The sequence below is a fragment of the Burkholderia sp. MSMB1835 genome, assembly GCF_001526365.1.
Lineage (GTDB): Bacteria > Pseudomonadota > Gammaproteobacteria > Burkholderiales > Burkholderiaceae > Burkholderia.
This window is the reverse complement of record NZ_LOYP01000018.1, coordinates 1-57,671: the sequence shown is the minus strand read 5'-3', so window position 1 is coordinate 57,671 and position 57,671 is coordinate 1. Positions and strand designations below refer to the sequence as shown.

At 65.9% G+C, this 57,671-nt stretch carries 50 protein-coding genes and 1 pseudogene (1 of these 51 running past the window's edge); 16 read left to right on the top strand and 35 right to left on the bottom strand.

What is annotated here, in order from left to right; all coding sequences use genetic code 11:
* The 11 genes and pseudogenes from WS96_RS08135 to WS96_RS33595 form a co-directional block, all read right to left on the bottom strand.
* Positions 1-31, bottom strand: the 5' portion of a protein-coding gene (locus WS96_RS08135; RefSeq protein ID WP_059831744.1) for an immunity 22 family protein. 347 nt of this gene lie to the left of the window's left edge; 31 of the gene's 378 nt are visible here — the first part of the coding sequence; its start codon is at positions 29-31; its stop codon lies beyond the left edge, outside the window.
* Between the two features lie 661 nt (positions 32-692).
* Positions 693-1,118 carry an SMI1/KNR4 family protein gene (locus tag WS96_RS32020; protein ID WP_257127964.1) on the bottom strand — a complete coding sequence of 142 codons (426 nt, stop codon included), beginning with the start codon at positions 1,116-1,118 and terminating at the stop codon, positions 693-695.
* A gap of 71 nt (positions 1,119-1,189) precedes the next feature.
* A complete protein-coding gene (locus WS96_RS08130; RefSeq protein ID WP_059831743.1) occupies positions 1,190-5,674 on the bottom strand; it encodes a DUF6531 domain-containing protein in 4,485 nt (1,494 codons plus the stop codon).
* A gap of 7 nt (positions 5,675-5,681) precedes the next feature.
* The gene (locus tag WS96_RS08125; protein ID WP_059831741.1) at positions 5,682-6,104 is read right to left on the bottom strand and encodes a DcrB-related protein; all 423 of its coding nucleotides are present in this window, start codon (positions 6,102-6,104) and stop codon (positions 5,682-5,684) included.
* Positions 6,105-6,125: 21 nt separating this feature from the next.
* Positions 6,126-8,246, bottom strand: coding sequence for a type VI secretion system Vgr family protein (locus tag WS96_RS08120; protein WP_059831740.1), 2,121 nt, complete (start codon positions 8,244-8,246; stop codon positions 6,126-6,128).
* 357 nt (positions 8,247-8,603) lie between these two features.
* Positions 8,604-9,113, bottom strand: coding sequence for an OmpA family protein (locus tag WS96_RS08115; RefSeq protein ID WP_034204308.1), 510 nt, complete (start codon positions 9,111-9,113; stop codon positions 8,604-8,606).
* Positions 9,114-9,199: 86 nt separating this feature from the next.
* Positions 9,200-10,468 (bottom strand): diguanylate cyclase domain-containing protein, encoded by a 1,269-nt coding sequence (locus WS96_RS08110; protein ID WP_059831738.1) that lies wholly within the window; start codon positions 10,466-10,468, stop codon positions 9,200-9,202.
* On the bottom strand, positions 10,465-11,172 hold the full coding sequence (locus WS96_RS08105; protein WP_059831736.1) for a YfiR family protein: 708 nt from the start codon (positions 11,170-11,172) through the stop codon (positions 10,465-10,467). Before WS96_RS08105 ends, WS96_RS08110 begins: the two co-directional genes overlap by 4 nt.
* Positions 11,173-11,870: 698 nt before the next feature.
* A pseudogene (locus tag WS96_RS34865) lies at positions 11,871-11,996 on the bottom strand (hemagglutinin repeat-containing protein); the annotation flags it as partial.
* A gap of 251 nt (positions 11,997-12,247) precedes the next feature.
* Complete coding sequence (locus WS96_RS32010) at positions 12,248-12,463, bottom strand: hypothetical protein (protein ID WP_257127963.1); 216 nt, start codon at positions 12,461-12,463, stop codon at positions 12,248-12,250.
* 32 nt (positions 12,464-12,495) lie between these two features.
* Positions 12,496-13,401 (bottom strand): hypothetical protein, encoded by a 906-nt coding sequence (locus WS96_RS33595; RefSeq protein ID WP_156443605.1) that lies wholly within the window; start codon positions 13,399-13,401, stop codon positions 12,496-12,498.
* Between the two features lie 1,019 nt (positions 13,402-14,420).
* Between WS96_RS33595 and WS96_RS08095 the strand changes: the two genes are divergently transcribed.
* The 5 genes from WS96_RS08095 to WS96_RS08075 all read left to right on the top strand — a co-directional run bounded on the left by WS96_RS08095 (position 14,421) and on the right by WS96_RS08075 (position 21,091).
* A complete protein-coding gene (locus WS96_RS08095) occupies positions 14,421-15,308 on the top strand; it encodes a LysR family transcriptional regulator (RefSeq protein ID WP_059831732.1) in 888 nt (295 codons plus the stop codon).
* 218 nt (positions 15,309-15,526) lie between these two features.
* The gene (locus WS96_RS08090; protein ID WP_059831731.1) at positions 15,527-16,963 is read left to right on the top strand and encodes an N-acyl-D-amino-acid deacylase family protein; all 1,437 of its coding nucleotides are present in this window, start codon (positions 15,527-15,529) and stop codon (positions 16,961-16,963) included.
* A 72-nt stretch (positions 16,964-17,035) separates the two neighbouring features.
* The gene (locus WS96_RS08085) at positions 17,036-18,376 is read left to right on the top strand and encodes an MFS transporter (RefSeq protein ID WP_082720213.1); all 1,341 of its coding nucleotides are present in this window, start codon (positions 17,036-17,038) and stop codon (positions 18,374-18,376) included.
* Between the two features lie 14 nt (positions 18,377-18,390).
* Positions 18,391-19,731 (top strand): amidase family protein, encoded by a 1,341-nt coding sequence (locus WS96_RS08080; RefSeq protein ID WP_059832119.1) that lies wholly within the window; start codon positions 18,391-18,393, stop codon positions 19,729-19,731.
* Positions 19,732-19,849: 118 nt separating this feature from the next.
* Entirely contained in the window at positions 19,850-21,091 is a 1,242-nt protein-coding gene (locus WS96_RS08075) for an NAD(P)/FAD-dependent oxidoreductase (RefSeq protein WP_059831729.1), read from the top strand.
* 47 nt (positions 21,092-21,138) lie between these two features.
* Here WS96_RS08075 and WS96_RS08070 read toward each other — a convergent pair whose 3' ends face one another.
* The 10 genes from WS96_RS08070 to WS96_RS08025 all read right to left on the bottom strand — a co-directional run bounded on the left by WS96_RS08070 (position 21,139) and on the right by WS96_RS08025 (position 31,767).
* Complete coding sequence (locus WS96_RS08070) at positions 21,139-22,284, bottom strand: alpha-hydroxy acid oxidase (protein ID WP_059831727.1); 1,146 nt, start codon at positions 22,282-22,284, stop codon at positions 21,139-21,141.
* A 182-nt stretch (positions 22,285-22,466) separates the two neighbouring features.
* Positions 22,467-23,240: a FadR/GntR family transcriptional regulator gene (locus WS96_RS08065; RefSeq protein ID WP_059831725.1), complete on the bottom strand. Its 774-nt coding sequence runs from the start codon at positions 23,238-23,240 to the stop codon at positions 22,467-22,469.
* 67 nt (positions 23,241-23,307) lie between these two features.
* Positions 23,308-24,198 carry an amidohydrolase family protein gene (locus WS96_RS08060; protein WP_059832117.1) on the bottom strand — a complete coding sequence of 297 codons (891 nt, stop codon included), beginning with the start codon at positions 24,196-24,198 and terminating at the stop codon, positions 23,308-23,310.
* Between the two features lie 66 nt (positions 24,199-24,264).
* Entirely contained in the window at positions 24,265-25,206 is a 942-nt protein-coding gene (locus WS96_RS08055; protein WP_059831723.1) for an ABC transporter substrate-binding protein, read from the bottom strand.
* Positions 25,207-25,288: 82 nt separating this feature from the next.
* Positions 25,289-26,326 (bottom strand): ABC transporter permease, encoded by a 1,038-nt coding sequence (locus WS96_RS08050; protein ID WP_059831721.1) that lies wholly within the window; start codon positions 26,324-26,326, stop codon positions 25,289-25,291.
* 37 nt (positions 26,327-26,363) lie between these two features.
* Positions 26,364-27,902, bottom strand: a complete 1,539-nt coding sequence (locus WS96_RS08045; protein WP_059831717.1) for a sugar ABC transporter ATP-binding protein — start codon at positions 27,900-27,902, stop codon at positions 26,364-26,366.
* A 12-nt stretch (positions 27,903-27,914) separates the two neighbouring features.
* A complete protein-coding gene (locus WS96_RS08040) occupies positions 27,915-28,691 on the bottom strand; it encodes an SDR family oxidoreductase (protein ID WP_059831716.1) in 777 nt (258 codons plus the stop codon).
* Between the two features lie 70 nt (positions 28,692-28,761).
* Positions 28,762-30,039: an L-fuconate dehydratase gene (locus WS96_RS08035; protein ID WP_059823311.1), complete on the bottom strand. Its 1,278-nt coding sequence runs from the start codon at positions 30,037-30,039 to the stop codon at positions 28,762-28,764.
* A 23-nt stretch (positions 30,040-30,062) separates the two neighbouring features.
* A complete protein-coding gene (locus tag WS96_RS08030; RefSeq protein ID WP_059831714.1) occupies positions 30,063-30,905 on the bottom strand; it encodes an ureidoglycolate lyase in 843 nt (280 codons plus the stop codon).
* 97 nt (positions 30,906-31,002) lie between these two features.
* Positions 31,003-31,767: an SDR family oxidoreductase gene (locus WS96_RS08025; protein ID WP_059832115.1), complete on the bottom strand. Its 765-nt coding sequence runs from the start codon at positions 31,765-31,767 to the stop codon at positions 31,003-31,005.
* 663 nt (positions 31,768-32,430) lie between these two features.
* Between WS96_RS08025 and WS96_RS08020 the strand changes: the two genes are divergently transcribed.
* The 3 genes from WS96_RS08020 (at position 32,431) to WS96_RS08010 (ending at position 34,384) form a co-directional block, all read left to right on the top strand.
* A complete protein-coding gene (locus WS96_RS08020) occupies positions 32,431-32,721 on the top strand; it encodes a DUF3331 domain-containing protein (RefSeq protein WP_006484717.1) in 291 nt (96 codons plus the stop codon).
* Positions 32,722-32,886: 165 nt separating this feature from the next.
* Positions 32,887-33,873 (top strand): oxidoreductase, encoded by a 987-nt coding sequence (locus tag WS96_RS08015; RefSeq protein ID WP_059832114.1) that lies wholly within the window; start codon positions 32,887-32,889, stop codon positions 33,871-33,873.
* 214 nt (positions 33,874-34,087) lie between these two features.
* Positions 34,088-34,384 carry a DUF4148 domain-containing protein gene (locus WS96_RS08010; RefSeq protein ID WP_034204295.1) on the top strand — a complete coding sequence of 99 codons (297 nt, stop codon included), beginning with the start codon at positions 34,088-34,090 and terminating at the stop codon, positions 34,382-34,384.
* Between the two features lie 193 nt (positions 34,385-34,577).
* Here the strand turns inward: WS96_RS08010 and WS96_RS08005 are convergent, their stop codons facing one another.
* The 6 genes from WS96_RS08005 to WS96_RS07980 form a co-directional block, all read right to left on the bottom strand.
* Positions 34,578-35,777 (bottom strand): TauD/TfdA family dioxygenase, encoded by a 1,200-nt coding sequence (locus WS96_RS08005; protein WP_059831712.1) that lies wholly within the window; start codon positions 35,775-35,777, stop codon positions 34,578-34,580.
* Positions 35,778-35,800: 23 nt separating this feature from the next.
* Positions 35,801-36,757, bottom strand: a complete 957-nt coding sequence (locus WS96_RS08000; protein WP_059831709.1) for an alpha/beta hydrolase — start codon at positions 36,755-36,757, stop codon at positions 35,801-35,803.
* A 48-nt stretch (positions 36,758-36,805) separates the two neighbouring features.
* Positions 36,806-37,294 (bottom strand): thioesterase family protein, encoded by a 489-nt coding sequence (locus tag WS96_RS07995; protein ID WP_059831707.1) that lies wholly within the window; start codon positions 37,292-37,294, stop codon positions 36,806-36,808.
* 3 nt (positions 37,295-37,297) lie between these two features.
* Positions 37,298-38,263 (bottom strand): L-carnitine dehydrogenase, encoded by a 966-nt coding sequence (locus WS96_RS07990; protein WP_034204291.1) that lies wholly within the window; start codon positions 38,261-38,263, stop codon positions 37,298-37,300.
* Positions 38,264-38,349: 86 nt separating this feature from the next.
* Positions 38,350-39,279, bottom strand: coding sequence for a 3-keto-5-aminohexanoate cleavage protein (locus tag WS96_RS07985; protein WP_034204290.1), 930 nt, complete (start codon positions 39,277-39,279; stop codon positions 38,350-38,352).
* A gap of 61 nt (positions 39,280-39,340) precedes the next feature.
* Positions 39,341-40,294 carry a choline ABC transporter substrate-binding protein gene (locus tag WS96_RS07980; protein ID WP_059831705.1) on the bottom strand — a complete coding sequence of 318 codons (954 nt, stop codon included), beginning with the start codon at positions 40,292-40,294 and terminating at the stop codon, positions 39,341-39,343.
* Between the two features lie 447 nt (positions 40,295-40,741).
* Between WS96_RS07980 and WS96_RS34010 the strand changes: the two genes are divergently transcribed.
* Entirely contained in the window at positions 40,742-40,906 is a 165-nt protein-coding gene (locus tag WS96_RS34010) for a hypothetical protein (RefSeq protein ID WP_179949922.1), read from the top strand.
* A gap of 90 nt (positions 40,907-40,996) precedes the next feature.
* On the opposite strand, the gene WS96_RS07975 is transcribed toward WS96_RS34010, so the two are convergent.
* From WS96_RS07975 to WS96_RS07945, 7 genes are read right to left on the bottom strand one after another with little or no spacing between them, the layout of a single operon-like run.
* Positions 40,997-42,502, bottom strand: a complete 1,506-nt coding sequence (locus WS96_RS07975) for an aldehyde dehydrogenase family protein (RefSeq protein WP_059831704.1) — start codon at positions 42,500-42,502, stop codon at positions 40,997-40,999.
* A gap of 33 nt (positions 42,503-42,535) precedes the next feature.
* The gene (locus WS96_RS07970) at positions 42,536-43,042 is read right to left on the bottom strand and encodes a c-type cytochrome (protein WP_034204287.1); all 507 of its coding nucleotides are present in this window, start codon (positions 43,040-43,042) and stop codon (positions 42,536-42,538) included.
* The gene (locus WS96_RS07965; protein ID WP_059831702.1) at positions 43,039-43,539 is read right to left on the bottom strand and encodes a c-type cytochrome; all 501 of its coding nucleotides are present in this window, start codon (positions 43,537-43,539) and stop codon (positions 43,039-43,041) included. The genes WS96_RS07970 and WS96_RS07965 overlap by 4 nt, the downstream gene beginning before the upstream one ends.
* Entirely contained in the window at positions 43,536-44,090 is a 555-nt protein-coding gene (locus WS96_RS07960; protein WP_059831700.1) for a methylamine dehydrogenase light chain, read from the bottom strand. The genes WS96_RS07965 and WS96_RS07960 overlap by 4 nt, the downstream gene beginning before the upstream one ends.
* A 39-nt stretch (positions 44,091-44,129) precedes the next feature.
* A complete protein-coding gene (gene mauD / locus WS96_RS07955) occupies positions 44,130-44,765 on the bottom strand; it encodes a methylamine dehydrogenase accessory protein MauD (RefSeq protein ID WP_059831699.1) in 636 nt (211 codons plus the stop codon).
* Positions 44,762-45,316, bottom strand: a complete 555-nt coding sequence (locus WS96_RS07950) for a MauE/DoxX family redox-associated membrane protein (RefSeq protein ID WP_059831697.1) — start codon at positions 45,314-45,316, stop codon at positions 44,762-44,764. The genes mauD and WS96_RS07950 overlap by 4 nt, the downstream gene beginning before the upstream one ends.
* Positions 45,317-45,323: 7 nt before the next feature.
* Entirely contained in the window at positions 45,324-46,481 is a 1,158-nt protein-coding gene (locus WS96_RS07945) for an amine dehydrogenase large subunit (protein WP_059831696.1), read from the bottom strand.
* Between the two features lie 240 nt (positions 46,482-46,721).
* On the opposite strand from WS96_RS07945, the gene WS96_RS07940 reads away from it, so the two are divergent.
* The 5 genes from WS96_RS07940 to WS96_RS07920 all read left to right on the top strand — a co-directional run bounded on the left by WS96_RS07940 (position 46,722) and on the right by WS96_RS07920 (position 52,772).
* Positions 46,722-47,684, top strand: coding sequence for a helix-turn-helix domain-containing protein (locus WS96_RS07940; protein ID WP_034204281.1), 963 nt, complete (start codon positions 46,722-46,724; stop codon positions 47,682-47,684).
* A 127-nt stretch (positions 47,685-47,811) separates the two neighbouring features.
* Complete coding sequence (locus WS96_RS07935; RefSeq protein WP_059831694.1) at positions 47,812-48,756, top strand: GlxA family transcriptional regulator; 945 nt, start codon at positions 47,812-47,814, stop codon at positions 48,754-48,756.
* A gap of 478 nt (positions 48,757-49,234) precedes the next feature.
* A complete protein-coding gene (locus WS96_RS07930) occupies positions 49,235-50,947 on the top strand; it encodes a M36 family metallopeptidase (protein ID WP_059831693.1) in 1,713 nt (570 codons plus the stop codon).
* Between the two features lie 80 nt (positions 50,948-51,027).
* Positions 51,028-52,281, top strand: a complete 1,254-nt coding sequence (locus WS96_RS07925) for a M20/M25/M40 family metallo-hydrolase (protein ID WP_059831691.1) — start codon at positions 51,028-51,030, stop codon at positions 52,279-52,281.
* Positions 52,282-52,409: 128 nt separating this feature from the next.
* Positions 52,410-52,772, top strand: coding sequence for a YbjQ family protein (locus tag WS96_RS07920; RefSeq protein ID WP_059831690.1), 363 nt, complete (start codon positions 52,410-52,412; stop codon positions 52,770-52,772).
* 13 nt (positions 52,773-52,785) lie between these two features.
* Here WS96_RS07920 and WS96_RS07915 read toward each other — a convergent pair whose 3' ends face one another.
* Positions 52,786-54,036, bottom strand: coding sequence for an MFS transporter (locus WS96_RS07915; protein ID WP_059831688.1), 1,251 nt, complete (start codon positions 54,034-54,036; stop codon positions 52,786-52,788).
* A gap of 689 nt (positions 54,037-54,725) precedes the next feature.
* On the opposite strand from WS96_RS07915, the gene WS96_RS33590 reads away from it, so the two are divergent.
* Positions 54,726-55,322 carry a hypothetical protein gene (locus WS96_RS33590; RefSeq protein ID WP_156443604.1) on the top strand — a complete coding sequence of 199 codons (597 nt, stop codon included), beginning with the start codon at positions 54,726-54,728 and terminating at the stop codon, positions 55,320-55,322.
* 18 nt (positions 55,323-55,340) lie between these two features.
* Positions 55,341-57,671: ESPR-type extended signal peptide-containing protein (locus WS96_RS32000; RefSeq protein WP_306454028.1), on the top strand; the 2,331-nt coding region annotated here is incomplete at its 3' end.

The following is a 57,671-nucleotide window of genomic DNA, read 5'->3' as shown; positions in this document are numbered from 1 at the left end:
CCCAGACTGATACTTTGTTAGCCCCTTCCATTCTTCCTTACTCCGTCGTCCTCCGAAGACCCGCGGGCAGATCGTCGACGCCATTAGTGAGCCGATAATTTCCCCAGTTCTGCCAACGCCGTAAGTACGTTGCATAGTCCATGGATGAATCGACAATATTCGATTTCCGCAGATATCTTCTGCTGTGAGCCCCGAACGCTTAAAGGTAAGGGTGCGACATACCGGCAACCACTCTTGCTGTTCGACCGTCTTCTCGATCGGGCAGTCACATGCGCCGTACCGATAGCACGCATGGCCGATCCGTTCCGGCAGGCCGCCTCGGTGATAATGTAAGCATCCACGGGATACTTGATGCCCGTGCGCGACAATGTTCCTTGTTGCGTCGTAACGAAAGTGCTCGGCCGGCTGTAGCGGACTTTCGGCCGAAACGATCCGGCGCGCACATCGCGCCGATACGTAAGCGTGTCAGCGTCGCTATCGACCCGCTCCAGTTGTCCGGCGGCGTTGTAGTGATACACCTGATATCTCCATTTGCCGACTTGAACAGTTGATCAACATCCGCTTTGGCCATTACAAATGATGTGCCGTCGCATTGACCCATACCATATTTTCGAAATTTCCGACAAATGCTCGCTGCGCTGGTCACCCACTAGACGTTGCACGCTACCGTCGTTTCGACCTTTCTGAAAAAATCACGCATAAGCATCACCATAATCCTTACCTTTCCAAAAGATATCCACACCAGAACTTTTATATAGCTCATCAAGCAATTCAGAAAAGCTTAACGCTATTATCGGACAACTCCCAACTACGCCATGAATTTCGAAATTGCTATCGTAGCACCTCCCCCCCCTTTCCTTTGATGTATCGATAGATATGTAGTCGCCATTATCCGTTTTACATATCGCATACCATGAAAAAGAAATGTCATCCTCACAAGGGTCGCCCACAATGATCATATTAGTTTGCAACACTTCGCCAGCCGACAATATTTTGAACGATACATTTTCTTTTCCGGATCTAAACAAAATTACGCCACCGCAAAGATCGTAGAATTCCACCATATCATTCGGATATGCCATGTCAGCATGCGGTAGCGGCGGCAGCTTCCCGCTCACCGGCAACACCTGACATCTACCATCGGATCTTATAATCTCCACAATCTCTTTAATCGACCTCATATCCGCCCCTAGAATTTCACTGGATCAAACTCACCTGTGTATAAATACTGATTCAATGCCCTATAGTAGGCATCCCTACTCGCCTGTGGAACCTTTGCTGCATCAAACATTTTCTCGGATAGCGCCTGCATTTCTCGATTACTCACGGTCTCCCAATCAACTTTTCCGCCAACTGGGCGCCCCGTTTTTATAGTTAGCCAATCTCGGTAAGCAGCCTTTGTCGCAGCATGCGATTCAACGGACAAAGCAATTGTTGGTGAATTAGTCGGATATTTCCCACCATAATCCGGAACATTCTTGGCCATCCATACATCAAGTACTCCGTGGTGGTTTTCTAAAGGTGAATTGCTCGGTCGATATGGAACAACGTCATACTCTTTAACGTCCTCGCAACCGCTCAATCCCAGGGGGTCAACCCACGCATCTGGCGCGTGCACATAGCCCTGTGTTCTAAACCCACCTTCAAGGCCAATCGGATCGAAACTAAGATACTGCCCTGTATCTGGATCGTAGTATCGATTCAGGTTGTAGCACAGTCCCGTCTCCTCGTCGTCCCATTGACCGGGAAAACGCAACGTCGTGTCGATTGAAATTGCTGCGCCCTGTGCGTCATTCGCTGCTCGTCTGGCCGGAAACAGTTTCCCCCACAGCGAATACGCCCCCTTCCAAACAGGCGTGCCATGTTCGTCGAACACCGCCTTTGGCAAACCGACCTGGTCTGTCAGAATCGGATAGATGCCGCTGTCGGTCTCCTGCGCAAGCGGCGAGAAACTGCTTGGCTCAATATGCCATGTCACGACTTGGCCCGTCGTACCGTCTCGCTGCTCGATCCAGCGCTCGGCAAGCGTCGGACCGTCCCACAGGAACTTCACGGTTTCGCGGCCGCCGAGTTGCCGCTTCTCGACTCGGCGGTTGAAAGCATCGTAGCGGTACAGCCACACGCCACGCTCGGGCGTCGCAACCTTCACGAGCCGATTGAGCCCATCCCACGTGTATTGCCACGTCTTTGGCCGGAACCCGGGCTGTTCGACCGTCTTCTCGATCGTGCGGCCACGTGCGTCGTACCGATAGCGTGCGTAGCCGACCCGTTCCGGCAGACCTCCGCGCCCGTAGTGGTGAGCATCTACGGGCGCCTGGCGCCCGTGCGCGGCAATGTTCATTGCCGCGTCGTAGCGGAAGTGCTCAGTCGGCTGCAGCAGACTTTCTGCGGTGACGATCTGACCACGTGCATCGCGCCGATACGTAAGCGTATCTATGTCGGTGTCGACTCGCTCGAGTTGGCCGGCTGCGTCATAGTGATAGACCTGCCGCGTCAATTGCGCGAGCGCACGGGCCGGATCGGCTTGCAAGGCATCGAAGGCTACGGCAGGCCCCGCAATCTGCCGGCGTATACGGCCGAGCGCATCGTACTGTTGCTGCGCGACAAAATCCCCTGCCTCTCGAGCGATCTCGCGCCCCAAACCATCACGCCGGATCGTCAGTTCCCCAACTTGCGTCAAAGCCCCCGATGCATCGTATGCATAGGCTGTCTCGCGCCTAGGTGTCATCCGCAGGCGGCGTTGTCCATCGGCGTCGTAGACGTGCCGCAACAGCTCGCCGTGCTGATCTTCCCCGATCAAGCGGCCGTTCCTGTCGTATGCAAAGCGCGTCACATGCGAGTGCTCACCCTGGACCTCCGCCGATGCCAATCGTCCGCTCGCATCGTAGCGGTAGGCAAGCTTCACGTCACCGGCATCGATCTCGATGAGCCGGTCGGATGCATCGTATGTATAGCGCCACTGGCCACCGTCGGGCAGTGTCTTCGTCAGCAGGCGACCAACGGCATCGCGCTCGTATTCGGTCGCGCGGCCTCCCCAATCAATTTCGGCCGCGAGACGCCCGGCCGCGTCGTAGCGGTACGTGTAAGTCTCTCCCAGCGCATTAATAACCTTCGTCAGCCGGGTCGCATGGTCGTACTCAAAACGCGTTGCATGTCCCGCCGCGTCGATCGACGCCGTCAGCAGATCGAATGGACCGTAGGTTCGCTGGATCGTACGTCCTAGCGGATCGATCCACTCGACGGGCAGGCTCTCGCTGTTATAGCGTGCCCTCGATACCGAGCCATCAGGGCGCGTAACCGCACTCAGCAGACCGCGTGGATTTGCCGGGCCGTCAGCATAGTCGTAACGCGTCACATGCCCGTCGGGCGACGTTTCCTCCAACAGCCGGCCCAGCACGTCTATCTTGCGCCTAAAGCGCGCGCCCGTCGGCAATTCGATGTCGGTCAGCCGCAGCCGGTCATCGTAGTCCAGGCGCGTCTCGCGATCACCTTGAACCACTCGCAGCAGTTCGCCACGAGGCCCATAGCGATAGGTCGTTTTGTTGCCGTCCGGCTCGGTCCGTGCAATCAACCGATACAGATGGTCGTACTCGAGCTTGATCGTGCCGCCGTTCGGCAAGCGCGCCGCGGTTAGGCGCTGCTCATCGTCATAATCGAAATCAACCGTCCTCCCCGAGCTTTCGACGACCGAAGTCAGTTGGCCTCGCTCGTCGTATCGATAGTCCGTCCGTCGACCAAGCGGATCGATCCGAGCCATCAAACGACCAAGTTCCCATTCGGAGCAAGTGCAATGGCCGAGCGGATCAGTTTCGGCCGTTACAAGACCTTCGTCGTTATAGGCGTAGGTCCATTCGCCGTCGACGTCAATCACGCGTGTGCAGCCGGCTTCGTAGATGAATCGGCCCGTGTGATAGCCCTGCCGTGTACCTGTCTCGACTACACGACCAGCGGTGTCGTACCGATATCGAACATCGGTCTGATCTGTATCCCGCCATTGGGTCATCCAGCCGTGTTCGTCGTACGCGTAATAGAACTGCCCAAACTGGAAGCTCGCCACATGGGTAAGCATGCCGTTCTGGTAGTCGTAGCCCACAAGCGTTCTGGAACCACCGTCCGCATCATGGAGAACGATCCGTTGCAGCTGACGGTCGCGGCCAGGATAGGCAATCTCGAGCCGATAGCCATCGCTATGGACCATGCCGCTCAAACGGCCAGCAGTATCGTAGGAAAGAACGATCGCGTTGCCGTCGAGGTCCTCGATCCGTTCGAGGCGAGACGAGCGCCCGTCGACGAGCGGCGCGAAAATACGCAGTTGCCGAGTGTCACGATCGAAGATGCGCGGTTCGAGTCGACTTCCAACCAGCCGATAACGCGGCTCACGCAGGTTAATGCCGTTGAGCGCCATATCCGGCGCGTCAAAGCCGATCACCAGACCTGCGCCATCGTGGAATCGCACGAAGCGGCCACCATCGAACGCCAATCGCTGCGACCAGTTGTCCGACCAGCGGTGACCGAGCAATCCATGATCGTCCGATCGAGTCCGATAGCGTCGTTTGAACTCAAGAGGCAGGATTCCAGGAATGGCCAGATCCGTGCGGATCTCCAGCATTTCTCCGGATACCGGATCAACCGGGTCCTTGCACTTTGGTCGATTCTCGTCCTTGGTACCCCTCTGCTCTGCCGATCGGGTGGGCTCGGGCCGGAATTTTTCGCGCACCGCCCGCAGCCCCTTGCCGCCAACTTTTCCAACTCCGCCGCCTACAATCCCGCCGATCAAACCCGCCAGGAATTCCTGCGTCGCGGACAGCTCCGGGTTCTTCGGGCCATAATTTCCGGTCGTCTTGTCGATCCAGATACTGTTGCGCCCCGAATTGACTTTGCCGCTGCAGTGGGTCTCGTGACCGATCCGCACCAGCGGCAGCCCGTTGACGAACACGGTTTTGCTGCCGTCGACGAGCGCCTGCGGTGCGCTCGAATGGTGATCACACTTCACCAGATCCGTGACACGCGCGACCTTTTTTCCCTCGAAGTACACATTGTCCGATCCAGTCTTGATCTCCCCACAGTTGCTGCCCATGCTCTGACTGGCCGACGCAAGCGCACCACCAAGCGTCAGGCCGCCCGCCAGGCACGCCCCGACGATCAACCCGCCGATGAGCCCGCCAGTCGCCACGGTAGCCGCCACCGCAACACCGATCGCCACCCCGACGGCAATGCCGGTGAGGATTCCCATAAACCCCGACGAATGCGCGATGCGATCGCCTACGCAGGCAGGATGCGGATCGCCGTGGCCGATCGTCAGGCCCAGTGCATCGCCGACCCGCGTGAATTGCCCGGAGAGCCATCCAGTGAAACCAACCTTGTCGAGTGCCCAGGCGCCACCGACTGCAATCGCGAGCGGAAGCATGACAGTGCCCGCCGCAACCGCGCCCGCACCCAGTGCCGCCCCGCCGGTCGCGCCACCAGCCAGCGCTGTACCGGCCGCACTCAGCCCGGCGGCCGTCCCCTCAACGGCGGTCAGGCCCGCATCGGCGCCAAGCATCCCGTAGTTGAGGTGCTCGTAAAACGGCTGCTCGGCCGCTTTCGCGGCTTCACCGTCCTCCAGCCTGGCGATCTGATCGAGACGTTCCTGTGCGCTGCCGCTCGGCTCGTCGTAATTCGGCGTGTCCGACATTGCAGCCTCAGATCGGATCGCGCAACTGAAGGCTCTGAATCACCGCCCGGATTTGTTCGCGCTGTGTGTCACTCAGCGTACCGGGCGCAGTAAAGGTGAGCATCAGGACAACCTGCCCGTATTCCACCATCGTCAGCCGCTGGTGAATGGGCGCCTGGTTGTTCGTCCAAGTAAACTCGTGCACATGCGCGGCGCGCCCGGATACGGTGGCGTCTTCATTTGCCACCTCGGCATAGTCTGGAACCTGCTTCGCCACCTTCCGGATTTCGCTTGACACATATTCGGCGAACTTCATGCCCCACGGCAGTCGCTCGCGCGTAATCACGAAACTCACGCCTTCCGTGCCAGTCGCTGCCGACACAAAGACGTTCATCGTTTTGTCCTGCCACTCCACGGGCAGCGCCAACGTGCCTTCCTGAATCTGGTACATGCTTTGTTATCCTTATTGGTGTTAGCCGTTCTTCGGATTGATGTCGGTTCGAGCAGCCTGGATATTGATGTTGCTGTCATCCAGGTGGATCACCGACTCGCCCTTATAGATATCGATCGAGTCAGCAGTCATGTGGATACGCGTGCCGCCGTCGCCGCCGATCTTGATCCAGAGTTCCTTGGCTTCCAGTGTGTGCACACCCTGCGGAGTCTGATGCAGCGTATTGCCCTGCACGACAACGTCCGACAGATTGCCAACCGCGACAGCCGTCGTATGGTTGCCCTTGCCGACCTCGACGGTCCGGTCGCCTTTGAGAACTTGAGTCCATTGCGCGTCCTCGACAACGGTATGCATGTCTTTCTGCGCATGCATGTAGAACATCTGTGCACCATTGACGTCGCTCATCAGCAACTCGTTCGACCCCTGCCCCTTGTGCGTCTGGCTCTTGATCCCCATCGTCTGGCCGGCCGCGCCGTGATACGGGTTGCCCTGCTCGCCGTTGAACACGCGGCCGACGATCACCGGGTTATCCGGATCGCCCTGATTGAACGCCACCAGCACTTCCTGCTTGATCCGCGGAATCGCGGCCGCGCCCCAGCCGTCGCCCGCCCACGGTTGCGACACGCGCACCCACATCGAATCGGAGCCGTCCTTCTTGCCGCGCCGGTCCCACGGGAAATGCACCTTCACCGCGCTGCCGTTCGTATAGATTTCCTCGCCCTTCGGCCCGACGACGATCGCCGACTGCGTGCCGTGAATCACCGGCTTCGGCGTCGCGCGCGGCGCGCGGTATGGAATCTTCTTCGGCAGCAGCGAGAAGCTGTTGCAGTACGGCAGCTTCGCACTGTGCTGCGTATAGTCGTTCACGGCCTCGTGACGCACGTGCAGGATCACGTACTCCTGATTGTTTTCGAGGACGGGGTGGTTCGCGACGGTCACGGCGCCCGCCGTCGTCATGCGCCACGCATAGCCGCCGCCGGTATAGCGATGGGCTTGCGCCTCCTCGGCCTCCATCGCGTAACGCGCGTAGCGGTTGCCGTCGTCGCCGTGGTCGTACAGCGACTGGTGCTCGAACCGCTCGGTCGCATCGAGCCGCGCATGCCTGAGGTTTTGCGGCCCGGCCTCCACCAGCATCAGCGGCGACGACGGATTCTGGTGATTGAAGTCGCGGAACGTGACCTTGCCGACGCCGAAGCGCCGGCCTTCGTGCAACTGGTCGATGCCGCTGTCCTCGCTGGCCTCGGTCGCGGCGAACGGCACGGTGGCGAGCCCCTCGATCGGGCGGAACAGCAGGTTCGTGTCGCCGATCACGAGAAAGTGCTTGTCCTTCTCGTAGCGGTGCGTCCACACGAGCCCCTCCTGCTCCATCAGCCGCGCGCAGAAGTTGTAGTAGCTCTCCTGGTACATCACGACGTACTCGAGCGGCTTCTGGCTCGTCCGGATGTCGAACACGAAATCGGAAAAACCGTGTTCCTGGAAGATCTCGGTGAGGATGTCCTGCGCGGTCTTGTTCTGGAAGATCCGGCAGTCGGTCGAGCGCGTCAGGAACCAGAACCACGGCACGGCCGTCAGGTGGTATTGCGTGACGTTCCCGGGGTTGCCGGCGCGGTCGAACGACGCGACGTAGCCGTCGAAATAGCGGTCGTTGTCGCCGGTGCCTGACGCCACGACGCGTTCGAGCGTCGACAGGCGCGCCTGCTGGTCGAAGCGGATCTTGACCTGCTGGCCGATCAGGTCCTCGGGCCGCAGGTCGTGGCGATGCGACAGCAGGTCGAGGTGGATTTCCGGCAACCGGTTCACGTGCTCGTCGACGACGGCCGCGCTGACCAGCAGCACATCCGGGCCGAGCGGCGTGTCGAGCGTCACGTAACGGTTGAGCTGGGTCAGGCGCGCGGGGTTGGCGGCGCCGTTGATCGCTTCGGCAATCGCGCCGGGTGTCTTGTCCATCAGCGAGAAGCCGGTCTGCGCGAGTTGCATCGCGCGCTGGACGGTGTCGACGTGCCCGGCCAGGCCGGCGAGCGGCCCGAGGCTGCCGGCCACGCTCGACGCCACCGGGCCGGCGAGGCCCCCGAGCGCGCTCAACGAGCCGAGCGCACTGCCGCCCAATCCACTGGGAATACCCCCGTTCGGAGCGAAACTCATTCTTGTTCCTTGCGTGTGATCTCAGGTTCCATGAGCCGGCTCGCCGGCCCGCAGCCCCGATAATGTAGGGTAAAACCCGACTGCTTGAAAGACGTCCGCAAACGTTTTCGTTCGAGCCCTGAAAATCCGAAAACGAGACCACCGGCTGGGCCCCGGAGGCGGCACGCCGCGCCGACGCAGCGCGACGGCCTGCAATGAAAACCGCGACACTGCATCCTCAGGCGTCTGCGTGACAATGGCAGGAAACAGTTAAAACGCACTGACCGCACCAGGGCATTCCGGGGGCAGTGTTTGAGCAACCATACTAGACAGCCTACTGGTCGGCAGGCGTGCAATCGATATCGCGGCGCACCTCCGTCACCGCGGCGAAACCACGATCGCCGCCCGCCGATTCTGCGCCCGCCCTGCCGGCGTCTTGTTGTCCCCTACCGGATCGCGCTTCCCTTTCCCGACGATCGCGATCCGCTTCGCATCGAGTCCGACGTCGACCAGTTCGACAGCAACGACTTCGGCCCGCCGTCTCGACAACTCCAGATCGTAAGCCGCCTCCCCTTCATCGTCCGAGTATCCATAAACCCGCACCCCGTTGATCCCCGCCGACTGCAACGTCCGCCCGATCCGTTCGACGATCCGCCGCACATCCGGCTTGAGGTTGTACCGGTCGAAATCGAACAGGATCGGCCCGGTCGAACCGAACTCGAACCCCTGCCCGGTCTCCTGGAACCCGGCCGACTTCAGCGCCGTGACCTGCGTCTGCGTCAGCCCGCGATGAAGCGGCGGCGTCTTGCAGCCCCCCAGCAGCATGCCCAGCAGCAGCGCACTCCCGACGCACATCCGCCCCATGCTCAAAGGAAACGAGTGGTTCATTTCGCATCCCCTTCTATCGCGCCCGCTCTGCAAGCGCTTCTTTTAACCGCCGCTGCGGCCTCGCCCGCAGCGCGAGTCGATCAACGTCACACCGGCCCTGCAACGCTCTCAGCCAACCGCCACGATCCCGGCCGCGCGCGCTTGGCGCGGTACATCGCGATATCCGCCGCGCGCAGCAAGCCGCTCGCGTCCGACGCATGATCGGGATACAGCGCAATGCCGGCACTCATCATGGTGGCCACCACGCGGCCGTCGGACAGCTCGATCGACGGCGCCATGCCGGACAAAATCTCGTCGGCGATCCGGCCCACGCTGCCCGCCTCGGGCACCGCCGCCAGCATCACCGCAAATTCGTCGCCGCCCAGGCGCGCGACGAGATCGGCCTCGCGCACCCGCGTGCGCAGCCGCGACGCGATGCCGATCAGCACCTCGTCCCCGGCGTCGTGGCCGAGACAATCGTTGATCTCCTTGAAGCGATCGCAGTCGAGATAAAGAACGGCAACCCGCTGCCCCGTCAACGTGGCATCGCAAAGCGCAAGCGCGAGGCGCGACTCGAACTGCACGCGGTTGGGCAACCCGGTGAGCCCATCGTGCGTCGCCTTGTGCTCGAGCGATGCGTTCTCGTCGCGCAGCGTGTTCTGCCAGTCTTCGAATTCGTCGAGCAGCGCGTTGAAGTCGTCGCCGAGCTGGTTGAGTTCGGCGATCGCGGCGGGCTCGACGCGCCGCCCGAACGCACGCTCGCGTCGCACCGCGTGCGCGACACCCGCCAGCGCATGCAGCGGCGAAACGATATCGCGCAGCAGACGCTTCGAGCTGACATACGCACCGAACACGCTGAGGGCCAGGCAGCCGAGAATGCCGCCGACGCCGCCGAGCAGGAAGCCGAAGAACTGGTGCCCGCGGCCGCGCACGACGACGTGGCCGACGATGATGCCGTCATGCATCACCGGGGTGGTAACCGGCCCGGGCAGCGCCACGTCGGCGACGGCGCGCTCGAGCCGCACGATCCCGTTTCCGGCCGGCAACTGCCACGTCGCGAACAGTTGTCCCTTGCTGTCGGTGACGACCACCTGCGCGACGTCCTCGTCTCCGGCGATCATCCCGATCGCTTCGTTCGCCGCGATGCGATCGCCGAACACGAGCGCCGCCTCGACGGTATAACCGAGCGAGCGCGCCAGCAGGTTCAGGTTGTTGCCGGCATACGCGCGCAACGCGATCACGGCGACGACGATCAACGACACCGCGGCCATCGCGACGGCGACGAACGCGAGGCGCAGGTGCGCGCGACGCAACACGCTTTGCAGCGTCGGGCGCGACATGCGCGAAGCGGAAACGGGGGGCGCGGACCGTGTCATGGCGTCACCGGCCGTCGTGCGAGATTGAGGACGTTCGGGTGCACGCGCACGCCGCTGCGCGCCACAGCGTCGAGATTGATGTCGAACGACACGCGTTCGCCGTCGACGTTGAGACAGAACATGCCGCCTGCGGTGCAGGACGGATCGTGCTCCGAGATCGTCAGGACCGGATGGCCCGCCACTGCCGACCTCACCCGCGTTCTCTCGCCTTCGCTCAGGGTGCCGAGATAGACGACGTCGCAGACCATGCCGAGCGCGGGATCGTCGAAGCGCACGCGCTGCACGTCGAGCAGCGTCGAGCCTGCCTGCAGCGTGTCGGTCAGGCCGCGTGCATAGTCGGGCCGGCCCGTCACGCACAGATGCAGACGAACGGGCGTCGTCGGCCAGCGCGTGAAGCTGATAATGCCGAGCACGACCTGGCGCACGGCCGTGTCGTGTGAAGAAATGGCGGGATCGCGGGAATCGGCGGGGTTCGCGGCGACGACGATGCGCACGGTGTCGGGCGTATCGTCGGCATCGGCGGGAACCCCGGCGAGCACGGCGGGAGCAGCACTCAGAACGCAAACGATTGCGAGAAACGCGTGGCGCAGCGAAGCGATTCGGCCAAGGCGGCCGGACGCCGTCCGCGCGGCCATTGCCGCCGCGCCCGTTGGCGCCGCTGCAGTCGCAAAACCGGCAGCGGACGCGCTCACTTTCGCATCCATGACGGGAACATCCGCTGGCGTCGGTCCCGACGCTGCCTACTGCCTCCCTCCATGCGCGTGCAGGTACCGAATTAACGCGCATGATTCCTTCATCTTAGGTAGAAAGTCGCGTGGACAACCAGTGGGATACACCCGGGAGAAATCGTGGGAAGTATGGGGAATTGGGGCTGTTTCGATGATTTGGGCGAGTGTGGCGTCCATCGTTGACCAGTGCCAACGCCTCCGGATCGATCAGCGGCTTGAATGCGCGGCCGTCTAAAACTTCATATGATCTTATGTAGGGAGCCAGATCGATTTCCAGTGCATGGGGCCGCCGTGCTAATCAACTGCGGCAGAGAAAAGAGTCATGTTCCAGGACTGAATAGATAAATGCCTGCCGCGACGACCACGAAGATCAGCAAAACAACGAGAACTAGATTTCGCCCCCCTTGCGTGTACCTGGAAGATCACTTGCACTCGCGCCCGCCCTCGCTGATAACTTCGAGAGCAATAACCGCTAGTAGCACAAGAACCATCATCGCTTTCGCAAGCGCACCGAAGAACAGTTCACTGAAGCGATAAGGCCACGCTGAGCGACGAGGCCCGACCGTCGGACGGCGGAATGCAGGATTATTTTTAGAAAACATATGCTTTTTATGTAGGCCAACTTGCATTTTTGCCCGTCGGTTCTTGAGCAACTAGCGTTGTCAATGCGCCAGATGTGCCGCGCTCTTGCTCATATCCTGCACCGACTCGAGCTTCAAATTTCCACCAACATCCGCGACAACCTTGTTCGCATTGACTTTCGCACCAACGATATTGGTGTCCCCGCCGCTGACGATCGTTATAGGTACCCGCCATACTCGTCGCAAACGCACCCGCCACATTGGGGGATTAATCTTGCCATCCTGCCAATACTGCGCCCCGCGTTTGATTCCCGCACTAATCGCTCCCGTCCCAACCGAACGGGGGATTTACGAGCGCATCCACGCCAAGCAACAATTCCTCACCAACGACTGGCGCAGCAGCATCAGCGACAACATGCGGAGTTTGTATAAAAACAGGCCCCGGCAACCGCAAGGCTCTGTTTTTCACACTATCTTCCTGTTCTCTTTTTTTCAGCGAACCACGTCACCGTTCCTGCAAACAAACTGAACGCAACTACAAACGCGACCATCCGGCCTGCACGGTTCCACGTCGGTAATTGATACGGAATGTCTTTAAACAGCCAGATCATTGCTGGACCAGCAATGAGTTCAATGATAGTGATGCCGATCCCCATCGAGATCAGCCAAATCAGTACGAGGTGCATCCACCGGAACCATTCAAATCTAGTTCTTGGTTTCACTTCTTCACCGCCCCATCAATCTTGTTCTGTGCAGCTGCGCCAACCTTCTCTTGCGCTGCGCCACCCAATGCACCACCAATCCATGACGGAAGCATGCTCGGCGGAACATACTTCGATATACCCAAACCGATCTCCTGCCATTCCTGCCGATACCACGGATTCAACGCTCCATCAAGCTTGCCCTCTATCTTGGCGCCAAGCGGATATCCAATCACCGCCCCCACTGCGGCACCTCCCATCGCCGGATTTGGATTCTGGCCTTGCAGTGCAGAGCCAGCCAATGCGCCGCCAACACCAATCGTGAACACCGGAATAAACTTCATCCCTGTGGAAGCCGCACCCGTCGCGCCAGCCAAAGCAAAGCTTGTCCAGTCAAATGGCTGATTGCCCGTCAGTTGGACACCTCCATTCGCACCCAAGCCGAGCAGTCCACCCGCACTCATCATTCCCACCGATGCAAGCGGACCTCCCATAACCAGCCCAAGCCCAATCATCCCCACCCCAGCCAGTGTCGCTCCGACCGGATCTTTTTTCATATTCGACGCCACGTAATCGTTATACGTCAGCCCACGGCCCAACTGCTGCTGCCCCAGGTCATATTCCCCCTGGTTCGGCACGATGTACTGGCTGTTGTAATCATGATTCGCATACTGCGGATCGTTCCCGTAACCGTAGCAGTTCAAATTCTGACAGCCCACGATGCTACGAATCTCGTAATCGTGCTTTCCACCGGATGCCTCCGCCGTCTGCTTGTCCGAGTTGCGTAACATCTCTGCCACAATCCGGCCTTCAGCTTCCTGCACACTAATGTGAAGCTCCTTCGCAACGTCCTTCGCATATTGCTTAGCTTTCGCATATTGGCGACGTCCTGAATCTGCTTGAGTGCGGTCTTGCCGACGCATTGCCCTGCGATCGGCTGGAGCAAACGGGCGAGCCAGCCGAACGGATTGCCTTCCAGCGCGATTTCCTCGATCGGAAAACACGGGGTATCGAGTGGCAAGCTCGCGACGCCGGCCTTCGACGACGCTTCCCCGGTCGGCGTCAGCACGTTCGGGCGCGGATTCAGCTCCCTGGTGGCTTCCAGTTGCTGCTGTTGCAAACGCTGGATTTGCGGGCCGGACGTAATTTCAGACGGCAGAACGCCTTGCGCTAATGCGGAAACACTCGCCAACGCCGAAATTAACGCTGCCGAAGTTTCTCGTCTCTTCACTTGTTGGCGGCGTAATGATTGATCTCCGGCGCATCGTAATCTATAGAAAGATTCGTGGGTTTATTGTCATCAATCGCGAAGAGCCGCACCCGTCGTTTATCTCGATTTAATTCACCGCTTTGCTCGATGTTTTCACGGCATCCATTCGCTCGATTTCCACCACCCAACCGTCAACCTTGACGATTCGAAAACCTTTCGGAATGGAGACATCGACTCTTCCCGTGCCCTGTCTACCACGAATATCAGTCAGCCCCACATATTTCAGCTATCGGACATGACAAATCGAACCGCAACCATTCAGACAATTCATTACGAATAACACCGCGATCGAATTTCCATTTAGTATAAGTTCGATCAGTCACTCACCAACGTTTTACGAAAGTCCCCGATGAAGAGCGGCCAACACTTGAATTTTATTTAATTGACAAACAAAAAAATCGATTTATCCGATGTCTCGATGTATCGAGCACGATCGGTCCGCATTTCGTCATGTCGCTCATTTACAACGGATATTCGCGCCCGATGTCGCCCACGGTCGGCTCGACGCACAGCGAACGGCGCTTCCCTCACCCGCTTTCCCGTCTACCTGAGCACCCCATGCGCGATCGTCGGCGTCGCGGCCGGGCTCGCCCTGCGATTTCGACGACAATGGCCGCTTGATCGCGGCGCGTCGTTCCGTGCCGCTGGATCGGACACGGAGCGCCCAGCGTCATGAAAGTCGAAAACTCGGAACTCGAAGCATTCGTCGCCGTCGCAGAGCTCGGCACGTTCCATCGCGCGGCGGAAAAGCTGAACCTGACCCAGCCCGGGCTGTCGCGCCGCATCCAGAAGCTCGAGCAGACGCTCGGCGTCGAGTTGTTTCAGCGCACCACGCGCAGCGTGACGTTGACGGGCGTCGGCCGCCAGTTCCTGCCGATGGCGCGCGAGCAGATCGCGCAGCTCGGGATGATGCTGTCGTCGATCCAGGACATCGCGCAAAAGCGTTACGGCAAGGTGCGGCTCGCGTCGATCCCGACGGTCGTCGCACAGGCGCTGCCCGACGTGCTGCGTCGCTACGCCGCGAAGTATCCGCACGTCGCCGTGCAGATTCTCGACGGCAATCACGACTTCGTGCTGTCGCAGGTGCGCGCGGGCATCGCCGAATTCGGCGTGAGCCTGCATCCCGGCGACGACGCCGATCTCCTGTTCGAACCGCTCTTCACCGACCGTTACGTGCTCGCAGCCCACGACGACGATCCGCTGGCGCGCGCGGACGCCGTCACGCTCGGGGAGCTGCGCCATGCGAAGCTGATCATCGGCGGTCGGGACAGCGGTAATCGCCTGCTGCTCGAAATGCTGATGGGTCAGGAAGCGGTACGAACACGCTGGTTCTACGAGGTCGAGCACATCTCGTGCGTTGCCGCATTGGTAGCGGCCGGGGTCGGTTGCGCGATCCTGCCCGAGAGCGCGCTGCAGGCATACGGCTCGCCAGCGGTGCGCGCGGTACCGATCGCGAGCCCGACCATCGAGCGCACGGTCGGCATCGTGCGGCATCGCGCCATCTCGATGTCCAGCTTCGCGAGCGACCTCCATGCGCTTGTGAAGGCATCGCTCGCGTAGCGCCGCGCGGCGGCGCGGCGGCGCGGCGGCGCAGCGGCGCAGCGGCACAGCGGCACAGCGGCACAGCGGCACAGCAAACGCGCATTGATGCCGGTTTCGCATGAATCGCGAGCCGATCGGCATTGGACACCCGAAAAATGGCTGGGGACGATGGCGGCGAACATGAACGACGGAAACGGGTAGCGCGCCGGCTCCGGACGAATTCTGGAGGAACCACCATGCATTTCGACGTGATCCTGCGTCGCGGCGAATTGATCGACGGCACCGGAGCCGCACGCTTCGAGGCCGATCTCGGCGTGACCGGCGAGCGCATCGCCGCCATCGGCGAGCTGGGCGAGGCGACGGCCACGCACACGCTCGATGCGAGCGGCCTCGTCGTCGCGCCGGGCTTCATCGACAGCCACACGCACGACGACGCATTCGTGCTGACCGATCCCGACGTCGAGCCGAAGGTCGCCCAGGGCGTCACGACGGTGATCGCCGGCAATTGCGGCATCAGTCTCGCGCCGCTGCTCGCCGAACGCGACGTGCCGCAACCGCTCGACCTGCTGGGCGCCTGGCAGTCGTTCCGCTTCCCGACTTTTCGCGCGTATCTCGACACGCTCGACGCAACGCCCGCCGCCGTCAATACGGCGGCGCTGATCGGCCACTCGACGCTGCGCGTGCGGCACATGGCCGATCTCGACCGCGCCGCCAACGCGGCCGAAATCGCCGCGATGGCGGCCGACGTGCGCGAAGCGATGGCGGCCGGTGCGTTCGGCGTCTCGTCGGGCACCTTCTACCCACCCGCCGCCGCCGCGACGACGGACGAACTGATCGACGTGTGCGCGCCGCTGCGCGAGACGGGCGGCGTGTTCGCGACGCACCTGCGCGACGAGACCGACGCGATCATCGCGTCGCTCGACGAAGCGTTCTCGATCGGGCGCGCGCTCGACGTGCGCGTCGTGCTCTCGCATCACAAAGTGGCCGGCAAGGCCAATCATGGCCGCTCGGTCGAAACGCTCGCGCACGTCGACGCGCAGCGCACGCGACAACCGCTGTGTCTCGACTGCCATCCGTATCCGGCTACATCGACGATGCTGCGCGCGGATCGCATCCGCCAGTCGTCGCGCGTGATCCTCGCGTGGTCGAAGCCGCATCCCGAACTCGCGGGCCGCGACTTCCATGAACTGCTGCCGCTGTTCGGCGATTCCGTCGACGCCGCGATCGACGCGCTGCGCCCCGCCGGCGCGATCTACTTCGTGATGGACGAGGCGGATGTCGAGCGCATCATCCGTCACGAACTGACGATGGTCGGCTCCGACGGCCTGCCCAACGACATGCGCCCGCACCCGCGCTTGTGGGGCACGTTCCCGCGCGTGCTCGGCGAATTCTCCCGCGAGCGCGGCCTGTTCCCGCTCGAAACCGCCGTGCGCAAGATGACGGGCCTCACCGCCGAGCAGTTCGGCATCGCGGAGCGCGGACGGCTCGCGGTCGGCCATTACGCCGATCTCGTCGTGTTCGACCCCGCCCGCGTGATCGATCGCGCGACGTTCGCGAGCCCGACGCTACGCCCCGAAGGCATCAAGCACGTGTTCGTCAACGGGCGGCCCGTGCTCGAACATGGCCGGCACACCGGCACGCGTCCCGGCCGGGCGCTGCGCCGCGGCATCTAGAACCGGCCGATCGACGGCGCGCGGTCGCGGTGTCGCGACAGCCGCCGCGGAGTTCAACTGCACGGAGTCACCATGACGAATCCCAACGGTGCCGCCACGCCGCGCGGCATGCAAGCCGGCCCGCCCGCGCTCGCGGAAGCCGCCGCTCCCAGCCTCGACGCGCTGTATGCGCGCTTGAGCCGACGCATCATTCCGCTGATCCTGGTCTGCTATTTCTTCGGCTATCTCGACCGCGTCAACGTCGGCTTCGCGAAGCTGCAGATGGTGACGGACCTGCATCTCACGGACGCGGCCTACGGCGTCGGCGCGGGCCTGTTCTTCGTCGGCTACCTGCTGCTGCAGGTGCCGGCCGGCTGGCTCGTGCGGCGGATCGGCGTGAAGCGCTGTCTCGCCGGCTCGATGCTGACGTGGGGCGTCGTGTCGGTCGCCACGCTCGCGACCCGCGACACCGCGAGCTTCTACGCGCTGCGCTTCCTGCTCGGCGTGACCGAAGCGAGCTTCTTTCCGGCCGTGATCGCCTACTTCAGCGTGTGGTTTCCGTCGCACCGGCTCGCGAAGGTCATGGCCTTCCTGTTTCTCGCGATGCCGCTCGGCGTGATCGTCGGCGGGCCGCTGTCGGGCTGGATCATGGACGCCACGCACGGCGGCTTCGGGCTGCGCGGCTGGCAGTGGATGTTCGTGATCGAAGGCCTGCCGGCCATCGTGCTCGGCCTGTACCTGCTCGTGCGTGTGACGGAACGGATCGACGATGCAACCTGGCTGACCGATACGGAAAAGCGGATGATTCACGCGGAGATGGCTCGGGAAGCGGCCGGCAAGCGCACCCACCTCCGCGCCGCACTGCGCGAGCCGACCCTGTGGCTGCTGTTCGCGACGTCGTTCCTCTACAACGTCGGCAACTATGGGCTCGTGTTCTGGATGCCGACGATGATCAAGGCGCTCGGATCGCCGAGCAACCTCGAAACCGGCTTGATCAGCGCCATCCCCTACCTGGTCGCATCGGTCGCGATGGTCGCGAACGCGCAGCATTCGGTGCGCACCGGCGAGCGACGCTGGCATACGGCGCTGCCGGTCGCGATCGGCGGCGTCGCGCTGCTCGCGAGCCTCGGCATGCGCGCGCATCCCGTGCTCGCGGTCGCGTGCCTGACCGCCGGCGTGGCCGGCATCATGAGCACGCTCGCGATGTTCTGGAGCCTGCCGTCGCGAATTCTCGCGGGAGAAGCGGCTGCGGGCGGCGCCGGGCTCGTCAACATCGGCGCGGCCGTCGCCGGGTTCGTCGGCCCGACGCTGATGGGCTATGCCACCGGATTGACAGGCAGCACCGAGCTGGGCGTCGCGCTGCTCGCCTTCACGCTGTTCGCCGCGGCCGCGCTGATCCTGTCGATTCCGCGCCGGCTCATGGTGCGCACGTGAGCGCGGCGCCGTCGATGCGCAGCGCGCTGGCGTTGGCGGCCGGGGTGCGCACCGGCCGGGTGAGCGCGGAGTCGCTCGTACAGCGCGTGCTCGCCGACATCGCCGCGCGCGACAGCGCGATCAACGCGTGCGCACTCACCTTCGACGCGCGGGCACGGCGCGATGCGCGGCGCATCGACCGCCTCGTGCGGGACGGGCGGGACCCGGGCCCGCTGGCAGGCGTGCCGTTCCTCGTGAAGTGGAATATCGACGTGGCGGGTCATACGACGGTTGCTGGCTCGCCGGCGCGCGCCGCGTTGCCGGCCGCCGCCGCCGATGCGCCGGTCGTTGCGCGACTGTGCGCGGCCGGCGCGGTCCCCATCGGCGCGACGCAGATGGACGAACTCGCGTGCGGCGCCACCGGCGTGAATCCGCACCATGGCGCGGTGCATCTGCCGGCCGACCCGACGCGCATGACGGGCGGCTCGTCGAGCGGCTCGGCCGCCTCGGTCGCCACCGGATACGTGCCGCTTGCGCTCGGCAGCGACACCAACGGCTCGATCCGCGCGCCGGCGGCGCTGTGCGGCGTGTGGGGGTTTCGCCCCGGCGACGGGCGGCTGTCGCGCGCCGGCTGCGTGCCGTATGCCGACTCGCTCGACACCGTCGGCGGGTTCGCGAACGACATCGACGATCTTGCGGTGCTGTACGACACGCTGTGCGAAGCACATGTACCGTGCGCGCAACCGGCTCGCGATCCGGCCGCCGCGCTTCGCGTCGCCGTGCTGACCGGCGATTTCGAAACGCATGCCGATGCGGATGCGCGCCGCGCGGTCCGGCGTGCAGCGGCCTGCCTGCGGGCGAGCGATGCCGTGCCCGTCGCCAGCGACGAAGTCGCGCTCGTGCGCGAAGCGGCGCTCGTGATCTCGAACGTGGAGCTCGCGCGCGCCCATCGCGGATTGCTCGACGCCTCGACGGCGCTCGTCTCCGAACGCCTGCGGTCGCGCCTCGCGGCCGGCCTCGCGACGTCCGACGCCGCGTATCGTCACGCGCTCGCCCGCCGTGCCGCCTGGCGCGCGCGCATCGAAGCACTGTTCGCGCACTACGACGTGCTGCTCGCGGCCGCGACGCCCTGTGCGGCGCCGCGCTTCACCGACGCGACCGTCGACGTCAACGGCGTCGCGCTCGAACCCGCGAAGATGCTCGGCCTGCTGACCCAGCCGATCTCGTTCGCGGGGCTGCCGGTCGTCAGCGCGCCGTGCTTCGCATCGGGCGAACTGCCGGTCGGCGTGCAGTTGATCGGTGCGCCCGGCGGCGACGCGGTGTGCTTCGACGCCGCGCGTCGGCTTTCGGCCGCGTGGCGCGACCTGCTCCGTTAGCGACGCGCCCCTTGGTGCCGCGCGCCGCGGCGAGTATGCTTGCAGCTCGAACACTCTCCAACCCGGGCGCGCGCACCGTACCGCGGGCAGGCGCCCCGCCAACCGTCACTCACCATCGATGGATTTCGACGTCATCGTTCTCGGCGCCGGCATCGTCGGCGTCTCCGCCGCGCTGCACCTGCAGGATCGCGGCCGCAAGGTTGCCCTCGTCGATCGCGGCGCGCCCGGCGAAGGCACGAGCTTCGGCAATGCAGGGCTGATCGAGCGCTCGTCGGTCGAACCGTATCCGTTCCCGCGCAGCCCGTTCACGCTGATGCGCTATGCGCTGAATCGCTCGACCGATCTCTACTGGCACAGTGCGTCGCTGCCCGCGTTCGCGCCGTGGCTCGCACGGTTCTGGTGGGAATCGGCGCCGCTGCGCCATGCGGCGGCATCGCGCGACATGCTGCCGCTGATCGAACGCTGCATCGTCGAACACGACGCGCTGATCGCGCGGGCCGGCGCCGGCGAACTGATCCGCGCGAGCGGCTGGCTGGAGGCGTTCCGCACGCCGGCCGCGTTCGAACGCGGCATGACCGAGGCCGGCCTCACCGCGCGCCGCCACGGGCTCGGCATCACGCCGCTCGACGCGGCCGCGCTGCTCGCGCACGAACCGAGCCTCGCACCGGGCTTTTGCGGCGCGCTGCACTGGCTCGACCCGAAAAGCGTCGTCGATCCGGCCGCGCTCGTCAAAGCGTATGCGCAACTGTTCGTGCAAGGCGGCGGCACGCTGCTGACGGGCGACGCCGCGAGCCTCGACGCGTTGTCGCCCGGCTGGCAGGTCCGGACCGACGACGGCCCGGCGGCCGCGCCGGCCGTCGTCGTCGCGCTCGGCCCGTGGTCCGATACCGTGTTCGGCAAGTTCGGCTACAAGGTCCCGTTGCGCGAGAAGCGCGGCTATCACATGCACTACGCGCCGTCCGCGCGCGGCGTGCCGTCGGCGCCGATCGTCGATCGCGAATACGGTTACGTGATCGCGCCGATGCGGCGCGGGCTGCGGCTGACGACGGGCGTCGAGATCGCGCGGCGCGGGCTTCCGCCGACGGGCGTGCAGCTCGAGCGCGCGGAACGCGTCGCGCGGCCGGTGTTCGGGTTCGGCGAGCGGCTCGACCCGCAGCCGTGGCTCGGCTTCCGGCCGTGCACGCCCGACATGCGCCCGGTGATCGGCCCCGCGCCCGCGCATCGCGGGCTGTGGTTCGCGTTCGGGCACAACCATCACGGGTTGACGCTCGGCCCCGTCACCGGCCGGCTGCTGGCCGAGATGATGACCGGCGAGGCGCCGTTCACCGATCCGGCGCCGTATCGCGCGGATCGCTTCTGAGCGCGATACAGGCCGGCCCGCGGGCCCGACCGGCGTCGCGCCCGCCGTCAGCGAAAGCGAAGCTGATTCCGCCCGAGCTGCGCAACGGACGCGCAGCCCATCAGCCGCATGTCCCGTTCGATCTCCGCGCGCATCAGCTGCAACGCGCGCTCGACGCCGGGCTGCCCAGCAGCGGCGAGCGGGAACAGGTAGTAACGCCCGAGGCCGACCGCCTTCGCACCCAGCGCCAGCGCTTTCAGTACGTGCGACCCCCGCTGCACGCCGCCGTCCATCATCACGTCGATCCGGTCGCCCACCGCATCGACGATCTCGGCAAGCTGATCGAACGCGGCGCGCGAGCCGTCCAGTTGCCGCCCGCCGTGGTTCGACAACACGATGCCGGTACAGCCGATGTCCACGGCCCTGCGGGCGTCATCGACCGACATCACGCCTTTCAGGCAAAACTGTCCGTTCCACTCCCGCACCATCGCGGCGACGTCGTCCCATGACATCGACGGATCGAGCATGTCCGTGAAGTAGCGGCTGATCGACATCGCGCCACCGCCCATGTCGACGTGCCGGTCGAGTTGCGGCAAACGGAACCGCTCGTGGGTCAGATAGTTGAACGCCCAGGCCGGCTTCAACGCGAACTCGGTCAGCCCCGCGAGCGTCAGCCGGAACGGAATCGAGAAGCCGGTGCGCTTGTCGCGCTCGCGATTGCCGCCGGTGATGCTGTCCACGGTCAGCATCATCACGTTCACGCCGGCCTGCCGCGAGCGGTTCATCATCTCGCGGTTGAGGCCGCGATCCTTGTGAAAGTAGAACTGGTACACCTGCGGGCCCTGGCTGATCGCACGGGCTTCTTCCAGGCTCACGGTGCCGAGCGACGACACCCCGAACATCGTGTCGAACTTCGCGGCCGCGGCGGCCACCGCGCGCTCGCCGTCGTGATGAAACAGGCGTTGCAGCGCCGTCGGCGAACAATAAACCGGCATGCCGAGCTTCTGCCCCATGACCGTCACCGACAGATCGACATCGCGCACGCCGCGCAACACGTTCGGCACCAGATCGCAGCGCTCGAACGCGCGCGTGTTGCGTCGATACGTGGTTTCATCGTCGGCCGCGCCGTCGATGTAATTGAAGATCGGCCCCGGCAACCGCCGCCTGGCCAACTCGCGGAAGTCGTGGAAATTGTGGCAATCGTTCACGCGCATTCGTCACACTCCATTCGGCGCGCGAGCGGCGTGCCGGTGGGCCGGCGCGCGGCGCTCGCATCGCAGCGTTCTTTCGGTCCCGGCGGCCGGCGTCCTCGTGCGGAACGGAGGCCGCGTCGGCAGCCGGAAGGGGGCGCATCGCGTCCGCCGCTTCCGAACCTGCAGGGAATCGACGCGCACGCTCAGTCGAGCGCGCGGCCGAAGATGCGGATCACTTCGTCGAGATGCTCGGCCATCGCGCGGCGCGCGGCGTCGGGGTCGCGCGCGCGGATCGCGTCGAGGATCGCGCGATGCTCGCGCTCCGACCGGTGCGGCATGTCGTTGGGCATGTACAGCGACTGCAGCCGCTGGAACATCGGGTCGTACTTGTGCGCGAGCAACTGCTTGATCATCAGCGCATACGCCGGATTGTCGCTCGCTTCCGCGATGCGGATATGGAACAGCCGGTCGCCCGGGTGCGTGAGCGAGCCGCTGCGGTTGTCGTCCTGATTGCGCAGGAACGCTTCGTGAATGCCTTCGATCTGCGCGTCCGAGCCGTGCTGCGCGGCCAGCGACGCCGCTTCCGGCTCGATCAGCCGGCGCGCCTGCAGCAGCGCGAACGGCGGGATTTCCGTGTCGAGATCGAGCGCGATGCCGAGCTCCGGATCGATCTCGACGATCGAGAACGGCGCGACCGTCACCGTCGCATCGGGCGCCGACGCGGGTTCGGGCGCGGCGGTCGTTTCGGGATGACGCACCTTCACGCCGTCGCCGACGCGCACGCTGACGAGCCCGTTCACTTCGAGCGCGATCAGCGCCTCGCGCACCGACGTGCGCGACACGCCGAACCGCTCGGCGAGTTCGCGCTCGGGCGGCAGATAGCTGCCCGGCGGGAAATCGCCGGACTCGATCATCGCACTGAGCTTGTCGGCGATCTGCTGGTAGAGGCGGCGGTTCTGAATCGGCTGGATGGACATACGTTGACGCTGGTAATCGGTTTCGTTCCGGACGGCCCGACGAATCGTCGGAGCGTTCGCGCCTATTTTATATGCCGCGCTTCACATCGCCCGGCACCGCGTAGCAACGCGCGGCCGTGCCGCCCCACAGCGCGCCGCGTTCGGCCGCCGACAGCCGCGACTCGGCCCAGCGCTCGACCAGCGACGCCACTTCGTCGTACGACGCCGCGAGCAGGCATACGGGCCAGTCCGATCCGAACATCAGCCGCCGCGGGCCGAACGCGTCGAGCGCCGCGTCGAGGCACTGCTCGACATGCCGGATGTCCTGCGCGCGCAGGCCGCGCCGCCAGTCGGCTTCGGTCACGAGCCCCGACAGCTTGCACGCGACGTGCGGCAGCACGGCCAGCTCGCGCAGCGACGCGCGCCAGCGCGCGAACGCCGTGTCGTCGCGTTCGAACTCGGCGAGCGCCGGTTTGCCGACGTGGTCGAGCACGAGCCAGTGCGCGTCGTGCCGCGCGCAGAACGCACGCACGTCCGGCAACTGGCGCTCGAACACGAGCACGTCGTACACGTAGCCGTTCGCCTGCAGCCACGCGACGCCGCGATTGAAGCCGGGATCGGCGACGAACGCGCCGACGTCGGCTTCGTCCTGCACCTGATGACGAAAACCGCGCAGCTTCGGACTGCGCCACTCGGCGACACGGTCGGCCAGCGCCGGCGCACCGAGATCCTCCCAGCCGACCACCGCCGCGATGCGCGCATTGTCGCGCGCCAGATCGAGCAGGAACGCCGTCTCGTCGCGCCCGGCGCGCGCCTGCACCGCGATCGACGCGCCGAGCGCCTGCGCATGCATCTGCGGCCACAGCGCGTCGGGCAGGTAGTCGCGTGCGAGCACGCCCATGTCCGGTCCGATCCATGGATAGTCGACCGCGCGATAACGCCAGAAGTGCTGATGCGAATCGATACGCACTGCGCCCATGATGCCCTCGTGTTCGATCACCGCGGCGGCGACGGCCCGCATCGCCGCCCCGCCATTCCGCCACGTTCAGTCGTACAACACCGCCGCGATCTTAGGATCGTCGATATTGGTCTTGTCGTACCAGTAGAAGCCGGTATCGATGACCTTCGGCAGCTTCTCGCCCTTGATCGCCTTCACGGCCGCCTCGACCGTCTTGTAGCCGATCCCGATCGGGTTCTGCGTGATCGCGCCGGCCATCAGCCCACTGCGGATCGCGTCCTTCTGCTGCTTGCCGGAATCGTAGCCGACGATCACGACCTTGCGCTTCATCTCCCGCACGCCGTTGACCACGCCGATCGCCGAGCCTTCGTTGGTGCCGAACAGCCCCTTGAGCTTGGGATACGCCTGCAGGATCGACTTCGTCACTTCGGTCGATTTCAGTTGATCGCCTTCGCCGTACTGCACGGTCACGACCTGCACCTTCGGGTACGCCGACTTCATCCGTTCGAGGAAGCCGTCGCGGCGGTCGATGCCGGTGCGGCTCGTCTGGTCGTGCGCGACCACGGCCACCTGCCCTTCGTCGCCGATCAGCGCGGCGAGCTTGTCGGCGGCGAGCGCGGCAGCCGCCTTGTTGTTGGTCGCGGCCGTCGTCACCGGAATATCGCTGTCCACCCCCGAGTCGAACGCGATCACCGGAATCTTCTCGGCCTGCGCCTTCTTCAGCAGCGGCAGCGCGGCCTTGCTGTCGAGCGCCGCGAAGCCGAGCGCGGCCGGCTTCTTCGCGATCGCGGCCGACAGCATGTCGATCTGCTTGTCGACCATCGCTTCGGTTTCGGGCCCTTCGAACGTCACCTTCACCTTGTAGTCCTTCGCGGCCTGCGTCGCGCCCGATTTCACGGCCTGCCAGAACTGATGCTGGAAGCCCTTCGAGATCAGCGGGATATAGGTTTCCTGTGCCTGCGCGCCGGCCGTGACGCCGACAGCGAACGTCAGTCCGACGATCGCGTTCAACACCTTGCTCCTGATCACTTCGCGTCTCCTTGGTTGGTATCGACTGAAATGCCGGCCGGGCCGGCGGTGAAGCCCATGCGTGTTCGCGTCCGTGTCTGCGTCAGCGGCGGCGCCGGCGCAGGATGTCCACGTAGACGGCGAGGATGATGATCACGCCCGTCACGACCGTCTGCCATTCCTGCGCGACCGACATGATCCGCAGGCCGTTGGTCAGCACGCTCATGATGAACGCGCCGATGATGGTGCCGACGATGCTGCCCGCGCCGCCGGACAGCGACGTGCCGCCGATCACGACCGCCGCGATCGCGTCGAGCTCGTAGCCCTGCCCGAGCGCCGGCTGCGCGGAGTTCAGCCGCGACGCGATCAGCAGGCCGGCGATCCCGCACACCGCGCCGCAGAACGTGTAGACGGCGATCTTCCATGCGTCGACGTTCACGCCGGAGAGCCGCAGCGCCTCCTCGTTGCTGCCGAGCGCGAACGTGTAGCGGCCGAAGATGGTGCGGTTCAGCACGATCGACGCGCCGATCGCGACGAGGAACAGGATCAGCACCGCGTTCGGAATCGGCAGCGCGGGAATCAGGTTGCCGATCAGCGAATCCTGCGCGATCGACGTGAAGCCCGGCGTGTCGTTGAAGTAGATCGGCCGCGTGCCGGAGATCACGAGCGACAGCCCCTTGAGCAGCATCATCATGCCGAGCGTCGCGATGAACGGCGGCACCTTCATCTTCGCGATCACGAAGCCCGACACGCAGCCCGACAGCGCGCCGAAGCACAACGCGGCCAGGATCCCGAGCGGCAGCGGCATCCCCCATTTCGTCAGCACGACGCCGGCCATCACCGCGCAGAACGTCATCAGCGTGCCGACCGACAGATCGATGCCGGACGTGATGATCACGTACGTACAGGCGACGGCCAGCACGCCGTTTACGGCGGTCGCCTGCAGGATCGACACGAGGTTGTCGACTTCGAGGAAGTTCGACGACGCGAAGCTGAAGAACACGATCAGCAGCACGAGGCTCGCGAACGCGAGCAGCTTCTGCCGCGCGGCCGGGTTGAAGAAGCGCGATTTCAGGCGCGATGCGGCGGCCGGCGTGTCGCCGGTGGCAAGGGGCGGAACGGGATGCGTATCGTTGGACATGATCGGGTAGGCGTCTGAATCGGGACAATCGAGGCAATCAGGGCAACACGGTCGACTCGCGCTGCGTCGCGAGCTGCATGATCCTTTCCTGCGTGGCGTCGGCCGCGCGCAATTCGCCGGTCACGCGGCCTTCGCACATCACGAGAATCCGGTGGCTCATGCGCAGCACCTCGGGCAGCTCCGACGAGATCATCACGATCGCCTTGCCGTCGGCGGCGAGCGCATCGAGCAGCTTGTAGATCTCGCTTTTCGCGCCGACGTCGATGCCGCGCGTCGGCTCGTCGAAGAACAGGATGTCGCAGTCGCGCAGCAGCCACTTCGCGATCACGATCTTCTGCTGGTTGCCGCCCGACAGCAGCCGCGCGGGCTGCGCGACCGACGGCGTGCGGATCGCGAGCTGCCGCACGTACGACTGCGCGGTCTCGCGCATCCCGCGCGCATCGAGGAACATGCCGCGGCGCACGAAGCGGCGCATGCTCGACAGCGCGATGTTGTTCTGCACGTCCATCCCGACCGCGAGCCCGAAGTGCTTGCGATCCTCGGACAGATAGCCGATACCGGCCTTCACCGCGTCGGCGGGCGTGCGGATCGTCACGGTCCTGCCGTGCACGCGGATCTCGCCCGCATCGACCGGGTCCGCGCCGAATACCGCGCGCGCGACCTCGGTACGACCCGCGCCCATCAGCCCGGCGAAGCCGAGGATCTCGCCGCGCCGCAGCGTGAAGCCGACGTCGCGGATCGCGCGGCCGCGCGACAGCCCGCGCACTTCGAGCGCGATATCGTTCGCGGACGTATCGGGCGGCGTGCGGGTGTCCGTATCGAGCTGGCGGCCGACCATCATCGAAATGATCGCCTCCATCGACGTATCCGCCATCGGCACGGTCGCGACGTACTTGCCGTCGCGCATCACGGTCACACGATCGGCGATCTGGCGCAGCTCGTCCATCTTGTGCGAGATGTAGACGATGCCGACCCCGTTCGCGCGCAGGTCGCGGATGATGCGGAACAGCTCGGCGATCTCCGCGTTGTTCAGCGCGGCGGTCGGCTCGTCCATGATCAGCGCGCGCGAGTCGAACGACAGCGCCTTCGCGATCTCGACCATCTGCTGCTTCGCGACCGTCAGCCTGCCCACGGGCGTGCGCGGATCGAGATCGAGCCGCATCCGCTGGAAAATCGCGGCCGCGTCGCGGTTCAGCCGGTCTTCGTCGACGAACACGCCGAAGCGCCCGCGCGGCTCGCGGCCGATGAAGATGTTCTGCGCGACGCTCAGGTGGTTCATCAGGTTCAGTTCCTGATGGATGATGCCGATGCCGAGCGCCTGCGCGGCACGGGGATCGGCGATCTCCACCGCGCGGCCGTCCATCCGGATTTCGCCGGTGTCGCGCTGATAGACGCCCGCGAGAATCTTCATCAGCGTCGACTTGCCGGCGCCGTTCTCGCCCATCAGCGCATGCACTTCGCCCGCGCGCAGGTCGAAACGGCAATCGTCGAGCGCCTGCACGCCCGGAAAGCGCTTGCCGATGCCGGTCAGCGCGATCAGCGGCGGCGCGGTGTTCGGGTTCGGGTCGGGTTGCATGAATCGCGGCCCTCAGCTGATCGCACGATCGAGATGCGTGTAGCCGCCGTCGACGAACAGCCACTGGCCCGTCGTGTGCGACGCGCGATCCGACAGCAGGAACACGACCGTGTCGGCGATCTCGTCGGCCGTCGTGAAGCGCCGGCCGAGCGGCACCTTGCCCGCGATGCCGGCGAGCTTCGCGTCCGGATCGTCGAAACCCGCCAGCCAGTTCCGGTACAGCGGCGTCATCACTTCGGCGGGGATCACCGCGTTTACGCGCACGCCGTCGTCGCGCAACGCGACGGCCCATTCGCGCGTCAGCGCGAGCTGCCCGCCCTTCGACGCGCAATAGCCGCTCGTGTTGCCCTGCCCGGTCACGGCCGTCTTCGACGAGATGTTGACGATCGCGCCGCGCGCCGCCCTCAGGTGCGGCACGCAGTAGTGCGCCATCACGTAGTAGTGGATCAGGTTGCGTTCGAGCGACGCGACGAACGCGTCGCGCCCGGCGTCGAGCCCGATGCTGTCGTTGACGCCCGCGTTGTTGACGAGGCCGTCGATGCGGCCGAAGCGCGCGACGGTCTGCGCAACGGCGTCGCGGCACTGCGCGTCGTCCTGCAGTTCGACGGTCACGCACGCGGCGCGCGGCTGTTTCCGTGCGAGTGCTTGCCAGAACGCGTCGTCGGGCGCGTGGCGCGCGAGCACTACCGGGATCGCGCCTTCGTCGGCCAGCCGCATCGAGATCGCGGCACCGATGCCCGACGCGCCGCCGGTCACGATCACGACCTTGTCTTGCAGATTCAAATCCACTTCGCGTCTCCGTCGTTCATGTTGTCGCCGCGCACGACACGCGTGGCGCGCCGTCGTGCGCGGCCATGCGTCAGCCGCGGAACCGGTACTGCTCCAGCGATTCGGGCTTCATCTCGATCGAGAAACCGGGCGCCGTCGGCGGCATGTACGCCGCGCCGCGCACCACGCACGGTTCGACGAAATGCTCGTGCAGATGATCGACGTACTCGGTCACGCGCCCTTCCTTCGTGCCGGAAATGCACACGTAGTCGATCATCGACAGATGCTGCACGTATTCGCACAGCCCGACGCCGCCTGCGTGCGGGCACACCGGCAGCCCGTACTTCGCGGCCATCAGCATCACCGCGAGAATCTCGTTCACGCCGCCGAGCCGGCACGCGTCGATCTGCACGACGTCGATCGCGCCGCGCGCGATGAACTGCTTGAACAGCACGCGGTTCTGGCACATCTCGCCGGTCGCGACCTGCACCGGCGCGATCGCCTTGCGGATCTTGCGATGTCCTTCGACGTCGTCGGGGCTCGTCGGCTCCTCGATGAACCACGGCCGCGCGAATGCGAGCTCGCGCACCCAGTCGATCGCCTCGTCGACTTCCCACACCTGGTTCGCGTCGATCATCAGCTTGCGGTCGGGGCCGATCACCTCGCGCGCGATCGTCACGCGGCGGATGTCGTCCTCGAGGTTCGCGCCGACTTTCAGCTTCACGTAGTCGAACCCTTCTTCCACCGCCTCGCGGCACAGCCGGCGCAGCTTGTCGTCGCTGTAGCCGAGCCAGCCGGCCGACGTCGTGTAGCACGGGTAGCCGTCGCGCTCCAGCGCGGCGATCCGCGCGGCCTTGCCGGGCGCCTGCCGGCGCAGCAGGTCGAGCGCTTCGTCCGGGCTCAGGCAGTCGGTCAGGTAGCGGAAGTCGATCGCCCGCACCAGCTCCTCCGGGCTCATGTCGGCGACGAGCCGCCACAGCGGCTTGCCGACGGCCTTCGCCCACAAATCCCACACCGCATTGACGACGGCGCCCGTCGCCAGGTGGATCGCGCCCTTGTCGGGGCCGATCCAGCGCAACTGGCTGTCCGACGTGACGTGCCGCCAGAACCGGCCCATGTCCTCGCGGATCCAGTCGAGGTCGAGGCCGACGACGAGGTGGCGCATCGCGTCGATCGCCGCGCAGCAGATTTCGTTGCCGCGCCCGATGGTGAACGTGAGCCCGTGACCTTCGAGGCCGTCGCGGTCGGTTTCGAGCACGACGTAGGCCGCCGAATAATCGGGGTCCGGATTCATCGCGTCGGAGCCGTCGAGCTGGCGCGAGGTCGGAAAGCGCACGTCGAGGACGCGCATCGATCGAATGATAGGCATGACGAACCGTCCGTTGAAGGAAATCAGGCCTGCACGGTACGCTGGCGTTGCTCGCCGAACCCGTCGATGCCGAGCGTGATCACCTGTCCGGCGCGCAGATAGACGGGCGGCTTCTGTCCGAGGCCGACGCCCGGCGGCGTGCCGGTCGAGATCACGTCGCCCGGCTGCAGGCTCATGAAGCGGCTCAGGTAGCTGATCAGGTGCGGCACGCGGAACACCATCGTCGCGGTCGTGCCGTTCTGGTAACGGTGGCCGTCCACTTCCAGCCACAGCCGCAGCGCGTGCGGATCGGGCACTTCGTCGGCCGTCACGAGCCACGGGCCCAGCGGGCCGAACGTGTCGTTGCCCTTGCCCTTGTCCCACGTGCCGCCGCGCTCGAGCTGGTATTCGCGCTCCGACACGTCGTTTACGACGCAGTAACCCGCGACGTGCGACAGCGCGTCGGCTTCGTCGATATAGCGGCCGCCCTGGCCGATCACCACGCCGAGCTCGACTTCCCAGTCGGTCTTCTCCGAGCCGCGCGGGATCTCGATGTCGTCGTTCGGGCCCGAGATCGCGCTCGTCCACTTGCCGAACACGACGGGCTCCTTCGGGACTTCCATCCCCGATTCGGCCGCGTGATCCGAGTAGTTGAGCCCGATGCAGATGAACTTGCCGACGCGGCCGACGCACGCGCCGAGCCGCGGCGTGCCTTCGACGAGCGGCAGCGACGACGGCGGAATGTCGCGCAGCCGCGTGAGCGACGCGGGGGTCAACACGTCGCCGGCGATGTCGTCGATCACGCCGGACAGGTCGCGAATGTGGCCCTGCGCATCCAGCAGGCCCGGTTTTTCATGGTGTTTGTCGCCAAATCTCAGCAGTTTCATAGCGTCGTGTGAACGGAAACGGAAAGTGGATGGAGGTGCGGTCGGTCAGACACGGTCAGTTGGACACGGCCGGTTAGGCACGGCCGGTTAGGCACGGTCAGTTAGACCAGCCGCCGTCGATCAGGTGAATCGTGCCGGTGGTGAACGACGCTTCGTCGGACGCCAGATACAGCGCGAGCGCGGCGACTTCGTCCGCGGTGCCGATGCGGCCGATCGGCTGGCGCGCGACGAATGCCTGGCGCACCTCGTCGGCGGACACGTGGCGCGTGCGCGCCTGGTCCTCGATCCGCTGCGCCAGCGACGGCGATTCGATCGTGCCCGGGCAGATCGCGTTGCAGCGGATGCCCCGCTCGACGAAATCGGCCGCCACCGCCTTAGTCAGCCCGATCACGGCCGCCTTGGTGGTGCCGTACACGAAGCGGTTCGGCACGCCCTTCACGCTCGACGCCGCCGACGCCATGTTGACGATCGACGCGCCGCCCGCTTCGAGCATCGCCGGCAACAGCGCGCGGATCAGCCGGTACATCGACGTGACGTTCAGGTTCAGCGAGAACGCCCACGCGTCTTCGTCGCACTCGAGAATCGAGCCGTGGTGCACGTAGCCCGCGCAGTTGAACAGCACGTCGAACGCGCGTTCGCTCCTAGCGAGCGCGGCGATGTCGTGCGCGTCGGTGACGTCGAGCCGCCGCGTGACCAGCCGGCCGCCCGCGCGCTCGGCGTCGGCTTCGAGCCGCACCAAGGCGGCCTCGTTGATGTCGGTCGCCAGCACGTCGGCGCCCTCGCTCGCGAAGCGCAGCGCGGTCGCGCGGCCGATGCCCTGCCCGGCCGCCGTCACCAGCGCGCGTTTGCCCTGCAATCTCATGAGCATCTCTCCGAAAAAGCCGGCCAGCCGTCGGCCGATTGGCACAAAGGACTAAAGGTCCAACCAATCATAGGAACGGATCGCGCGTTTGTCACGAAATTGGGATTCAGTATTTACCCGAGGCCGAAGAATCCGTCCGACGCACGAAATTCGCCGCGAAAGTAGCGTCGAGGCGTCGCCCCGCGATCCGCTCGAACCCAATACCGGCGGGCGTTCCAGCCGCTTCTTCCGCGACGTTCGGCGCGGTGGACAGGAAAACTGACAAAAAAGTCATGTTCGCGTCAGGGTGTCAACGGGTGGCGCGCGCCATCATGGCGTTGCCGGACCGCGCTTCCGGTACATCGCCTCCCCCGCCCGCGCCGGATCTCTGCGGGCACCTCCGTCCCCGGCGATGTATCCCGTGACTGGGCGAGCAGACACGGCGCGCGGGCCGATTTTCGCCCCGGACTTCCCGTCCGGGGCCTTTTGTCGCTGGTTTTTCAAGAAAATAAGCGTGGATTGTTTCTAAATCGGCAAAAGGTAATTTGAGCCAGACAGGATGTTTTTTCCGGTCACAGACGCTTACATTTAGCGCACCACTCATGGAAACCGCTACGGATTCGCCATCGGGGAGTGACATCCACTGCCACGGCCGAACCCGCACGAGCTTTAGGAAACGGCAAAATGAAGGCCTCCAAATCCCTGCCTGCGCTCGATCCCGCCGACGTCCACGTCGAAATCCTCGAACGTTCCGATACGCTGCTCGTCGTCCGCTGGGTCGAACCCGGCCGCTGCCACTACGGTGAACAGCGCTGGCGACGCCGCTTCGCGCAGCGCACCGGGACCTGCGCGCTGTCGCGCCAGGTCATCCACCGCGGCGACGAAGTATTCCGCCCGGCCGAACGCCCGGCTCCCGCGAACGCCGCCGCCATGATCTCCGCCGCCGAAGTGCTCGCGCTGGCCGGCAGCAGGTAAAACCCGCCCGCCGTGCGCCGGCCGGCGGCGCCACGCCATCCGCCCGCCCTAGAAGCGCCGGTCTAATTCCTCCGCTTGTCTGCAACGTCCGCCCGCACTATCGTTACATCATTCAATGTAACGATTAGGCGCCGCGGCCGATCGGCCGCGCCGATGGAGGCAGACATGCATGCATGGAGCGCGCGCCACGTCCCGGCGCAAGGCGGGAAGGTCGCGGTCGTGACCGGCGCCAACAGCGGTCTCGGCTGGCAGCTCGCGGAAACGCTGGCCGCGAAAGGCGCGACGGTCGTGATGGGCTGCCGCGACGCCGCCCGTGGCGCGCAGGCCGCCGACGCGATCCGCCGGTTTCATCCTCATGCACGCGTCGAAGTCGATCCGCTCGACCTCGCCGATCTCGCGTCGATCGCCCGCTTCGCGGCTGACGTCGGCGAACGCCACGGCCGCGTCGACATCCTCTGCAACAACGCCGGCGTGATGTTTCTGCCGCTGCGACACACGCGCGACGGCTTCGAGATGCAGTTCGGCACCAACCATCTCGGCCATTTCGCGCTGACGGGCCATCTGCTGCCGGCGCTGCGCGCGGCGCGCCGGGCGCGCGTCGTCACGATGTCGAGCGGTTTCAACCGCGCCGGCCGGATTCGTGTCGACGACCTGCGCGCCGCGCATCGCTACAACCGTTATCTCGCCTATTGCGACAGCAAGCTCGCGAACCTCGTGTTCGCGATCGAGTTGCAGCGCCGTTTCGAGCGCGCGGCGTTCGCCGGCATCAGCGTCGCCGCGCACCCCGGCTACGCGGCGACCAACCTGCAGTTCGCGGGCCCGGCGATGGACCACTCGCCGGCCCGCGCCGCGCTGATGCGCGCCGCGAACCGGTATCTCGCGCAGCCGGCCGCTCAGGGCGCGCTGCCCGCGATTCATGCGGCGACGTCGCCCGATCTGGCCGGCGGCGCGTACATCGGTCCGTCCGGCTGGTTCGAATCGCGCGGGCTGCCGGCACCGGCAAGCGTGCCGCGCGCGGCGCGCAGCGCGGCGTCGGCGGCATTGCTGTGGGAAGCATCGGAAGCCGCGACGGGCGTGCGCTTCCTCAGCGCCGGCGCGCCCGCCGGACGCGCGCCGGGCCGGCCGTTCGACACGACGGCCGAAGCGCGCTGAATCGCGTGCCGGCGCGCACGATATTCTTCATACTTATTGCATCAACCGAAAAGAAAGCCTGTTGAAAGACTGATTCGGCGTCGCACTGTTACCGGTCAGGAAACAATTTATCGTCAAAATCAGCGTTTACCCTGAACACGCCGGTGACTAAGATTTGATCAATCGCTCAAGACATGGTGTCGAGAGCGAACTCAATAAAACACCGGAGGTCACCATGAAATCGCTCGTTTCCGCAGTCGTTGCCGCTGCCGCCCTGTCCGCTTCGTTCGGCGCATTCGCGCAAAGCACCGTGACGCGCGCTCAAGTGCGCAACGAACTGGTCCAGCTCGAACAAGCCGGCTACAAGCCGGGTGTGTCGAGCCCGTACTACCCGAACGACATCCAGAGCGCCGAAGCGCGTGTTCATGGCGCCGACACCAGCGGCTACGGCGCACAACCGGCTCCGCTCGTCCACTCGGGCGCGCCGGCTGCGTCGTCGAACGCACGCGATTCGATCTTCTTCGGCCAGTAAGCCGACGCGCCCCCGGCGGGCGCCGCGCATCGCGCGATGAAGTCACGCAGTCCGGACGAGCCCCCTTCGCGGGGCTCGTCTTTTTTGTGAAACGCATACCTCCGCCGCCCGGCAGCGGGTGGCTTCGCCCGGACGCGTGGCGTCCGGGCGCTTTTTCCCGGCGAGGTGTGCGTGAATGCGTCGTGTGCGCCGGTCAGCGCGCCACGGCCCCGGCCGACGTCGACCGCGACAGCACGCGCCACCGCGACAGCAGTTCGTCGCGATCGACGTAGCAGCCCTGCAAGTGCCGCCGGCCCGTCGACGGGTCGAACTCGGTGCGCGCATGCAGCACGCGCCGGTTGTCGAACGCCCACATGTCGCCCGCCCGCAGCCGGCGCTGCACGCGAAAACGCGGCTCGCGCGCAAGCGCGAGGAATCGCCGATACGCGCGATAGACCGCTGCAACCGAGCCGGCCGGCGCATCGAGCGGCCCGCGCAGGAAGTTCGCGACGCGCACTTCCGTGACGTTGCCGCGCGCATCGAGCCCGATCACCGGCGCCGAACAGCGATAGTCGCTGTTCGCGCTCTTGTTCCAGAACTCGAACGGCGTCGACGCGAGTCGTTCGAAATCGTCCGGATGTTCGCGCCGCAGCGCATCCGCGAGCGCGAAGCCGTCGAGGAAGATGCTGTCGCCGCCCGTCGCGTCGTTCGCGAGGCAGTGCAGGAACTGCACGCCGGGTTGCAGTTCGCGTGTCGGCAGGTCGGTGTGCGGCGGAAGATTCAGCGACGTATACGCATTGCTGTCCGGGCGCGGCTTCGATTCGACGTCGAACAGCACGCCGAAATTGCTTTCGCGGATCAGGCCGATGCGGCGCGCGATCCCGTCGACGCGGCCGCGCTCGGCCGGCACGCCCTCGACGAGCGTCAGCCCCGTGCGCTGCAAAGCGCCGAGCCATGCCAGCAACGCGCGGTCGTCCTCCATCACGTCGCGCCACGCGAACACGCCGATCGCCGTCGCATCGTCGCCGGTCCATACGTGGCGCTCGTGCGCGGCCAGGCGCTCCGCGCGCGACGCATCGTCGTATGCATGCGCACGCAACCAGCCCGGCGACCACGCGCTGCGGTGCCCGTCGTTCCATTCCACATGCAGCGCACCGTCGGTTTCGACATGCACGGCGAGCGCGGACAGATCCTCGCGCGCATCGGCGATCTCGAACACCTGTTCGCGCGTGATCGCATGCACGCACGCGGCACACGCGCAGTTGTCGCGCAGCCAGTCGAAATGGAACGGCGATCGTCGCGCGTCGCTCCACTCGATATTCACCGCGTCATCGCCGATCGTCGCCGCCGCGATGGCCGCGTCGGCCGAAAACGTCCGCCAGTCCTCGATACGGTGTTGCGCCGCTGCCTGCATCGTTGCCTCCCGGAAAACGCTCGCTACGCGTGCGGTGCGAGCAAGAACCCGCCGACCATCCGGTGCATCCGTGCGGCCTGCGGGCTCGTCCCGAGCGCGCGCCAGCAGCCGTGCACCAGCCCCTCTCCCATCCAGTGGCGCGCGACCCCGCCGGCCGCGCGAATCCGTTCGACGTACACGCGCGCATCGTCGCGCAGCGGATCGTGCTCCGCGCCGATCGCGAGCACCGGCGGCAGGCCGTCGAAACGCGCCGCCTCGAGCGGCACCGACGCGCGCAGCAGCGGGTTGCCGCTCCGCAACGCGGAGGACAAGTCACTGCCCCAGTACAGCGCGCGATAACGATGCACGTCGTCGAGCGTCAGCATCGGCGCGTGCGCTTCCGTTTCGCGCGCGGGCGATTGCGGTTCGAAACCGAGCATCGGATAAACGAGCGCGACGCCGTCCACGCTCGCTTCGCCCGCATCGCGCAGCGCGGTCGCCACCGCCGCCGCGAGCATCCCGCCCGCGCTGTCGCCCGCGAGCGTCAACGGGTGCGCGCACGGCCCGAACGGCCAGCGTGCATCGCGCGCGGCGCGCGTCACCGCCACGCAATCGTCGAGTGCGGCCGGCGCAAGGTGTTCGGGCGCCAGCCGGTAGTCGACGGCGATCACGTCGAGGCCCGTATCGGCCGCCAGCTGCGCGGTGATCAGCGCATGACTGTCGAGCGAGCCGACGACGAAACCGCCGCCATGAAAAAACAGCACCGTGCCGCGCGGCGCACGGTGCGCGGACGTATAGCGCCGCAGCGCGATCGTGCGGCCGTCCGGCGCGCGCCACACGGCGTCGTGCTGCACGATGCCGGCCGGCAGCGCGGCCGGCGTCCATTCGGCCGCGAAGCGGTCGTAGAGGCGGCGCTGCTCGTCGGGCGAGCGCGCCGCCGCATCGGCCGGATACCACGCGTCGACGGCCGCGACGAACGCCGCGATTTCCGGTTCGAGCATCGTGTGCGCTCCGCGGTCGAAGGGGGGATCGGAAGGCGAAGCGCGCCGCTAGCGGCGCGGCGGCAGCCCGATCACGCGGCCCGCATACGCAGGCGCCGCGCAATCGCGCTGCAATGCGTGCAGCGCGGCCACGCGCGCGGCCACGTCGTCGTCGAACGGCGCCGATTTCGCGCCGTCGCGCGTATCGACGTGTAGCAGCATCTGCTCGCTCGCCGATACCGCGTCGCCATGCCCGTCGGCGAACAGTTCGAGATACAAGTGCAGCCGCTTCGCGTCGTGCGCGAGCACGCGCGCATCGACGCGCACGGCCGTGCCTTCCTTGATCTCGTGCAGATAGTTCACGTGCGCTTCGAGCGTGTAGACCGAGCGCCCCCGCTCGCGACGCGCGGCGTCGTCGAGGCCGATGCGATCCAGCAACGCATCGGTCGCGAAGCTGAAGATCAGCAGGTAGAACGCATCGCGCAGGTGGCCGTTGTAGTCGACCCATTCGGGCCGCACCACGTCGCGGTGAATCGTCAGCGGGGTATCGCCCGTCATCGTCTAGTCCTCGAATCGCATCCCGTGCCGCGCCTTCACCGCGGCGATCGATTTCAGCACCTCGGTGATGCACTCGTCGCGATAGCGCTCGAGCTCCTTGATGCTGCGCGTGCCCTGCTGTTCGGTCGTGCCTTCGACGACGCGGTCGATCAGCGCATCGGTCAACGTCGGCGCGACCAGTTTCGTCCACGGCAGTTCGAGCGCGGGGCCGAATTGCTGCATGAAGTGTCGCATGCCCGCATCGCCGCCGGCCAGCGTGTAGGTCAGGAACGTGCCCATGAACGACCAGCGGATGCCCGCGCCGAAGCGGATCGCGTCGTCGATCTCGCCGGTCGTCGCGACGCCTTCGTCGACGAGATGCAGCGCCTCGCGCCACAACGCCTCGAGCAGACGATCCGCGATGAAGCCCGGCACTTCCTTGCGCACGTGCAGCGGCCGCATGCCGAGCTTGCGATAGACCTCCATCGCGCCTTCGACCGCTTCCGGCGACGTGCGCGCACCGCCGAGCACCTCGACGAGCGGCAGCAGGTAGACAGGGTTGAACGGATGGCCGACCACGCAGCGCTCCGGATGCGTCGCCCGCGCGTAGAAATCGGTCGGCAACAGCCCCGACGTCGACGACGCGATGATCGCATCGGGCTTCGCCGCACGGCTGATCTGCTCGTGCAGCTCGAGCTTCAGCGCCTCGCGCTCGGGCGCGCTTTCCTGGATGAAATCGGCGTCGGCGACACATTCGTCGATCGTCGACACGAACCGCAACCGCGCGGGATCGGCGCCCGGCGCGAGGCCGACGCGTTCGAGCGCGGGCCACGCATTCGCGACGTTCGCGCGCAGCCGCGCTTCGGCGCCCGGCGCCGGGTCCCACACGACCACGTCGAGACCGTGCGCGAGCGCGCGGGAAATCCATCCGCTGCCGATCACGCCGGTGCCGATGGCGGCAAACGTCTTGATGTCGGTCTTCACTGCCATGTCGATACATCCTTCAATTCAGGGGAAATCGGTGGGCGGCCGCGCGTCGACGCATACCGCCATGCAATGTCGGTCAGTGAAAAAGCTCACGCGAATTCGGCGATCGCGCGACGCTCCAGCGCACGTTCGCCGCGCGCCGGCAGGCCGAGCTTGCGGCGGCCTTCGGCCGGCGTCAGCACGCGGCCGCCGAGGCGTTCGACGATCTCGCGAGCGCGCTCGACGAGCGTGCCGTTGGTCGCATGCACGCCGCGATCGAGCCAGATGTTGTCTTCGAGGCCGACGCGAACGTGACCGCCGAGCAGCATCGCCTGCGCGACCATCGGCATCTGCATGCGGCCGATCCCGAAGCCGGCCCAGTGCGCGCCCGGCGGCAGGTTGTCGACCATCGCCTTCATCGTGCCCGTGTCGGCCGGTGCGCCCCACGGAATGCCCAGGCACAGCTGGAACAGCGGTGGATCGTCGAGCAGCCCTTCCTTCAGCAACTGCTTCGCGAACCACAGATGGCCCGTATCGAAGATCTCCAGCTCCGGCTTCACGCCGAGTTCCTGGATGCGCTTCGCGCCGGCGCGCAACTGCGCGGGTGTCGACACGTAGATGTAATCGCCGTCGCCGAAATTCAGCGTGCCGCAGTCGAGCGTGCAGATTTCCGGCAGCAGTTCCTCGACGTGTACGAGGCGCGTGAGACCGCCGACCAGGTCGGTCCCCTTGCCGAAGCGCATCGGATCCTCGCCGGGGCCGATCTCGAGATCGCCGCCCATGCCGGCCGTCAGGTTGATGATCACGTCGACGTCGGCCGAGCGGATGCGGTCGACCACTTCGCGATACAGGTTCGGGTCGCGGCTGCCGCGCCCCGTCTGCGGATCGCGCACGTGGCAGTGGGCGACCGTCGCGCCGGCCTTCGCGGCTTCGATCGCGGCGGCCGCGATCTCCTTCGGCGTGACCGGAATCGCCGGATGCTTGCCGACCGTATCGCCCGCGCCCGTGACGGCGCAGGTGATGATGACTTCGTGGTTCATGCTGAATGCCTCGCTTGATTCGGGTTGTATCGCACTGCGGGTAGCGCGCGGGCGCAGGCCGTTACAGGCCGAGATACGCCTTCACGGCAGGCAGGCCGTCCTTGCCGTCGAACGTCTTGACGCCCGCGAGCCAGGGATCGAGCACCTGCGGGTTCTTCTTCAGGTACGCCTTCGCGGCCTCGGCCGGCTTGGTCTTGTTCATCACCGACTGCATCAGCTGGTTCTCGAGCTGGGTCGAGAAGCGCAGGTTCGTCACGAGCTTGCCCGCGTTCGGGCAGCGCGCGATGAAGTCGGGCGCGGTCAGCGTGTACACGCGCGCTTCGCCGTAGTTCGGCCCGAACGCCGCGTCGCCGCCGGACAGGTAGTTCATGCTGAGCTGGATGTTCATCGGATGCGGCTCCCAGCCGAGAAACACCACCCACTTCTTCTCGCGGACCGCGCGCTCGACCGTCACCAGCATCCCGGCCTCGCTCGATTCGACGAGCTTGAAGCCGCCGAGCCCGTACTGGTTCGTGTCGATCATCTTCTGGATCGTCGCGTTCGCGCTGCTGCCGGGCTCGATCCCGTAGATCTTGCCGTCGAGTTCCGCGCGGTGTTTCGCGATGTCGTCGAAGGTTTTCAGGCCGGCCTGGTATTCGTAGCTCGGCACCGCGAGCGTCGCCTTCGCGCCGGACAGGTTCGGCGGCTCGACGACGTTGATCGACTTGCTGTCGAGGAACGGCTGCAACTGCTTCTGCTGCACGGGCCACCAGTAGCCGAGCGACACGTCGAGCTGCTTGCTCTTGAGACCGGCGAACGAGATCGGCACCGACGCGATCGTCGTGGTCGGCTTGTAGCCGAGCGCCTCGAACACGGTCGACGCGAGCGCCGTGGTCGACGTGATGTCGGTCCAGCCGATATCCGCGAAACGCACGGTGCGGCAGGTCGCGGCCTCCGTCTCGGCATGCGCGGCGTGCGTGAACGCACCGGTCGCCAGCACGGCCGCGGCTAGCGCGGCGATCTTCGTCGACTTCATGGTTCGATTCCTCCCGGTTGATCTCGCGGCAGCCGGTGCGCGGAGTGTGCGCCGGCCTGCATCGTGGGAGTAAAAGTAACGAGCCATATTCGCGCCGAGAAGACCGGCGGCGACCTGTTCTTGCCTGTTTGCGACTATGAGTGGAAACCACTAGGTTCGGCGAGAGGCTTGCCGGATGGGGATTTGGGGTTTTTCTGGCGGGCGGCGAGATTGCCCGGATGCGGCGTGTGCCTTTCGATTCCACCACGGCCTTGCTGACAGGTTTCCGACACGTCGCCGAATACCGCGGGCCAGCCCTATGCTGGGAGCCGCCGGGCGATCGCGCGCCGCCCGCCGGTTACCGTGCCGCTTCGGGCCCGGATGTTGCGCGTCATTGGAACGGATGCCGACGGACACGGCCGGCCGTCGCGGTGCCCGCCTCCGGTCTCTCCAGCCAGGAGTCGTACGATGCTCGTCGCTTGCTTCGTCGCCGCCCTTTTCGCCATCGTCGCGATCATGCACCGTCGCGTGACGGGCGACGCGGATGCGAACCTTCGCGCGCGCTTCGACGCGGAAGGCCCGCGCGCCGACGCGGCGCGCCGGTTGATGCGCGACGCGGGATACGGCGTGTGAGTCCCGACGTCGGTCCGGCCGAACACGCCCGGCCGGGTCGCGACGCGGCGAGTTCGGCGCGCCGTCACCGCGCGCAACCCGCCGCGACGGTCACGCGTAGTTCATCATCACCGACTTGCTTTCCACGTACTGGTCGATCACCGCGCGGCCGAGTTCGCGGCCGAAGCCCGACTGCTTCATTCCGCCGAACGGCAATGCGTTGTCGAGCAGCGAGTGGCAGTTGACCCACACGGTGCCCGCCGCAATCCGCGGCACCAGCTTGTGAATCGCCGCAAGATCGTTCGACCAGATGCTCGCGCCGAGGCCATACGGCGTATCGTTCGCGAGCCGCACGGCCGTATCGAGATCGTCGAACGGCATCGCGACGAGCACCGGCCCGAAGATTTCCTCGCGCACCACGCGCATCGCCTGCGTCGTATCGACCAGCACCGTCGGTTCGACGAAGAAGCCGGGGCCGTCGATCGCGCGGCCGCCGGCGGCGGCGCGCGCGCCCTCGCCGAACCCCGAGTCGATGTACCCGCACACGCGCTCGCGCTGCTTCGCCGACACGAGCGGCCCGATCTGCGTCGACGGGTCCATCCCCGGGCCGATCTTCAGGCTCGTCGCGATCTTCGCGACGCGCTCGATCACGTCGTCGAAGACCGTCGAATGGATGTACGCGCGCGAACCGGCCGTGCACACCTGCCCCTGGTTGAAGAAGATCGCGTTCGCGACGCCCAGCGCGGCCTTGTCGAGATCGACGTCGGGCAGCACGATCACCGGCGACTTGCCGCCGAGTTCCAGCGACATCCGCGTCATGTTGTCGAGCGCCGCGTGGCCGATCGTCTTGCCCGTTAGCGTCGACCCGGTGAATGCGATCTTGTCGATGCGCGGATCGCGCGACAGCGCCGCGCCGGCCGTATGACCGTAACCGGTGACGATATTGACGACGCCGTCCGGGAACCCGGCCGCCTGGATCAGCTCGCCGAGCCGCAACGCGCTCAGCGGCGTATCTTCGGCAGGCTTCAGCACGACGGTGCAGCCGGTCGCGAGCGCCGGCGCGATTTTCCATGCGGCCATCAGCAGCGGGAAATTCCACGGAATGATCGCGCCGACCACGCCGACGGGTTCCTTGCGCGTATAGGCGAAGATCTCGCTGTCCGGCAGATACGGCACGCCGGCGTCGATCACGCTGCCTTCGATCTTCGTCGCCCAGCCGGCCATGTAGCGAAAGCACTGCGCGGCCATCGCGACGTCGAGCCCTTGCGCGACCGTCACCGGCTTGCCGTTGTCGAGCGATTCGATTTCGGCGAGCTCGCGTGCGTTGGCTTCGATCAGGTCGGCGAGCACCAGCATCAGGCGCTCGCGATCGGTCGTCTTCGCGCGGCGCCACAGGCCCGCATCGAATGCATGGCGCGCGGCGGCGACGGCCTGCTGCACGTCGCGTTCGTCCGCTTCGGGCACGCGAGCGAGCACGGTGCCGTCGGCCGGGTTCACGACCTCGATCTGGCGGCCCGACGCGGCGTCGCTCCACTCGGCGCCGATCAGCATCTTCTTCGGCTTCGCGAGAAACGCGCGGGTTGCGTCGAGCAGCGGAAAGGTTTCGTTCGTCTCCATGTTCACGTTTCCCTGATTCGTTGAGTCAGTCGGTCAATAGCGATCCGCGACACCGTCGATCCCGCGCGCCTGCAGCGCGCGGACGAGGCCGGCGCGCACGGTCGCGACGTCCGACAGCGCGGGACGGCGGTGCGCGGCAACTTCGGCTGCCGTATACGGTTTGAAGTCGCGTGGCAGCGCATCGCGGTTCGTCGTCGTGAGCAGCCAGTTCAGCACGTCGGCCAGTTCCCGATCCGACAGCGCCGAATTCGACGCGCCGGGCACGCGCATCAGGTACTCGCGCCCGGCCGGCAGATGCGTGAAATAGCCGAGCGAGTTCGCGAGCGGCGGCACCTTGCCGGGAATGCCGCCGCCCGTCGCCGTGTGGCAGCCCATGCAGTTGAGCACCCAATGCTGTCGTGCCAGCGCCGCATCGGCTGCGCCGTCCGCATGGGCAGGCCCGGCAAACGCGCAAGCCGCGGCACCCGCCAGCAGCAGACGCGACGACAGCCGACGCGACAGGCCGCCGAACCGCGACGACGGCGCGCAAGCGCCGTTCACAGGCCGAGCCCCTTGATCACCGCCGCGCGCTGCGCGTGCACGGCCGTGCCGTCCATCGGCTTCGCGCGCGCCGCACGGATCTCGGCCGCCGTGAACGGCTTCGCATCGCCATGCTGTGCGTTGAGGTCGAACACGACGTAGTTGAGCACGTGCGCGATGTCGTCGTCGCTCGCGCTCGCGAACGACGGCATCTTGAAGTTGTAGCGCTTGTCGCGCACTTCGATCTCGCCGAACATTCCGTGCAGCAGCGTCGCGATCAACTGCGCACGCCCGGCTTCCGCCGCCGCGTACCTGCCCGGATACTCGGTCAGCGGCGGCGCAAGGCCGTCCTGCCCTTTCCCGCCCGCCTGGTGACACACCGCGCACTGCGTGTCGAACAGGTTTTTCCCGGCCGGGTAACGCACGGTGTCCTGTGCGCCGGCCGCGCCGGGCAACGCGACGGCCGCAATGGCCGCCATGCACGCAACGACGATTTTTCCCGCCTGCTTCACGCTCATTGTTTTGCCGCTCCCAGCAGAACCGAAACCGAACAGTGGTAATTCGAATTACCGTTCGCCATGCACCAGTTGATGTCGTTGTTCAGCGACAGCTTGTACAGCGGCTTCTCGCGCTCGTTGCGGTTGCAGAAGCACTTGCCGCACGAGGTCTTGCCGCAGCAATCGTTGTACGAAACGATGTAGTCCGAACCGTCGTGCGGATTGCGGCAGGTGCCGATCCACGTGATCGGCGAAGGCGTCGTGCCCGGCGGGCAACTGCTCGACGTGCCGCCGCAGCAACTGCACAGCCAGCCGTCGATCGCGCAGTATTTCCAGTAGTCGCAGCTCGTCGGGTCGTCGCTTGCGCCCGATGCGGCAGCGCCGGATGCGCCCGACGCCGCGGATGCCGCGTCGGCCGCGTCGGCCGCGTACGCTGTGCGGTCGACGGGCAGCAGCGGCAGCAGCGCCGACCCCACCAGCACCTTGCCGAGCTTCGCCATCGCGCTGCGCCGCGAACTGTGCTGCGCGACGCCGCGCGCCGACCGCTCGAACCATGAATCAAACACGCCCATGTCGTCGTTCTCCAATGACGTTGAAAAAGGTTCGGCCGGTCATGCGTGCTGCGCGTGCCCGTCGTGGGCATCGTGGCTCGGCGCGCCGTGCACGTACTGCTGCAGCGACGCGACGCCGCGCTCCTTCGCCTCGAACAGGCTCTCGAGATGCTCGCGCGTGTTGACGAGCCCCTTCGCGCGCACCGTGCCCGTTTCGTCGAGCAGCACCGCATACGGCAGCTTGCCGATCTGATACGCGAGGCCGAGCTCCTGCGACAGCACGTACGGGAAGCGCCCGAGCTCGTGCTTGCGCGCGAAGCGCACGTGTTCGTCGGCATCGCCGTCGCTCGCGAGCACGATGTTCACCGGCGTCGCTTCGCTGGCCTGCAGCGACGGCAGCAGCGGCAGCAGCTTCTTGCAGACCGGGCACGTCGGCGACAGGAAGAACAGCAGCGTCGCCTTGCCCGATGCGTCGATGCCGCCGACCTTCACGTGCGAGCCGCGAATGTCGGTCAGTTCGAACGTCGGCGCGATCGCGCCGACCGCCGGCCCCTTGTCGATCATCAGCGCGCCGGCCGGCATGATGCGTTCGTACAGGATGCCGATCTGGCGCACCAGGGCGAGGCAGATCGCGCCGAGCGCGAGAACGGCCGCCCACAGCAGGGCGGTGGAAACGGTGAGAGCGGTTTGCATCATGAATTCCTCAGGTGGGCAAGGCGCGGGACGTTGGCGAGCAGCACGTCGACGGTGAGCAGCGCGCAGACGATCAGCAGCACGGAAAAGAACAGCGTCAGGTAGTCGAGCCACACGACGGCGCGCGTGCCCGGCTCGACGAACGCGGTCGCGGCCAGCGCGACGAGCAGCAGCACGCGGCCGACATGCAGCCAGCCGATGCCGCGCGGTGCGTCCGCACGGGCGGCGGTGAAGCCGAAGCAGCCGCAGTCGATGTCGGTGCGGCCGCGCAGCAGGTTGATCGCGAGGCCGGCGGCGAACGCCAGGAGCAGCGCGATCAGCGCGATCGCGCCGGCCGTGCGCGTATCGGGAAACAGCAGCGCCGCGGCGCCGACCGCTTCAGCCAACGGAATCGCGAACGCGACGGGCGCGTTCAGCGCATCGGGCAGCAGCCGGTAGCCGGCGAGCGCCTGGCGGAACGCGGCGGGCCGGCGCATCTTCGCGAAGGCGCCGAGCAGCACGACGGCGGCCGCGCCGGCCTGCGCGCTGGTGGCGAGTACGGGATCGAGAGTCATCGCGGCCTCACGGGTTGACGAGCAGCGACGACGTATTGCCGATCTGCTTCTCGACGTGCCGCAGCGCGCCGGTGCGCGCATCCATCACGACGAGGTCGGAGGTCGCCGTCAGCCCGTAGAACAGCGGCTTGTCGTCCTCGCTGACCTGGATCGACACGAGCGGATCGATCTTCTGCTGCGCGAGATCCCAGCGCGCGACGCGCTGCTTCGACTTCAGGTCATACACCCACACCTGCGTGCCGGGATCCTTGTGCGAGCCGTCGGCGCCCTTGTGCATCAGCACGTAGTAACGGTTCTGCTTCGCGTGCACGGCCGTCTGCTGCATGCCGCCCGGGCGCCAGCCTGCCGCGCGCTCGGCGTCCGTCAACAGCGGCCACGGCTTGCCGAATGCCGGCTTGTCGCCGCTGAAATCGGCGCTGCGCACGTTGCCGCCGTAGGTGGTGAACAGATAGCCGCCCTGGTACCGCGACGCGTTCACGAACGCCGGATCCTTGTCGACGTCGATGAACGCGTCCGACATCGTGCGCTTCGTTTCCTTGCCGTTCGCGTCGAGCGTGACGGTCAGCGCCTTGCCGCTTTCGCACAGCGCGGTGAAACGGTCGTTGCCCGACGGATACGCGAGCACGCACGCGGCCATGTCGATCTCCGACAGCACCCGCTTCGAGACGGCGTCGATCACCGTCACCGATGCGGCCGGCGTGATGTTCGCGACGTACAGCCGCTTGCCGTCGGCGCTGAACGCGGTGTTGTACGGCGACGGCACGTGCTGCGCATGCTTCGCCGGAATCACGATCTCGCCCGCGTGATCGAGCGTCGCGTTGTCGATCATCTCGACGACGTCGGTACGCGTGCCGTGCGAGCCGCGCGAGAAGTAGGTCGTCGCGACGAAGCTGGTCTTGCGGTCGGGCGAGATCGCGAAGCCGGGGGCGAAGCCGCCGTCGATCTGGCCGAGCAGTTTCTTCGCATCGGCGTCGTATACGTAGATGCGCCCGTCGGTCATCGACGGCATCGAGATGTCGACGATGTAAAGCGCGTGCGGATGCCACGGCGGCATCTTCTGCACGACCAGTTCTTCGGGTTTTTCCGCCGCGTTCGCGCCGCCGGCCCATGCCGCCGCCAACGCCAGCGTCGCCGCGAGCGCCGCGGTTCGCCGTCTTGTCCTCATGCCGCCTCCAGTGGGGGTTCACGTGATGTGGAGCGACTGTAGTTCGACAATAAAACCGGCCGGCACCCGGACCGGCAACGCGTGCGTGCCGATTCGGGATATTGGAAATGCGCGTGAAAGCCACGCGGGCGCGCGCCTTCCGACCCTCCGAAACGCGCGCGCGGAATAGCGCTCCCCCGTATTGCGCCGACCGCCCGGTCGGTTTAGTCTTGCGCGGTCCGAACGATCGCCGGAGGCGCCATGCGTGTGTTACATCAGAGGTTCGACGACGCAGACCGGCATGCCGCGGCGCTGCGCGGCTGGGATCAGCGTTACGACCAGATCGGGGCCGGCCCGTATCGCAGCGTGGTCAAACACGCGGTGCTCGATGGCGTGCAACTGTTCCAGGAAACGGCGAACGTGCGCATCATCCAGCGCGGATGCTTGCCGCCCGGCCATACGGTATTCGGGATGCCGCTCGCCGGCTCGGGCGCCTTCGCCTTCGGCAATGCGCGCGTCGAGCCCGGTACGATCGTGATGGCGCGCGGGGGCGTACCGTTCGAACTCCATTCGCCCGACGACATGTCGATGATCGGCGTGGTCGTCGAACCCGAGTTGATGCAGCAGATCGAAGATGCCGCCGGCGTCCGGCTGGACGCACGCGCGCTGCGACGCGGCGTGGTCGAGGTGCCGGTCGCCGCGCGCGAGCGCGCGAGCGTGCAACTCGCCACGCTGCTCGAACGCGTGCTGTCGGCGCCCGATACGTTCGACGCGGCACGCGTGCAGCGCGCGATGCGCGCCGACATCGGCAACGTGCTGGTCGATCTCATGACCTACCGGATACCCGAGCCGCCGCACCGGCTCACGCATGCCTGCCACGCCGACATCGTGCGCCGCGTGCACGACTACGTGATCGACCACCCGGAAGCACCCGTCGACATCCTGAGCCTGTGCACGCAACTGCGCGTCAGCCGGCGCACGATGCAGAACAGCTTTCAATCGGTCGTGCAGACGACGCCGCTCAACTACACGCGCTCGCTGCGCCTCGCGCAGGTGCGACGCCTGCTGCTCGACACGCGGCAATCCGACCTGCCGATCAGCGAAGCGGCCGCTCGCTGGGGCTTCATCCACCTCGGGCATTTCGCGAACGCTTACAAGGCCCAGTTCGGCGAATTGCCGTCGACGACCGCGCGCCGGACGGTGCATCGTGCAAAAACGCGCTGAGCGCCGGCAAAACCCGCGATAATCCCGGCTCGAACGTCCGCCGCCCGCGAGCCGGGCGCGGCCCGCGCCGGCCCGCTCGTCGCGACGCGCGGCACGCACCGATCACCTGCTTGCACCCCACACCCCGATGCCCGAGGATTTCCACTTCCTGTTGCTGCCCGGCTTCTCCGCGCTCGGCTTCATGTCCGCGGTCGAACCGCTGCGCGTCGCGAACCGCTTTCGCACCGAGCTGTATCGCTGGCACGTGATCAGCCTGGACGGCGCACCCGTCGCCGCGAGCAACGGCATTCCGGTCGCCGCCGAAGCCGCGTGCGCGGACGTCCCGCAGGTCGATACGGTGTTCGTCGTCGCAGGCTTCGACCCGCTCGTGTGCTACACGCGCACGCTCGGCGACTGGCTGCGCCGCCAGCACCGGCATGGCGCCACGCTGGGCGGCATCGATACGGGCAGCTTCGTGCTCGCGGAAGCCGGGCTGTTCGACGCATCGCAGCCGCTGACGCTGCATTGGGAAGCGCTGGCCGCGTTCCGCGAGCGCTATCCCGGCCTGAACGCGACGCAGGAGCTGTTCGAAATCGACGAGCGGCGCATCACGTGCGCGGGCGGCACCGCGTCGATCGACATGATGCTCGACCTGATCGGCCGCCGGCACGGCGCCGACCTCGCGGCGGCGATCTCCGAGCAGTTCGTCGTCAGCCGCATCCGGCAGCGCTCGGACAGCCAGCGGCTCGAGATCGCCGCGCGCTACGGCGTGCACAACCGCAAGCTGATCCAGGTGATCGGCACGATGCAGCGGCACATGGACACCCCGCTCGGCTCCGACGCGCTCGCGCGGGAAGTCTCGATCACGCGGCGCCAGCTCGAACGGCTGTTCAGCGCGACGCTGAACGACACGCCGACGCGCTTCTACCTGAACCTGCGCCTCGATCGCGCACGCGAACTGCTGCAGCAGACCGACATGAGCATCACATCGGTGTGCGTCGCGTGCGGCTTCGAATCGCCGTCGCATTTTTCGCGCACCTATCGCGCGCGATTCGGAACGAGCCCGCGCAACGACCGGCGGCCGACGCGCTGATCGTCTCCGCTTTTGATCACAATCCGGCGCGGTATTGCGCGTTCCGGCAGCGTTTCCCGCCGTTCGCTGAACAATGCCGGCGACTGCTCGACGAACCGAAGCGGTCATCGAAAATAATCTGGAATGTCGTTGAAAATATTCTGTAACATACCAAACAAAGTTAGATAGGCAGCCTAACGACTCGATCGACGGGCCCGACGGACGTCGGGTCACGCAGGCTGCCAACCGATATCCAATATCGATCCGAGGGGTATGACATGACGATGCTCGATTCGCCGTCGCCGCACCTGCCTGCCGTTCGCTTCTCCGCCGCTTCTCCCTCCCGCTTGTTTTCGACCTGACATTTAGGTTTCCTTAGTCAGTCGACACCCCAACACCGCTTCGTCGCACCGGTTCCATCGAACCGGCGCGCGGGCCGTGTCGTGCCTGCTCGCCACGAGCGCGCGGGCGTGTCCAACCGTTGAGATGAGGATCACGTATGCAGACATCACGCAACGCATTGCCGCTCGCCCTGAGTCTCGCGCTCGGTTTCGGCATCGTCGGCGGCACCCTGGCCGATACGAAAGCGCCGAATCCGCAGGCCGCGAGCCTGCGCGAAAGCCTGACGCGCGGCGTCGCGCCGCCGGCCGCGAAGGCCGACACGACCGCCGGGCAGTTCCGCGCGGACGGCGTCGCCGTCACGCTGTACAACCCGGCCTATCGCGCCAAGAAGGCCGCCGCGACGCCCGCCGCCACCGCGCGCGACTTCGTCGCGTCGCAAGCGGCGCAACTCGGGCTCGACGCGGCCGCGCTAGCGAGCCTCGTCGTCACGTCGGAACGCACCGACGCCGACTTCACCGTCGTGCGCCTGCAGCAGCAGGCGGCCGGCTTGCCCGTGTACGGCAGCGACATCGCGGTGACCGTCGCGAAGGACGGCCGCATCCTGTACGTCGCGAGCAACACGATCAACGGCGTGGTCGCGACGGCGCGCAAGTCGCAGGCCGTCGACCAGCAACAGGCGCTCGACCGCGCCCGCGCGTATCTCGGCGCGAGCGGCTTCACGCATCTCGATGCGCAGCTCGTCGCGTTCGTCGACAAGGCCGGCACGCATACCGCGTGGAAGGTGCGCGGCCGCCCGCAGGACGGCCCGAAAGGCGACTGGGAACTGCTGATCGATTCGGGCAGCGGCGAAGTGCTGCGCGCCGAGGACAAGGCGTTCTACGCGACCGACGGCACCGGCTTCGTGTTCCGCCCCGATCCGCTGTCGCCGACGAAGAGCAGCTACGGCAGCACGGGCTACAAGGACGGCAACGACGCCGATTCGACGCAGCTCACGGCCGCGCGCGTACGCGTGACGCTGAAGGATCTCGCGCAGTCGGGCACACGCTACACGCTGACGGGCCCGTACGCGGCATGCGTCGATTTCGATGCGCCGCTCGACAAGGCCTGCCCGTCGCAATCGACGCCCGCGTTCGAATTCACGCGCGGCAACCTGTATTTCGAGGCCGTGAACGCGTACTACCACATCGACACGTTCCTGCGTTACGTGAACCAGACGCTCGGCATCAAGGCGCTGCCGTACCAGTACACGGGCGGCGTGCAGTACGACCCGCACGGCGAATCGGGCGACGACAACTCGTCGTACTCGTCGAGCAGCGGCCGGCTGACCTTCGGGCAGGGTGGCGTCGACGACGCGGAAGACGCGGACGTCGTGATCCACGAGCTCGGCCACGGCATCCACGACTGGATCACCAACGGCGGCCTGTCGCAACAGGAAGGCTTGTCGGAAGGCACCGGCGACTATCTCGCCGCCGCGTACAGCCGCGACTTCAACCAATGGAGCCCGTCGGATGCGCAGTATCACTGGGTCTACAACTGGGACGGCCACAACGAATTCTGGGGCGGCCGCGTGACCAACTGGAACGTCGGGCGCACCTACGCGCAGGCGCGCGGCGCGGAGATCCACACGGCCGGCCAGTACTGGGCGTCGTGCAACCTCGTCGCGCGTGACGCGATCGGCGCGCAGGCGATGGACAAGGCGTTCCTGAAGGGGCTGTCGATGACCAACGGCTCGACCAACCAGAAGGCCGCCGCGCAAGCGGTGCTGACGGCCGCATCCGCGCTCGGCTACAGCAGCACGCAGCTCGCCGCGATCGGCAACGCGTACAACAAGAGCTGCACGTACGGCGTGACCGTCCCGCAGAAGTCGTAACGCCCGCAGCAGGCGGGAGCGCATCGCACGACCTGCGGCGCGCTCCCTTCATCGACATCGCCATCCTCACGAGATCGAACATGCCTACTCTGACATCGACCCGCCTGAGCGCCGCGCTGGGCGGCATGCTGTTGACCGCCGCCGCGCACGCGGCGCCCGTCTGGATCACGCTCGGCGACACCGCGTTCCGCCAGCTTCAACGTATCGACGCGACCGCAACCGCGCAATACAGCACGACCGTCGAAGCCGGCAAGGCGGCCGACGGCGCCGCGCGTCGCGAAACCGTTCACGTCGTCGAGATCGACGATTCCCGCCTCGGCGAGCTGGCCCGCGCCGTCCACCGCACGCGCGGCCACGGGCCCGGCTACGTCGTGCACGATTCGTTCGACGACGCGCGGCAGGCGCTCCAGCCGTTGCCTGCGACGCTTGCGAAACAGGCTGCCGCCCCCGCGTATACGGTGTCGAACGTGCCGCAGATCGGCACGTGGGTCCAGCAACTGCAGGCCAGCAACATCGTCGGCACGATCACGTCGCTGTCGGGTTTCACGAACCGCTACTACACGACGTCGCACGGCGTCGCCGCGTCCGACTGGCTCGCGTTGCAGTGGAAGCAGCTGGCGGCTTCGCGCACCGACATCGCCGTCGAACAGTTCGCGCACACGGGCTTTCCGCAGAAATCCGTGATCCTGACGATTCGCGGCAGCGATCCGGCCGCGGGCACCGTCGTGCTCGGCGGCCACCTCGATTCGACGGTCGGCCGCACGACGGAAAACACGCGCTCGCCCGGCGCCGACGACGATGCGTCGGGCATCGCCAGCCTGACCGAGGCGCTGCGTGTGCTGCTCGCGAACAACTACCGGCCGAAACGGACCATCAAGTTCGTCGGGTATGCGGCCGAGGAAGCCGGCCTGCTCGGCTCGAAGGCGATCGCGAAGCAGTTCCGCACGCAGAATGCGAACGTGGTCGGCGTGCTGCAGCTCGACATGACGAACTACAAGGGCGATCCGAAGGATATCTACCTGATCACCGACTACACGAACGCGGCGCAGAATACCTACGTGACAAACCTGGCGAAGACCTACCTGCCGGAGCTCGCGATCGGCACGTCGCAGTGCGGCTATGCATGCTCGGATCACGCGTCGTGGAATGCGCAGGGGTATCCGGCATCGTTCCCGTTCGAGGCCGACCAGAACGACAGCCCGTACATTCACACGGTGAACGACACGCTGGAGAACTCGGATCGACAGGCGAACCATGCGCTGAAGTTCGGCAAGCTGGCGCTGGCCTATGCGGTCGATCTCGGCGGCATTGCCGGCCCGACGGTCAAGCGCTGAGCGTGCGTCGCCGAGCGGTTGTCGCGTTCGGCAACGACACGGGCGCCCGCTTGGGGGCGCCCGTTCGAATGCGTTGTCTCCGTCGGGCTAGAATCGTCGTTCGACCACTCGCTACACGCTTGCCCACCATGACCGAACCTACCCGCTCCATCGACCACCTGTCGCCCGATCGCGTCACGACCGCGTTCGACCTGCCCGGCCATACGACCGTCCGCTCGCTCGGCGTCGCGCAGGGCATCATCGTGCGTTCGCGCTCGATCGTCGGCTCGTTCGGCGCATCGCTTCAAACGATCTTCGGCGGCAACATCACGCTCTATACGTCGCTGTGCGAGAAGGCGCGCCAGCACGCGTTCGACAAGATGCTCGCCGATGCGCGCAAGCTCGGCGCGAACGCGATCGTCGCGATGCGCTACGACTCGACCGAGATAGGCTCGGGCGTGACCGAAGTCATCTGCTACGGCACGGCCGTGCGCGTCACGCAGGACGCATGACGTGTGATGTGCGTCACGCGTCGCGTTCGAGCGACTTCATGTTCGTGAGCTGCGGAAAGAGCCGCATCCACGCCAGCGCGACCGCGATCGTCGCTGCGCCGCCGACGACGATCGCGGCCGGCGCACCCCACCACGCAGCCGTCACGCCCGATTCGAATTCGCCGAGCTGGTTCGACGTGCCGATGAACAGCGAGTTGACCGCACTCACGCGGCCGAGCATGTCGTCCGGCGTGCGCAGTTGCACCAGCGACAGGCGCACGACGACGCTGATCACATCCGATGCGCCGAGCGCGGCCAGCGCCACGAGCGACAACGCGAAGTGCCGCGACAACCCGAACACGATCGTCGCGATGCCGAACGCGATCACGCCGCCGAACATCGCGCGGCCCGGCCGCCCCTTCAACGGGAAACGCGTGAGCCACAGCGTGCCCGCGAGCGCGCCGACCGCCGGCGCCGCGCGCAACGCGCCGAGCCCCCACGGGCCGACCTGCAGGATGTCGCGCGCGTAGATCGGCAGCAGCGCGGTCGCGCCGCCGAACAGCACCGCGAACAGGTCGAGCGACAGCGCGCCGAGGATCGCCGGTTCGCGCCGGATGAACGCGATGCCCGAAAACACCGAGCGCAACGTGACCGGCTCGCGGGCCGGCGGCGCACTGCGCAGCGGAATCGTGCCGCTCAGCATCGCCGCGATCGCGAATGCCGCGACGCTCGTGCCGAACGCGACGGGCGCGCCGACACCGTAGAGCAGCCCGCCGAACGCAGGCCCGAGAATCTGCGCGGCCTGGTTCGCGGACGTCGACAGCGCGGTCGCGCGCGGCAGGTCGGTGCGCGGTACGACGGCCGGCAACAGCGACGACACCGACGGCGACTCGAACGCGCGGGCCGTGCCGACGATCGCCGCGAGTGCGTACACGGCCGGCGCGGCCAGCCAACCTTGCAGCGCGCCGAGCAGGAACACGCCGGCGGCCAGTGCCTCGACGCTCTGGCAGATCGTCGCGATGCGCCGGCGGTCGTAGCGGTCGGCCACCTGCCCGACGACGAGCGTCAGCGCGAACATCGGCACGAACTGCGCGAGGCCGACGAGGCCGAGCGCGAAGGCGCTGTGCGTGAGCGCGTACACATACCAGCCGATTGCGACCGACAGGATCTGGAAGGCCAGCGACGACATTACGCGGGCGCCCCAGAAGCGCTGGAACGGCGCGTGGCGGAACAGGTTCGCGGGTAACGGAGATAAGGGACTGGAATCGGGCACGGGGGTGGTCATCGGGGTCTCGGCGGTTGGCGGTGCGAACGCAACCGCTCACGGAGCGGCAACGTCCGCATGTGCGTGCTTGCGCAACGACTTTCCCATCGCGACGCGATGTCGGTCCCCCGGATCACGGAGACAGTCGGCTGAACGCGCAGACGCGGCCAAACGCGCATGATATGCCAACGACGAAAAACTCGCCGGGCGCGTGTCACGGTCCGTATCAAGCCGGCGCGCCGTACAAAAAAAGCGCTTCGTGAATCCCCCCAAACGGCATCGTTCCCGGCCGCGAGTTGCACGATTGAAACATCTTCAGATAAATCACAGCGATGGGCGCGCAGGAATCGAATGCCTGCCGTCGACGCAAAGCTGCGTCCTACACGTGTTTCCTTGCTGCGCGCGGGACTTGGCGAATCGGCGCGTCCTTCTCGCGTTTCAGAACTGAAACAACGCTGGGGGCCGAACGTTGCCTCACGTCGCCTATCGGTCGCTCTGCCTCTTGGCCATTGAACCGCAGCGTGCTGGTCCACTCCTTGCTCACGTGTTTCGCACACATCCAAGCCGCACGGCCGCAGAGCCCAGTGCAGGCAACGAACAACCAAAACGCAGGTCGGGGAAATCATGTCCAAGTACGCTACGGCTGCCATGCGGCTGCCTTCTCGTATCACCCCTCCGTACACGTTGATTGAGCCGCGCTCACGAGCGCGATGACCACTCGATACACGACGTGTGCGGGGGCACATATGAAATGCAGAAAAGACTTGCATTCGCCACCTTCAAGGCTGGTATGCATCGCCGGCGCATTGCCGCTTCCTTCTGATGCGACAACGGAGGTCGAGCCCGGCTCGCCGACGCGCACCGCGGCGCTGTCGCGCAATCTGCCCTCGGGGTGTGCCAGCCGGCCAAAGCATTCGGGCGCCTCGTGCAGTGTGCCGTCGGAACGGCTGAACGCCTATCTGAAAGACATTGGCGGTGTGCACTTCTATTCGCCGATGCCCACCGAACATCGCGCGGTTCTCGCCGGCGTGCCCGATTTGCCCGTTACCGATCTTTCTCATTTTTTGACCGACTTCAGCCGGACTGCAGCGGCAACGCAGTGTCTGGATGAAATCGTATCGGTGCGTACGTCGAGCGCCAATCTTGCGGGTGCGCTTGGACTGAAGACACATGTGCTTTTGCAAAAGCATGCCGATTGGCGGTGGTTCGGGGACACCGCCTGGTATCCCGATGTCGTGACATACAGGCAAGAAGCGCGCGCGGACTGGGGAACCTGTCTGCAAGCGCTCTCCGCGAACTGGCGCTGATGAGAACTGGGGACAAACATGAACAAGATCTACAAGTGCATTTTCAGCCGCAGGCTGAATCAGATGATTGCTGTCGCGGAGTGCGTGGCCGGACAGGGGAAATCAGGCGGGCGAACCCGGGCGGTGCGGCGGGTGCGTGCGGTGGCGGCCGCGGCGTTGGTGGCTGGTGCGTGCATGTCTTTGTCGCAGGTGGGGTGGGCGGACGGCACCTGCCAAAACGGCGGCACCGGCAACAGCAACATTTGTGGAAGTGGTGTGAGCAACAACGCTGGGGCAGGCGGGAGCTACAGCACGTTCTACGGATATCACAGCGGACAAGGCAGTAGCGGAGTCAGCGCCGGTTACAACACGGCAGTCGGGGCCAATTCGGGGAACGGTCTCACGGGCGACTACAACACGACCATTGGAGAGGCCGCCGGGCAGAACTTGACCGGAAACGGAAACGTGGCGTTGGGCGTGAATGCGGGTGCTGGAGTCAGTGCGTCCAACACCGTCGCGATCGGCTATGGTGCGACCGGCGCTGGACAGAACTCGGTGGCAATCGGCGGCAGTGTGACGGCCACTGGGTCAAACAGCGTTGCTTTGGGTTACGGTAGCACCGACGGGGGGCAGAGTAACGTAGTGAGCGTGGGCGCTGGCAGCGGTACGCTGGCAACGCGCAAGATCATCAATGTTACGGCCGGGACCGTGACATCGACGTCAACGGATGCGGTTAACGGCTCGCAGCTTTTCAGCTTGTCGACGTCGGCTTCGACCGGCATCAGCACGGCGCAAAGCGGGGTGAACTCGTTGTCGACGGGGTTGAGCACCACGAACGGCAACGTGACGAGCCTGTCGACGTCGGCATCAACCGGCATCAGCACGGCACAAAGCGGGGTGAACTCGTTGTCGACGGGGTTGAGCACCACCAACAGCAACGTGGCGAGTTTGTCGACTTCGGCTGCGGCAGGCATCAGCACGGCACAAAGCGGCGTGAACTCGCTATCGACAGGTCTGAGCAGCACGAACAGCAACGTGACAAGCCTGTCGACCTCGGCTGCTGCAGGCATCAGCACGGCACAAAGCGGCGTGAACTCGCTGTCGACAGGTCTAAGCACCACCAAGAGCAATGTGACGAGCCTGTCGACTTCGACCTCGACGGGGATCAGCACGGCACAAAGCGGTGTGAGCTCGTTGTCGACGGGCCTGAACACCACCAACAGCAACGTGACAAGCCTGTCGACTTCGAGCGCGGCCGGCATCAGCACCGCACAAAGCGGCGTGAGCTCGCTGTCGACAGGTCTGAACACGACCAACAGCAACGTGACGAGCCTGTCGACGTCGGCTGCGGCGGGCATCAGCACGGCGCAGAGCGGCGTGAGCTCGCTGTCGACAGGTCTGAACACGACCAACAGCAACGTGACGAGCCTGTCGACTTCGGCTGCGGCGGGCATCAGCACGGCGCAGAGCGGCGTGAGCTCGCTGTCGACGGGGCTGAGCACGACGAACAGCAACGTGACGAGCCTGTCGACCTCGGCTGCGGCGGGCATCAGCACGGCGCAAAGCGGCGTGAACTCGCTGTCGACAGGTCTGAACACGACCAACAGCACCCTCGGTGCACTGTCGACCCAGGAATCGAACGACGTGGGATCGCTGTCGACCACCTTGAATACGACCAACGGCAACGTCAGCTCGTTGTCGACGGGGCTGAACACCACCAACAGCAACGTGACGAGCTTGTCGACCTCGGCTGCGGTCGGTATCAGCACGGCACAAAGCGGTGTGAGTTCATTGTCGACGGGGCTGAACGCAACGAACAGCACCCTCGGGGCGCTGTCGACGCAGGAATCGACCGACATAGGCTCGCTGTCGACCAGCCTGAATACGACCAACGGGAATGTCAGCTCGTTGTCGACCGGCCTGAACGCCACCAACAGCAACGTGACGAGCTTGTCGACCTCTGCAGCGGCCGGCATTAGCACAGCGCAAAGCGGTGTGACCTCCCTGTCGACGAGCCTGACCACGACCAACAGCACCCTCGGTGCACTGTCGACCCAGGAGTCGACGGACGTGGGCTCGTTGTCCACTAGCTTGAATACGACCAACGGCAACGTCAGCTCGCTGTCGACAGGCCTGAACACCACCAACAGCAATGTGGCGAGCCTGTCGACTTCGGCCGCGGCCGGTATCAGCACGGCGCAAAGTGGCGTGAGTTCATTGTCGACGGGCCTGAGCGCCACGAACAACGCCGTCGGCGCGCTGTCGACCCAGGAGTCGACCGACGTCGGATCGTTGTCGACCAGCCTGAACACGACCAACGGTAATGTCAGCTCGTTGTCGACGGGCTTGAACGCCACGAACAGCGACGTG

Coding starts and splice junctions, on each gene's coding strand:
- WS96_RS08130 (WP_059831743.1), bottom strand. CDS start 5,674: ATGTCGGACACGCCGAATTACGACGAGCCGAGCGGCAGCGCACAGGAA.
- WS96_RS08125 (WP_059831741.1), bottom strand. CDS start 6,104: ATGTACCAGATTCAGGAAGGCACGTTGGCGCTGCCCGTGGAGTGGCAG.
- WS96_RS08120 (WP_059831740.1), bottom strand. CDS start 8,246: ATGAGTTTCGCTCCGAACGGGGGTATTCCCAGTGGATTGGGCGGCAGT.
- WS96_RS08115 (WP_034204308.1), bottom strand. CDS start 9,113: ATGAACCACTCGTTTCCTTTGAGCATGGGGCGGATGTGCGTCGGGAGT.
- WS96_RS08110 (WP_059831738.1), bottom strand. CDS start 10,468: ATGACACGGTCCGCGCCCCCCGTTTCCGCTTCGCGCATGTCGCGCCCG.
- WS96_RS08105 (WP_059831736.1), bottom strand. CDS start 11,172: ATGGATGCGAAAGTGAGCGCGTCCGCTGCCGGTTTTGCGACTGCAGCG.
- WS96_RS32010 (WP_257127963.1), bottom strand. CDS start 12,463: ATGCACCTCGTACTGATTTGGCTGATCTCGATGGGGATCGGCATCACT.
- WS96_RS33595 (WP_156443605.1), bottom strand. CDS start 13,401: ATGCGTCGGCAAGACCGCACTCAAGCAGATTCAGGACGTCGCCAATAT.
- WS96_RS08095 (WP_059831732.1), top strand. CDS start 14,421: ATGAAAGTCGAAAACTCGGAACTCGAAGCATTCGTCGCCGTCGCAGAG.
- WS96_RS08090 (WP_059831731.1), top strand. CDS start 15,527: ATGCATTTCGACGTGATCCTGCGTCGCGGCGAATTGATCGACGGCACC.
- WS96_RS08085 (WP_082720213.1), top strand. CDS start 17,036: ATGACGAATCCCAACGGTGCCGCCACGCCGCGCGGCATGCAAGCCGGC.
- WS96_RS08080 (WP_059832119.1), top strand. CDS start 18,391: ATGCGCAGCGCGCTGGCGTTGGCGGCCGGGGTGCGCACCGGCCGGGTG.
- WS96_RS08075 (WP_059831729.1), top strand. CDS start 19,850: ATGGATTTCGACGTCATCGTTCTCGGCGCCGGCATCGTCGGCGTCTCC.
- WS96_RS08070 (WP_059831727.1), bottom strand. CDS start 22,284: ATGCGCGTGAACGATTGCCACAATTTCCACGACTTCCGCGAGTTGGCC.
- WS96_RS08065 (WP_059831725.1), bottom strand. CDS start 23,240: ATGTCCATCCAGCCGATTCAGAACCGCCGCCTCTACCAGCAGATCGCC.
- WS96_RS08060 (WP_059832117.1), bottom strand. CDS start 24,198: ATGGGCGCAGTGCGTATCGATTCGCATCAGCACTTCTGGCGTTATCGC.
- WS96_RS08050 (WP_059831721.1), bottom strand. CDS start 26,326: ATGTCCAACGATACGCATCCCGTTCCGCCCCTTGCCACCGGCGACACG.
- WS96_RS08045 (WP_059831717.1), bottom strand. CDS start 27,902: ATGCAACCCGACCCGAACCCGAACACCGCGCCGCCGCTGATCGCGCTG.
- WS96_RS08035 (WP_059823311.1), bottom strand. CDS start 30,039: ATGCCTATCATTCGATCGATGCGCGTCCTCGACGTGCGCTTTCCGACC.
- WS96_RS08030 (WP_059831714.1), bottom strand. CDS start 30,905: ATGAAACTGCTGAGATTTGGCGACAAACACCATGAAAAACCGGGCCTG.
- WS96_RS08025 (WP_059832115.1), bottom strand. CDS start 31,767: ATGAGATTGCAGGGCAAACGCGCGCTGGTGACGGCGGCCGGGCAGGGC.
- WS96_RS08020 (WP_006484717.1), top strand. CDS start 32,431: ATGAAGGCCTCCAAATCCCTGCCTGCGCTCGATCCCGCCGACGTCCAC.
- WS96_RS08015 (WP_059832114.1), top strand. CDS start 32,887: ATGCATGCATGGAGCGCGCGCCACGTCCCGGCGCAAGGCGGGAAGGTC.
- WS96_RS08010 (WP_034204295.1), top strand. CDS start 34,088: ATGAAATCGCTCGTTTCCGCAGTCGTTGCCGCTGCCGCCCTGTCCGCT.
- WS96_RS08005 (WP_059831712.1), bottom strand. CDS start 35,777: ATGCAGGCAGCGGCGCAACACCGTATCGAGGACTGGCGGACGTTTTCG.
- WS96_RS08000 (WP_059831709.1), bottom strand. CDS start 36,757: ATGCTCGAACCGGAAATCGCGGCGTTCGTCGCGGCCGTCGACGCGTGG.
- WS96_RS07995 (WP_059831707.1), bottom strand. CDS start 37,294: ATGACGGGCGATACCCCGCTGACGATTCACCGCGACGTGGTGCGGCCC.
- WS96_RS07990 (WP_034204291.1), bottom strand. CDS start 38,263: ATGGCAGTGAAGACCGACATCAAGACGTTTGCCGCCATCGGCACCGGC.
- WS96_RS07985 (WP_034204290.1), bottom strand. CDS start 39,279: ATGAACCACGAAGTCATCATCACCTGCGCCGTCACGGGCGCGGGCGAT.
- WS96_RS07980 (WP_059831705.1), bottom strand. CDS start 40,294: ATGAAGTCGACGAAGATCGCCGCGCTAGCCGCGGCCGTGCTGGCGACC.
- WS96_RS34010 (WP_179949922.1), top strand. CDS start 40,742: ATGCTCGTCGCTTGCTTCGTCGCCGCCCTTTTCGCCATCGTCGCGATC.
- WS96_RS07975 (WP_059831704.1), bottom strand. CDS start 42,502: ATGGAGACGAACGAAACCTTTCCGCTGCTCGACGCAACCCGCGCGTTT.
- WS96_RS07965 (WP_059831702.1), bottom strand. CDS start 43,539: ATGAGCGTGAAGCAGGCGGGAAAAATCGTCGTTGCGTGCATGGCGGCC.
- WS96_RS07960 (WP_059831700.1), bottom strand. CDS start 44,090: ATGGGCGTGTTTGATTCATGGTTCGAGCGGTCGGCGCGCGGCGTCGCG.
- mauD (WP_059831699.1), bottom strand. CDS start 44,765: ATGATGCAAACCGCTCTCACCGTTTCCACCGCCCTGCTGTGGGCGGCC.
- WS96_RS07950 (WP_059831697.1), bottom strand. CDS start 45,316: ATGACTCTCGATCCCGTACTCGCCACCAGCGCGCAGGCCGGCGCGGCC.
- WS96_RS07945 (WP_059831696.1), bottom strand. CDS start 46,481: ATGAGGACAAGACGGCGAACCGCGGCGCTCGCGGCGACGCTGGCGTTG.
- WS96_RS07940 (WP_034204281.1), top strand. CDS start 46,722: ATGCGTGTGTTACATCAGAGGTTCGACGACGCAGACCGGCATGCCGCG.
- WS96_RS07935 (WP_059831694.1), top strand. CDS start 47,812: ATGCCCGAGGATTTCCACTTCCTGTTGCTGCCCGGCTTCTCCGCGCTC.
- WS96_RS07930 (WP_059831693.1), top strand. CDS start 49,235: ATGCAGACATCACGCAACGCATTGCCGCTCGCCCTGAGTCTCGCGCTC.
- WS96_RS07925 (WP_059831691.1), top strand. CDS start 51,028: ATGCCTACTCTGACATCGACCCGCCTGAGCGCCGCGCTGGGCGGCATG.
- WS96_RS07920 (WP_059831690.1), top strand. CDS start 52,410: ATGACCGAACCTACCCGCTCCATCGACCACCTGTCGCCCGATCGCGTC.
- WS96_RS07915 (WP_059831688.1), bottom strand. CDS start 54,036: ATGACCACCCCCGTGCCCGATTCCAGTCCCTTATCTCCGTTACCCGCG.
- WS96_RS33590 (WP_156443604.1), top strand. CDS start 54,726: ATGACCACTCGATACACGACGTGTGCGGGGGCACATATGAAATGCAGA.